We start from the raw sequence: 55,654 nt of genomic DNA, 5'->3' as shown, positions 1-55,654 counted from the left end.
TCGGACTTCAAGGCCAAGGCTGGCCAGGTGCTGGTCGTCCCCGACACCGCCGGCGGGATCGACCGGGTGCTGCTGGGCCTCGGCGCGGCGGGCGACGCCCAGGGCTTCCGGGTGCTGGCGGCGCGGCTGCCGGCCGGCGACTACCGCATCGCCTCGGCCCCAGCCGAGATCGCCCCCGACCAGATCGCGCTGGCCTTCGCGCTCGGGAGCTACCGCTTCGACCGCTACAAGAAGAAGGGCGAGAAGCATCCGCGCCTGGTGGCGGCCGAGGGCGTCGACGTCGGTGAGGTGCGCAGCATCGCCCACGCCTGCGCCCTGGCCCGCGACATGGTCAACACCCCGGCCGGCGACATGGGCCCGCTGCAGATCGAGACCATCGCCCGCGAGATCGCCGAGCAATACGGCGCGGCGATCACCGTCGTCACCGGCGAGGGACTGCTGGAGGCGAACTATCCGGCCGTCCACGCCGTCGGCCGCGCCGCCGTCCCCGAGCGCGCGCCGCGGATGATCGAGATCACCTGGGGTGAGGCCGGCCGTCCGCTGGTCGCGCTGGTCGGCAAGGGCGTGGTGTTCGACACCGGCGGCCTCGACATCAAGCCCTCGGCCGGCATGCGCAACATGAAGAAGGACATGGGCGGCGCCGCCCACGCCCTGGCGCTCGGCCGGATGGTGATGGCCGCCGGCCTGCCGGTGCGGCTGGCGATCCTGCTGCCGGTGGTCGAGAACGCGATCTCGGGCGACGCCATGCGGCCCGGCGACGTGCTGGACAGCCGCAAGGGCCTGACCATCGAGGTCGGCAACACCGACGCCGAGGGCCGGCTGATCCTGGCCGACGCCCTGACCCGCGCCGGCGAACTGGAGCCGGCCCTGACCATCGACCTGGCCACCCTGACCGGCGCCGCGCGCATGGCGCTCGGCCCGCAGCTGCCGCCCTACTACACCGACGACGAGGAGCTGGCGGCTCAGATCGAGTCCGCGGCCGAGGCGGTCGCCGACCCGCTGTGGCGGATGCCCCTCTGGAAGGGCTATGTCGACTCGATCGACTCCGATGTCGCCGACATCAAGAACGACTCCGACGCCTGGGCCCAGGCCGGCTCGATCACGGCGGCGCTGTTCCTGCAGAAGTTCGCGCCGAGCGGCCCGTGGGTGCACCTCGACATCTTCGCGTGGAACCCGCGCGGCCGGCCGGGCTGGCCCTCGGGCGGCGAGGCGCAGTCGATCCGCGCCCTCTACGCGATGCTCGCGGGCCGCTTTTCGTGAGCTTCGATCCGCGCGTGACCCTGGCCCGCGGCGACCTGGCGGCGCGTGAGCTGGAGGCTATCGTCGCCGCCGATCGCTATGCCGATCGGCGCCGATACGTCTGCGGAAAACCTGCCGCAGGGATTTTGCGTGAGCCGCAGGCCGGCGCCGAGCAGGTCGACCAACTCCTTTGCGGAGAAGGGTTTGACGTCCTCGACGAGGCCGGGGGGTACGCGTGGGGCCAGGCCCGCCGCGACGGTTATGTCGGGTTTGTGGAATTATCGGCGCTGAAACCTGCCGATAGGGCGCCGAATATGAAGCTATCGGCGCTGCGCAGCTACGCTTTCGAGGCGCCCAGCATCAAGTCGCGGGCGCTCGGCCCGTACTCGCTCGGCAGCTTGCTGGACATCGAAGACCGCGACGGCCGCTTCGCCCGGGCCGCCGGGATCGGCTGGTTCGTGGAGGATCACCTGGCGGAGGTCGGCGTCTTCGAGACCGATCCGGCCGCCGTGGCGCTGCGCTATCTCGCGGCGCCGTACCTGTGGGGCGGGCGCGAGAGCCTCGGCCTCGACTGCTCGGGCCTTACGCTGCAAGCGCTTGGGGCCTGCGGGATCGCCCTGCCGCGCGACACCGACCAGCAGGCGCAGGCCGGGGCGGCGGTGGCCGAAAGCGAGCTGGCGCGCGGCGATCTGGTGTTCTGGAAGGGCCACGTGGCCATGATGCTGGACGGCGAAAACATCGTGCACGCCAACGCGCACCATATGGCCACAGCAATCGAGCCCTTGTCGGTGACAAGGGCTCGCTACGTCGCGGCGGGGGTGGGCGAACCCACCGCTTTCCGCCGTTATTAGAAAGGCTTAGTGCGCGGCGGCCGGGGCAGCCGGAGCGGCCGGGGCCGCAGCCGCCGGAGCCGCAGCGCCTTCGGCCGGAGCCGCGCCCGCAGCGGCCGGGGCCGCAGCGGCGTCCGCAGCCGGAGCGGCGGCGGCGGCCGGGTTCGGCGCCGGGAACGGCAGGTTCGAGCCCTGGGTGTTCAGGTAGGCCAGCAGGTTGATGCGGTCCTCGGCCTTCTTCAGACCGACGAAAGTCATCTTGGTGCCCGACAGGTGCTTCTGCGGAGCCTTGAGGAATTCCGAAGCTTCTTCGAAGGTCCAGACGCCGTGGGTGCCGTGTTCGATCATGGCCGGCGAGTAGGCGAAGCCGGCGTGCTGGCCCGACTTCTTGCCGAGGATGCCATGAAGATTGGGGCCGGTGCCGTTCGGACCGCCCGCTTCGATGGTGTGGCAGGACTTGCACTTGGCGAAGACCGCTTCGCCGGCCTTGATGTCGGCGGTCGGCAGGACGGTGCCCCAGTCGATCGGCGCTTCGGCGGCGGCGCCGCCGGCGCCCGCTTCCTCAGCGACCTCGATCGCGTAGCCCGGCTTTTCGACCGGATGGGGCGCGAACACGCCCGACGAAATTTCACGCAGGCCGACAATGGCCAAGCCGGTCGCAAGCACGGCGCCCGCGACTTTATTGAACGTCAGGTCGCTCATAGTCTCTAAATCGGCCCTCTCAACGGCCAGCCAAAGCGGGCTGGCGTCAGCACGGGAATCCCCGCCCCTTATTGCGCCCGGCTCTCTTACACGCTACCGCCGCCCGCGCAACCAGCCAGTTGGTCGCTTCCGGGTGTCATGAAACCGATCATCCTTATTCCTGCACGCATGGCGGCCACTCGGCTGCCGGGAAAGCCCCTCGCGGATATCGAGGGTCTGCCAATGATCGTCCGCGTCCTGCGCCAAGCCCAGGCGGCCGGCGTCGGACCCGTGGCCGTCGCGGCCGGCGATCCCGAGATCGTCGAGGCGGTGAAGGCCGCGGGAGGGGAGGCGGTGCTGACCGATCCCGACCTGCCGTCGGGCTCGGACCGCATCCTGGCGGCCTTGAACACGCTGGACCCGGCCGGCGAGCATGACGTGGTGATCAATCTGCAGGGCGACATCCCGTTCGTGGCGCCGGCCGTGGTCGAGGCGGCCGCGCGGCTGCTGGCCGAGCAGCCGAGTTGCGACATCTCCACGGTGATGGTCGCCGAGGACGACGTCGCCGAGCGCAGCAATCCCGACATTCCCAAGGTCGTCGCGGCCATGGCCCCCGACGGGCGCAGCGCTCGGGCGCTCTATTTCACCCGCTCGGTGCTCTATGGCGACGCGCCGGTGTGGCTGCACCACGGGGTCTACGGCTACCGCCGCGAGGCGCTGGCGCGGTTCTGCGCCGCCCCGCCGTCGCCGCTGGAGATCCGCGAGCGCCTGGAGCAGCTGCGCGCCCTGGAGATGGGCATGTCCATCTGGGCCGCGGTGATCGACGAACCTCCGATCTCGGTCGACAACCCGGCCGACCTCGAGAAGGCCCGGGCATTCGCGCGAGCGAATGCTCAATGATTTTCTAGCTAGACCATTTTCTTCGCCGAACCGGCCGCCACTTCGGCGGAAAATGGTCGGAGTACGCAAGGGACCACGCATGACCAAGGGACGCATCGCCTTCCAGGGCGAGCTCGGCGCCAACAGCCACGAGGCCTGCGTCGCGGCGTTTCCAGACATGGAGCCGGTCCCCCACGCCTCGTTCGAGGAGGCGTTCGACGCGGTGAAGCTGGGCGACTGCCAGCTGGGCATGATCCCGGTCGAGAACTCGATCGCCGGCCGCGTCGCCGACGTCCACCACCTGCTGCCGTCCTCGGGCCTGAAAATCATCGGCGAGCGGTTCAAGCCGATCCACTTCCAGCTGATGGTCAACCGCGGCGTGAAGCTGGAGGACGTCAAGACCGTCGCCTCGATGCCGATCGCGCTGGGGCAGTGCCGCAAGTCGCTGCGCCGCATGGGGCTGAAGACCGAGCCGGTGGGCGACACCGCCCTGGCCGCCAAGCTGCTGTCCGAGCATCCCGACCCGACCCGCGGCGCGGTCTCGCCCGCCCTGGCCGCCGAACTCTACGGCCTCGACATCGTCGCCCGCGATATCGAGGACGAGCACAACAACACCACGCGCTTCCTGGTGATGACGGCCGACAAGACCCCGCCGCCGCCGCCGTTCACCACCCCCTGCGTGACCAGCTTCATCTTCCGGGTCCGCAACCTTCCGGCCGCGCTCTACAAGGCGCTCGGCGGCTTTGCGACCAACGGCGTCAACATGACCAAGCTCGAGAGCTACATGGAGAACGGCGCCTTCACCGCGACCTTCTTCTACGCCGAGGTCGACGGCCGGCCCGAGGACCGCGGCCTGGCCCTGGCGTTCGACGAGCTGAAGTTCTTCTCGGAACGCTTCGAGATCCTCGGCGTCTATCCGGCCGACCCCTTCCGTTCGCGAGCCGGCTGATGAACACGATCGAGATCGACGCCAGCCGCTGCTGGAACCGCAAGGAATTCGCCAAGCTGCTGCAGGAGACGATCCAGGCGCTGCCCGGCCACGGCTCCAGCGTCGAGGCCTTCGTGGACTCGATGGTGTTCGGGACCATGAGCGAGCTGTCGCCGCCCTATCGGATCGTGGTGCTCGGTGAGCTGCGCCCCGAGGTCCGCGCCTTCGCCGCCGACCTTTCCAACGCCATCGGCCAGGCGCGCCTGGAGCGCCGCACGCGCCGCGGCGACGACGTCGAGGTCAGCCTGAAGGTCGGCGCCTAGGGCCCTAGTCGGGGCTTTCGGCCCAGGTCTTCAGCAGCTGGTGCGCGATGGCCATCGCGCCCGGCGCAAACGTGCCTTCGACCTTGCCGGCCAGCACGTCGCGGGCCTCGGCCTTGGTGAACCAGCGCACTTCGGAGAGCTCGGTCTGGTCCGGGGTCGCCTCGTCGCTGGCGACCTGGGCGATCAGCCCGATCATCAGCGACGACGGGTAGGGCCAGGGCTGGGTCGAGTGGTACTCGACCGACAGCGTCTTGAGCCCGGCCTCCTCTTCCAGCTCGCGGGCGCAGGCCTCCTCGATGCTCTCACCGGGCTCCAGGAAGCCCGCCAGGGCCGAGAACATCCCCTTCGGCCAGATCTCCTGGCGGCCGAGCATGCAGCGCTCGCCGTGTACGGCCAGCATGATCACCACCGGGTCGGTGCGCGGGAAATGCTCGGCCTTGCAGGACGGGCAGGCGCGCTTCCAGCCGCCGTCGACGACGTCGGTGTGCTCGCCGCAGGACGAGCAGTGACGGTGACGGCGGCGCCATTCGAACATCGACTTCGCCGTCGCCATGATCGCCGCGTCGGTCGCGGGCAGGCGCAGGGCCATGGCCCGCAGGTCCTCGAATCGCCCCATCCCGGCCAGCGGGCCGTCGGCCGGATCGTGGCCGCCTTCCAGGTCGACGGCGAAGACAGCGGTTTCCTGCCAGAGGCCCATGAACAGCAGGCGTTCGGCGCCGCCCGACAAATCCTCGGCCATGCGCGAGGGCAGGTAGGCGATCTGCACCCCGCCGTCCGGCGAGGCCTCGACGAACGGCTGACCGTTCCAGAGCGCGATGGCCAGCGAGTCCTGGGCGAGAAGTTTTTCGGTCAGCCAGGAAACGTCGCCGCGCCTTTCGCTGGCGCGGTTCAACGGGTTGCCGGCGAAGGTGTTTTGATGGGCTGAAAGCGGCATGCGCGGAGTTGTAGCTGCGCTGGCGCTTGCGCGCGAGCGCCAAGGTCGCGATATAGGGGGCGGAGATCGGCGACGGGCGGACGCCTCGCCAACCTGGTCAGGTCCGGAAGGAAGCAGCCACAACGAGTTTCGCTCCGGGTCGTCGTTCGGTCTCCACCCAGCCCCACAAGGCTCAAGCCTCCATTCTCGGGCGCCAATGGCAGAAGACGACGAACCCGAGACGTTAGAGCGCGATCCCAATACGAGCGACATGTTCGGCGCGCCTGCGGCGCCGCCGCCTGCGCCTCCTGCCGAGGAATCGGCCGCCTACACTGTCATTGCGCGCAAGTACCGCCCGCGGACCTTCGCTGACCTCTATGGTCAGGAGGCGATGGTGCGCACGCTGCGCAACGCCTTCGCCAGCGGCCGGATCGCCCACGCCTTCATGCTGACCGGGGTGCGCGGGGTCGGGAAGACCACCACCGCGCGCCTGCTGGCCCGCGCCCTCAACTACGACACCGACACCGTCCACGAGCCGAATCTCGATCTCTCGGAAGAGGGCCGGCACTGCCGCGCGATCATCGAGGGCCGGCACATGGACGTGCTGGAGCTGGACGCCGCCAGCCGCACCGGCGTCAACGACATGCGCGAGCTGCTGGACGGCGTGCGCTACGCCCCCGTCGAGGCCCGCTACAAGGTCTACATCATCGACGAGGTGCACATGCTCTCGACGGGGGCGTTCAACGCGCTCCTGAAGACCCTCGAAGAGCCGCCGCCCCACGCCAAGTTCATCTTCGCGACCACCGAAATCCGCAAGGTGCCGGTGACCATCCTGTCGCGCTGCCAGCGCTTCGACCTGCGCCGCGTCGAGCCGGACGTGATCATCAAGAACCTCGAGATGATCGCCGAGAAGGAAGGCGCGCGCGTCGAGGCCGACGGCATGCTGCTGGTCGCGCGAGCCGCCGAAGGCTCGATGCGCGACGCCCAGTCGATGCTGGATCAGGCCATCGTCCAGGCCGAGGCGGGCCAGACGGTCACCGCCGCCTCGATCCGCGACATGCTGGGCCTGGCTGACCGCGCCCAGACCATCAGCCTGTTCGAGCAGGTCATGCGCGGCCAGGCCGGTCCGGCGGTGGAGACCTTCCGCGGCCTCTACAATTTCGGCGCCGAGCCGGGCCAGATCATGCTGGATCTGATGGACCACACCCATGGCGCCTCGGTCGCCAAGGCGATCGGTCCGCAGGCCCTGACCCTGCCCAAGGAACAGGCCGCGCGACTGGCGGCGGTCGGCGCCTCGGTCTCGGCCGGCAATCTCTCGCGCATCTGGCAGCTGCTGCTGAAGGCCCACGAAGAGGTGCGCCGCGCCCCTGACGCGGCCGCGGCCTGCGACATGGCGCTGATCCGCCTGGCCTACGCCGCCGATCTGCCCGGCCCCGAGGAGGCGCTCAAGCGCCTGGCGGCCGGCGAGCAGCTCCCCAGCGGTTCTGCGCCTGGCGGCGGCGGCGGCGGCGGAGGCGGCGGAGGCGGCAGCGTGGCCGCGATGGGCGGCGGCGGCGTGACCGCCCAGGCCCGGGTGATGGCCGCTCCGCAGGAACAGGCCGACGCTGTCCCGACCCTGAATTCGTTCGCCGACGTGCTGAACCTGATCAAGGTCAAGCGCGACATCGTCCTGCAGCTCGACGTCGAGCGCTTCGTGCGCCCGATCAGCTTCCGCCAGGGGGCGATCGAATACGAACCCGTTCAGGGCGCGCCGAACAACCTGGCCCAGCGCCTGGTGGCGCGGCTCAAGGAATGGACCGGCCAGCCTTGGCTGATCGCCGCGCGCGGCGGCGGCGGAACCGAGAGCGCCTGGGAGCGGCAGAAGCGCGAGGCGCTGGAAGTCCGCGCCGAGATCGAGGCCGATCCCTTCGTGCTGTCGGTCATGGAGGCCTTCCCGGGAACTGAGATCGTCGGCGTGCGTAACCTGCCGCAGCCGGATCTCGCGCCGCCGATCGAGGGCGCTGAAGACGACGAAGACGAAGAGTGAGATTGCGATGAAAGACCTCGGCTCCATCATGAAACAGGCCCAGGCCATGCAGCAGAAGCTGGCCGAAGCCCAGGCGCGCATCGCCGAGATCGTGGTCGAAGGCACCTCGGGCGGCGGCATGGTCAAGGTGACCTTGAAAGGCACGGGCGAGATGGCCGGCGTCGAGCTCGACGAGAGCTTGCTGGCCCCGGGCGAGGGTGAGGTGATCTCCGACCTGATCGTGGCCGCTCACGCCGACGCCAAGCGCAAGCTCGACGCCCAGCAGTCCGAATTGATGCGCGAGGCCGCCGGCCCGCTGGCGGGCATGGGCCTGCCGGGCATGCCGAAGTTCTAGAACCTAGAGCCGCAGTTCCAGGCGGCTGACCTGGTTGGTGCGGTCTTCCAGCTCCTGCACGCTGGTCCCGACCTCGACGAAGCCCTGACGAATCCAGAAGCGGTGGGCCGCCGGGTTCTGTTCCTGGACGATCAGCCGGATCGTCCAGCCGCCCTGAGCGACGATCCAATCCCGAAGCGCCGCCACGATGGCCGCGCCCAGTCCCTGCGACCGGGCCTCGGGCGCGACCAGCAGCAGCCCCAGATACCAGGCGTGCGGATCGGGGAAATCCCGCAGCAGGTCGATCGACGCGGTCAGCCCCTCGTCCGTCCAGAACCCGATCACCAGCTTGTCGCGCAGCGCGTGGTCGGGCGGGACCTCGACCAGCAGGTCGGCGGCCGCGTGCGCATGCGGCGGCGAACCGGTGACCAACACCTCGAAGTCGGCGCAGCGTTCCAGCAGCTCCTGCAACTCGGGAATGGCGCTGCCCGAGATCAGGGCGGCTTGGGCGCTCTCGACCTGCGGAAGATCAGAAATGACCATGGCGAGCGCTCCCCTCGACATCTAGATGGGTAGTCCCGACAATCTGCATGACCGCGCCGCTGTTGAATCGCCGCCAGGGTGGCGCACACCGCACCTCTCGCCTAGCCAGGAGCTGACTTGGCCGCCTCTGCCGGACCTGAAATCGAGCGTCTGATCTCGTTGCTCTCCAAGCTGCCGGGCCTGGGGCCGCGGTCGGCCCGCCGCGCGGCGCTGGCGCTGCTGAAGCGGCGCGACCAGCTGCTGGTGCCGCTGTCCGACGCGCTATCGACGGCCGCCGAAAGGGTGAAGACCTGCAGCGTCTGCGGATCGCTCGACACCCAGGATCCCTGCGCGATCTGCACCGACCCGCAGCGCGACGCGGCGCTGATCTGCGTGGTCGAGGAGGTCGGCGCGCTCTGGGCCATGGAGCGGGCCGCCGCCTTCCGCGGCCGCTACCATGTGCTGGGCGGGCTGCTGTCGGCGCTCGACGGGGTCGGTCCCGAAGCGCTGCGAATCGGCCCGCTGGTCGCCCGCGCGTCAGAGACGGGCGTGCGCGAGGTCATCCTGGCGCTGCCGGCGACGGTCGACGGCCAGACCACCGCCCATTACCTGGCCGAGCGGCTGGAAGGGGCGGGGGTCAGCGTCACCATGCTGGCGCGCGGGGTGCCGGTGGGCGGCGAACTCGACTGGCTCGACGACGGAACCATCAACCAGGCCATGCGCGCGCGCCGGCCGGCCTAGAGGCTATTTCAGGCCCGACCAGTCCATGGCGCCGAGGGCGGCGATGACCTCGTCGAGGTCGGCCTGGAGCCGCTTGAAGCCCTTGGTCGGCTCCAGCGTGCCCTCGTTCAGATAGATTCCGCGGTTGATCTCGATCTGCAGGGCGTGGGTGCGCCGGTTCGGGCGGCCATAGTGCTCGGTGGTGTAGCCGCCGGCATAGGGCGCGTTGCGGGCCACCTTGTAGCCGCGGGCCTCGAGCTCGCGTTCGACCTTCTGGGTCACCAGGCTGGCGCAGGAGGCGCCGAAGCGGTCGCCCAGCACCATGTCGCACGGCCCGTCGCGGGCCCCGGCCCTGGCCGCGGCCGCCGGCATCGAATGCCAGTCGATCAGGATCGCATAGCCGTGGGCGGCGTGCGCTTCGCCCAGCAGGCGCGCCAGCGCCTGGTGGTAGGGCGCGTGCACGCCGTCGATACGGCGGCGGGCCTCGGCGAAGGTCAGCTTGCGGGTGTAGATCTCCTGACCCTCGGAGACCACGCGGGCGATCGCACCGAGTCCGGCGGCGACGCGGGCGGTGCGGGCGCGGGCGAAGTCCGGCAGCTCGTCGGCGAACATCGCCTGGTCGAGTTCGAAGGCTTCACGGTTCACGTCGATATAGGCCCGCGCCAGATTGGCGCAGATCAACGCTGCGCCCTGGCTGGGGCTCGAGCCGATCAAGTCGTCGACGAAGGCGTCTTCCGACCGGCGGATGGCCAGCGCGTCGAGCGCGGCGGCCGCCATCATGTCGTCGGGATAGAACCGGCCAGAGTGGGGCGAGGCGAACACCAGCGGAGTCGGCGCGGGCGCGCCGTCGGGCGCCGCGCGGCGCACCTCGAAGGGCGCGAGCGCCGGCGCGGAACGGTCGGCGGCGAGGGGCTCCCAGGCGTTCATCGCCGCCATATGACGGTGCGTCTTCCCGTGGGTCAAACAGATCGCGCCCCCACGCGTTCAGGGCCGCCGGTTCATCGGCGATTTACGTCTACTCAGCTAAAGTAGGACCTTACGACTACGCACCTGCGAGCTACCCATGCCCCGAATTCTCCTCGCCGAAGACGACGACTCCCTGCGCGGCTTCCTGTCCCGCGCGCTGGAACGGGCGGGCTACGAGGTGACCTCCTGCGCCGACGGCGAGGAAGCCGCCGCCGTGCTCGACCAGGACTGGGACCTGCTGCTGACCGACATCGTCATGCCGGGCATGGACGGGATCGAGGTCGCGCGCCTGGCCGCGTCCCGCCATCCAGGTCTGCGCATCATGTTTATCACCGGTTTCGCCGCCGTCGCTCTGGCCGCGGGCGAGAGCGCGCCTCCGGGCGCAAAGGTGCTGTCGAAGCCGATTCACCTGCGCGAGATCGTCTCCGAGGTCGAGCGGATGATGGCCGCCGCATAAGGCTGTGAAAATGCGGTCGAGGGTGCTTGCGCAAGCCGGTCCTCGCCGCTATACCGCCGCCTCCCGTTCCCGAAAGGGAGCCGACTGGTTCGGACGTGTAGCTCAGCGGGAGAGCACCTCGTTGACATCGAGGGGGTCACAGGTTCAATCCCTGTCACGTCCACCATCCTCCTTACAAGCTGGTTCCACGCCCTCGCAGCCTAGCTGCGCGCGAACGCCTGTTCGCCTTCAGAACCGGTAGGCCGCGCGCAGGCCCAGGCTGTCGGCCCCGTCGTGGGTGTCGCTGCCGAACTGGCCGTTGCTCCAGTGCTGGCCCTCGAACTCGACCGCCCACCGCTCGTTGAGGCGGTAGCCGACCGCGAAGGTGGCGTGGAACACCCAGCGCTTGTCGAACTCGATCAGCTCGTCGCGGGCAGCCTTCCGCCGCAGGTTCTCCTCGTGCGCTACGCCCTCCTGCGGGCGCGGCAGGTAGAGCGAGCCGTCATGCACCGCCACGCCGGCCCCTAGGTCCAGATAGGTCCGTTCCCGCTCGAAACGCCAGATCAGCCCGCCCTGCGCATAGTTGGTGTAGCCATCCAGGCTGATCTGGGTGCTGACGAACGGTCGCGGCGTCCCGATCACCTTCAAGGCATGCGCCGGCGGGAATAGGTACTCGACGATCACCGAGGCGCCTTCCTCGGGGCCGTGCGGCGCGTATCCCGCGCCGACCCGCAGTTCATGGGCCTGCGCCTGGCCGCCCGCCGTCAGCGCTGCGGCCAGGACCGCCGCCGCCTGCAACCATGTGTCTCGAAGGAATGCCGCCCGCTCCATGCCGCCAGTTAAGCGGGGCTGCTCAGCCCCGCCTATGGGGCGAAACCCGGAGGCGTGGGTCAGGCCTTGAGGCGGTCCCATGACGCTGCGTCAGGGGTGCGGTTTTGACCACTCGCGTCAAAAAGCCTTGTCGAACAACGGTGTTGCGATTTGAACGCAGTTCGAATGCATTGTTGCGGTTCTGCAAAATTCACCTAGCGCGGCGGCCTCGAACTCGCATCTCATCCTCAGACCCACGGACGACCATCGCGTCAGATCGAAACCGGCGTCCATCGAGGGGGAGGAAAATGATGTTGAAGAGCAGGTATCTCTGCGGCGGCTCAGTCATGGCCGTTGCTCTGGCCCTCGGCGGCCAGGCCTTTGCCCAACAAGCCAGCACCGTCGAGGAGGTGGTGGTCACCGGGTCCTTCATTCGCGGCACGCCCGAGGACGCGGCTCTGCCCGTGGACGTGATCGGCGCCGACGACCTGGCCAAGCAGGGTTCGCCCACCACGGTCGAGCTTCTGAAGGCCCTGCCGGTCTCCAGCGGGGTGCTGGGCGACACCAACCAGTTCGACCCGCGGGCCCAGGGCTCGGAAGGCTCCGGCTCGGTCAACCTGCGCGGCCTCGGGGCCCAGCGCACCCTGGTGCTGATCAACGGCCACCGCATGGCAGCCAACCCCTTCGGCCAGGCCGGGGCGGGCATCGTCGACACCAACATCATTCCGTCGGCCGCGGTCGGCCGGATCGAGGTGCTGAAAGACGGCGCGGCCGCGACCTACGGGTCGGACGCCATCGCCGGCGTCGTGAACTTCATCACCCGCAAGGACTTCAACGGCCTGGAGCTGAACGGCAGCTACCGCTACGTCGACGGCTCGGACGGCGACTATGACGGCAGCATCGTCTTCGGCCACACCTGGGAGAACGGCAACGTCCTGCTGAGCGCCGGCTACCAGCACCGCTCGGAGCTGCCGACGACCGAACGCGACTGGGCGAGCCAGTCCTACTTCAACAACCCGGAAGGCGGCTGGTCGGCGGGCAACGCCGTCGCCCCGTTCCTGCCGGTGACCAATCTGCCGAGCGGGGCGTTCACGCCGGCCGCGGGCTTCGCCCTGGACAACGGCTGCGCCTCGCTGGGCGGGGTGGTGCAGGGCGGCGCGCTGCCGGCCTGCTTCTTCAACTTCATTCCCTACGACAACCTCGTCGAGAAAGAAGACCGCTTCCAGCTCTACGGGGAGGCCAACGCCGATCTGGGCGACAACGCCCAGCTGCATGTCGAGGTCTTCTATTCCGAGACCGACGTGCCGGAGTGGAAGACCTCGCCGTCGTATCTGGCGCTGCAGACCTCGACGGCCGCCACCAACCCGACCGTCGGCCAGCTGCCGGCCTCGGTGCTGGCGGGCTACTTCGTCCCGGCCAGCAACCCCGGCTTCATCGCCTATCGCAACGCCAACCCGACGCAGATCCCGGCCTTCGCGACCGGCGTCCACATCCCCGGCGTGCGCTACCGGCCGCTGTCGTTCGGCGGCAACCCGGCGTTCGACTACGGGCCTTCGGAAGGCCGTCGCCACTATGACGCCTTCCGCGTCAGCGGCGGCATCAAGGGCCAGTTCAACGACGCCATCGGCTATGACTTCGCCCTGACCTACGGCCAGGAAACCGGTGTGCGGACCGGTTATGACACGGTGGTGTCGCGCTTCCAGCTGGCCCTGCGCGGCTACGGCTCGCTGAACAACGGCACCGCCGGCGGCTGTACGGCGGCGGAGACCGCCAACTTCACCACCAACGCCGGCAACACCGCGCTCGGCTGCTACTATTTCAACCCGTTCTCCAACGCGATCGCCAACAACACGATCACGGGCCAGACCAACCCGAACTTCAACGCCTCGCTCGCCAATAATCCCGAGCTGGTGCGCTGGTTCTTCCAGGAGGTCTCGACCAAGCAGACCTCGAAGCTGTTCGTCGCCGACGCAGTGTTCAACGGCGAGCTGGGCTGGGAGCTGGGCGGCGGCGCGGTCGGGTGGGCGGCTGGGGCGCAGTTCCGCCGCAGCTTCTTCACCTCGTCCTACAACGATCTCAGCAACATCGACGCCAACCCCTGCATCGACACGCCGTTCAACGGCTCGACCGCCTGCTCGGTGCGCAACGGCCCGCTGATGTTCCTGGGCACCGGCGAGGAAGCCGACCTCGAGGGCGACGTCTACGCCCTGTTCGCCGAAATGGCGCTGCCGGTCACCGACGACCTGCAGGTCCAGCTGGCGGCCCGCTACGAGGACTACGGCGGCGATACCGGTTCGACCCTGAACCCAAAGGTCGCGGTCCGCTGGCAGGCCACCGACGCGCTGGCGTTCCGCGCCTCGGCCGGTACGACCTTCCGCGGCCCGCCGCTGACCCAGCTGACCACGTCGAGCGTGACCGCCCTGTCGTTCATCGGCGGCGCCTTCCGCGCTATCGACATCTTCGGCAACCCGGACCTGGAGCCGGAAAAGGCGACCACGTACAGCGTCGGCGCGATCCTCAACGTCGGCAACTTCAAGGGCAGCGTCGACTACTGGAACTTCGACTTCGAGAACCCGATCGTCGCCGAACCCTCGGCCTCGATGGTCAACACGATGTTCCCGAACGGCGCCTCGACCAACTGCGGTCTGCCCGCCTATGCCGACCTCCAGGCGCGCTTCGTGTTCCAGGGCGCCTGCAACATTGCGACGATCTCGCGGGTGCGGACCAACTGGACCAACGGTCCGGGCGTGAAGACCTCGGGCATCGACGTGCTGGCCGACTACGACGCCGGCGACGTCTGGGGCGGCAATCTGCGGATCGGCGGCTCGGTCACCTACACGCTCGAGTACAAGGTCGACGAGTTCAAGATCGGCGACGTGACGGTCGAGAAGGCGTTCGACGCGGCTGGCTACCTGAACTACCAGCTGACCGCGACCTCGCTGCCGCAGCTCAAGGGCTCGGTCTACGCCGAGTACAGCCATGGGCCGCACAACCTGCGCTGGACGGTCAACTACATCGACTCCTACGTCGACCAGCGGGCCTCGATCTTCGCGGCGAACCCCGTCAACGGCGCGATCCAACCCGAAGGGGCCAAGATCGACGAGAGCTGGGTGCACGAGCTCGATTACCGCGTCTTCCTGCCGTGGGACGTGACCGTGAACGTGTCGATCGACAACCTGTTCGACACCGAGCCGTCGTTCGCCCGACTGGATCTGAACTACGACCCGTTCACCGGCAACGCGCTTGGCCGGACCTACAAACTGGCGGTGAAGAAGAAGTTCTAACCTCGCCAACAGGGGCTGCGAGCACGACTCGCGGCCCCTACGATCGTGTCTTGAAGGCGCCGCGGGCTTCCCCTGCGGCGCCTTTTTCTGTGGCCGCGGCGCCGGCGCCACACCTACCGCAGGGTGGAAGACGCGCCCGACTCCACCGCGCAGCGAGTTATTCGAAGCACCGGTTTGATCCGGGCGTCGTTTGGATCGGTTTAAAAGTCCGGAAAATACGTGAAACCAATGACTTAGTAAGTATTATTCTTGGGTGATCAAAATTTACTGATTGCGGTATGCGGTTGACTGTCAAATTTCTCGGTTACGTCAAAAATATGCGCTGAATTGCATCGCGTTTCAAGTTTGTAACGATCGCGACAACGCTCTGGCGTCTTGGCGCATCTGCGTCGATGATCGCCATACTCGGACATAGACAAACGCGGCATTTCAATCGCCGCGCGCGTTCGAGGGGGAAAGGAAACACTTATGTTGAAGAGCAGATATTTCTGCGGCGGGTCGCTATTGGCCGTCGCCCTGGCGTTCGGCGTGTCGGGAACGGCCGCCGCCCAGGACGGCGGTGCTACGGTTGAGGAGGTGATCGTCACCGGCTCATTCATCGCCGGGACGCCCGAAGACGCCGCTCTGCCGGTGGACGTCATCGGCTCGAAGGAAATGGAGGCGCGCGGGTCGCCCACCATGGTCCAGCTGATCAAGACCATCCCCTCCTCCGGGGCGGTGATCGGCGAAAACAACCGTTTCGGCTCGGGTTCGGGCGCGGCGACGGTCAACCTGCGCAACCTGAACTCGCCGAGCACCGGTTCGCGGACCCTGGTTCTGTTCAACGGCCGGCGCGTGCCGGTCTCGCCTCAGAGCCTTAACTCCGTCGACGTGAACCTGCTGCCGACGGCCGCGATCGGCCGGGTGGAAGTGCTGAAGGACGGCGCGGCCGCGACCTACGGCTCTGACGCCATCGGCGGCGTGGTCAACTTCATCACCCGCACGGATCTCGACGGCTTCGAGTTCAGCGGACAATACCAGTTCATAGATGGCTCGGACGGCGACTACGAAGCCAACCTGGCCTGGGGCAAGAAGTGGGACAGCGCCGACGCGCTGATCACGGTCGGCTATCGTCACCGCTCGGTGCTGCCGATCCAGGAACGCGATTGGGCGCTGCGCACCGGCGTCGACGGCTTCCTGCAAAACCCGCTGGGCGGCTGGGCCAGCACCGGCAACCCCGGCCAGTACAATGTGATCTCGTCGATCACGCCGGGTCTCAACGGCGGTTTCGCCACGGCCACGCTCGGCGCCGGCCTGCCGGACATCGGCTGCGCGGCCAACGGCGGCGCGCCCTACAACATCTCGGCCGTGATCGGTCTGCGTCAGCTCAACCCGGACGCCAACTCGTGTCAGTTCCAGTACACGGTGTTCGACAACCTGGTTGAGGAAGAAGAGCACTTCCAGGCCTACGGCAAGTTCAACTTCGACATCACCGACACCCTGTCGGCCAACATCGAAGTGCTCTACGCCATGCACGACACGCCCAACCAAAGCTGGGCTGTCACCGGGCCGAACCAGTTCCCGACGCCGCTGGCGGCCGGCGGCACCTCGCCCATCCCGGCGCTGGCGCCTTCGGACCAGGGCCGCTTCTACATCCCGGCCAGCAACCCGGGCCTCGCGGCGCTGATCAGCCAGGTCAACGGCGCGAACTGCGCCGGTACGGTCCTGCCCTACGGCATCGACGCGGCCAGCTGCCAGACGGCGCTGAACGCGGCGCGTGCGGCGGTGGCGACGGCGGCGACCAACGGCGTCGCGGCCAGCCAGACGTCGTGGCGCCCGATCGGCTTCGGCGGCAACCCGTACACCGAAGACAAGCACGCCCACTATTCCTACAAGGTCGACACCTTCCGGGTGTCGGGCGGCTTCAAGGGCGAACTGCCTTTCGGCATCAACTGGGACGGCGCGCTGACCTATCAGCAGCAAGACTACACCCGCGTGCAGGAAGACATTTCCGTCAACCGCCTGCAGCAGGGCCTGCGCGGCTTCGCCAGCCGGGCTGGCGCGGCCGACCAGTGCACCGCGGCCGAGACCAACAACTGGCAGACCAACGCCGGCAACGCGGCGATGGGCTGCTACTACTTCAACCCGTTCTCGAACGGCTTCGAGCAGAGCCTGTCGGACGTCCCGTCGAACCCCTTCTACATCGGTTCGAGCACCATCCCGGGCTTCAACGAAGCTGTCGCGGCCCGCAACGAGGTCGTCGACTGGATGGACGAGCGTCTGGTCAACAAGATGTCGACCCGCCTGTTCGTCGCCGACATCGTTCTGAACGGCGACCTGCCGTTCGAACTGGGCGGCGGTCAGGTGAAGTGGGCCGCCGGCGCCCAGTACCGCTATGACCAGTATCGTCAAAACCCCGAAGTGCTGCACGACGTCAACGCGACGCCCTGTGTGGACTCGGTTCCGTTCGGCGACGGCCAGCCCTACTGCCTGGTGCCCACCGGTCCGTACCTGTTCAACGCCAACCTGGCTCAGTACGACGTCTCGCGTGAGATCAGCTCGGTCTTCGCCGAGACCCTGCTGCCGATCACCGACGACCTCGAGCTGACCCTGGCCGCCCGCTACGAGTACTATGCGGGCCAAGGCGAGACCTTCAATCCGAAGGCGTCGCTGCGCTGGCAGGCTCTGGACTGGCTCGCCCTGCGCGGTTCGGTCGGCACCACCTACCGCGCTCCGTCGGCGATCATCACGACCACCAACTTCACTCGTGGTCTGACCAACGCCAACGGCACCTGGCGCGCCAACGACCAGTACGGCAACCCCGACCTGGATCCGGAAACCGCCTTCACCTACAGCGTCGGCGCGATGGCCAAGATCGGGGCGTTCCGCGCCACGGTCGACTACTGGAGCTTCGACTTCGAAGACCAGCTGATCCTCGAAAGCGCCACCGACATGCTGGCCGCCGCGTTCCCGTCCACGGGCGCGAACGTCTGCACCAGCACCGATCCGGCATACATCGCCCTGCGCTCGCGCTTCACCTTCACCGACCTGGGCTGCGGCCGCGCCAATGTTCAGTCGTACCGCACCAAGTACATCAACGGCGGCAAGGTGAAGACCTCGGGCGTCGACTTCCAGGCCAGCCTGGACGTGGGCGATCTGTTCGACGGCGCGCTGACCACCGGCTTCGACGGCAGCTACCTGATCCAGTACGACGAAGATCCCTACCTGATCGAAGGCGTTCCGGCTCCGGGCCGCGGCACCCAGGAACGTGCGGGCACCTACCGCGCGTCGATCTTCACCGGCTACAACCAGCTGCGCGCCAACGCGTGGGTGAACTGGACCAGCGGCATTCATAATCTGCGCTGGCAGACCCGCTTCATCAGCTCGGTCAACCAGACGGAATCGAATTCGATCGGCCTGGCGCTCGCGACCAAGACGACGACGAAGATCCCGGAGTATTGGCAGCACGACCTGACCTATCGGGCCGAACTGCCGTGGGACACGACGCTGACCGTCACGGTTCAGAATCTGTTCGACGAGGAGCCGCCGTTCGCGATCGGCACCCAGTACAACTACGACCCCTCCAGCGCGAACCCGCTGGGCCGGGTGTTCGCGGTCTCGGCGAAGAAGCGCTTCTAAGCTTCGCCCTCAGTTCGCTTAAGGCAGACGCCGTCCCCGAAAGGGGGCGGCGTTTTGTCTTGCATGGGGTACGCGTGGCTGTGGGCCCGTTCCCCGCCGCCTAAAGCGGGGCATTCGTGCAACAGTTACGCCTCAACTTGCCGTGACGTCAGCCGCACGGGCGTCGTGCGGCCATGAAGGTCGGCCGCTGCACGACGACCACGTCTCCGCGCCTGAAATGTTGTGAAACCGTTGCAGTTTAAGGGATCGGCGTTCTTCGAGCCTGAAAGTTCGCGGCTTATCAGAGGTTTATGAACGCCGATCACTACCGCGCGCCGTGCGCCGACGGGTTCAAGACAACAGTATGTTGCGAAGCTGAAAAATAGTGGCGCGCCCCGCGGGGCCGTTCGATGATCTTTCTGCTCATGAGTCAAAAGCCTCCGCACCAGACGGAGGCGGCTCTCGAGGGGGAAGGAAACCAATGTTGAAGAGCAGATATTTCTGCGGCGGCTCGCTATTGGCCGTCGTCCTGGCAATTTCAGCCAACAGTTCCGCCTACGCCCAGGCCTCCACCGTCGAGGAGGTGGTGGTCACCGGCTCGTTCATCGCCGGCACGCCCGAAGATGCAGCGCTGCCGGTCGACGTCATCGGCTCCAAGGAGCTTGAGGCCCGTGGTTCGCCGACCATGGTCCAGTTCATCAAGACCATCCCGTCGTCCGGGGCGGTGATCGGCGAAAACAACCGCTTCGGCTCGGGGTCCGGCGCGGCGACGGTCAACCTGCGCAGCCTGAACTCTGCAGTCACCGGCAGCCGCACCCTGGTGCTGTTCAACGGCCGCCGCGTCCCCGTCTCGCCGCAGGGCTTGAACGCGGTGGACATCAACCTGCTGCCCACGGCGGCCATCGGCCGGGTCGAGGTGCTGAAGGACGGCGCAGCCGCGACCTACGGCTCGGACGCTATCGGCGGCGTGGTCAACTTCATCACCCGCACCGATCTGGACGGTTTCGAGTTCAGCGGCCAATACCAGTTCATCGACGGCTCGGACGGCGACTACGAGGCCTCGCTGGCCTGGGGCAAGAAGTGGGACAACGCCGACGCCCTGATCACTCTGGGCTATCGTGCGCGGTCCGAGATGCCGATCTTCGAGCGCGACTGGGCCATTCGCACCGGCGTCGACGGCTTCCTGGAAAACCCGCTGGGCGGCTGGGCCGCGACCGGCAACCCCGGCGGCTACACCTATGCGACCACCACGCCGACCGGTTCGCCCAACACCGGCTTCACCGCGGCGAGCTTCACGGGCGTGCTGCCTGACATCGGCTGCGCGGCCAACGGCGGCGCCCCTTACAGCCTCACCACCCTGATCGGGACCCGCACGGTCGTCCCCAACAGCGGGGTCTGCAACTTCCAGTACACGACCTTCGACAACCTGGTGGAGGACGAGCACCACTACCAGGCCTACGGCAAGTTCAACTTCGACATCACCGATACCCTCAGCGCCAACATCGAGGTGCTGTACGCGATGCACGAGACCCCGCTGCAAAGCTGGGCCGTGACCGGGCCGAACCAGTTCCCGGCGCCGATCCTGGCTTCCGGCGGCTCGGCCGGCGGCGGCGTCTCGCCGATCCCGGCGACCGGCACCGGCGAGCAGTCGAACTTCTACATCCCGAACACCAACCCCGGCCTGCTGGCCCTGGTCTCGCAGATCAACGCGGCCAACTGCACGGGCACGGTGCTCCCCTACGGCGTCGACGCCGCCAGCTGCGCGGCGGGCCTAGCCCTGGCGCGGGCGGGCGTGGCCAGCGCCCTGGCCAACGGCGTGGCGACCAGCCAGAGCGTCTGGCGCCCGATCGGCTTCGGCGGCAACCCGTATACCGACGACCGGCACGCCCACTATTCCTACAAGGTGGATACGGCCCGGGTGGCGGGCGGCTTCAAGGGCAAGATCTTCAACGACATCGGCTTCGACGTCGCCCTGACCTGGCAGAAGCAGGACTACAACTACAACCTTGAAGACCTGTCGGTTAACCGGCTGCAGATGGCCCTGCGCGGCTTCGGCAGCCGCGATGGCAATGCCGACCAGTGTACGGCCGCCGAGACCAACAACTTCACCACCAACGCCGGCAACGCCGCGCTCGGCTGCTTCTTCTTCAACCCGTTCACCAACGCCTTCGACCAGAGCCTGGCGCAGGTCGGAGCCAATCCATTCTACGTGGCCAACAGCACCATTCCCGGCTTCAACGACGCGGCTGCCAACCGCAGCGCCGTTGTGGCGTGGATGGACGAGAAGCAGCGCAACGAGATCTCCTCGGAGTTGTTCGTGGCCGACGTGGTCTTCAACGGTGAACTGCCGTGGGACATCGGCGGCGGCAACATCGCCTGGGCGGCCGGCGCGCAGTACCGTTACGACCGTACGATCCAGGACCCGGACGTCTTCTACGACGCCAACGCCACGCCCTGCGTCGACAGCCCGCCCTACGGCGACGGCTCGCCGTTCTGCCCGACCACGGCGAACGGCCCGTTCCTGTTCAACGCCAACCTGCGTCCCTATGACGTGAACCGGAAGATCAGCTCGGTGTTCGCCGAGACGCTGATCCCGATCACCGACGGCCTCGAGCTGACGTTGGCCGGACGCTACGAGACCTACGAGAGCCAGGGCGACACCTTCAACCCGAAGGCCTCGGTCCGCTGGCAGGCGCTGGATTGGCTGGCCTTCCGTGGCTCGGTGGGCACGACCTACCGCGCGCCGGCGGCGACCCTGACCACCACCAACTTCGCCCGCAACCTGACCAACGCGAACGGCACCTACCGGGCCAACGACCTCTACGGGAACCCGAACCTCGAACCGGAAACCGCCTTCACCTACAACATCGGCGGCGTGGTCGAATTCTCGAACTTCCGCGCGACCATCGACTATTGGGACTTCGACTTCGAGGATCCGCTCACCTCGGAAGCCACCGCCGACCTGCTGAACGTCATGTTCCCGGGCGGCTCAGCGACCGGCAACTGCGGCAACGCGGCCTACGCCGCCGTCCAGGCGCGGTTCACCTTCACCGGTGGAAACTGCGGTCGGGCCAACATCCTCTCGTATCGCACCCAGTACATCAACGGCGGCGGCGTGAAGACGTCGGGCGTGGACTTCCAGGCCAACCTCGACGTCGGGGAGCTGTTCAACGGCGCCCTCAGCGCCGGGTTCGACGGCACTTACCTGCTCAAGTTCGACGAAGAGCCCTACGACATCGAGGGTTTCCCCTCGAATGCGGCGGGCGTCCAGAAGCGGGCCGGCACCTACCGCGCCTCGCTGTTCACCGGCTACAACAGGCTGCGGGCGAACGCCTTCGTGAACTGGTCCAGCGGCATGCATAACCTCCGCTGGCAGATCCGCCACGTGTCCTCGACCACCCAGGTGGAGACCAACTCCATCGCGCTCGCCGCGGCGCTGAAGCAGTCGATCAAGATCGACGAGTACTGGCAGCACGACCTGACCTATCGGGCCGAACTGCCGTGGGACACGACCGCGACGCTGACGGTCCAGAACATCTTCGACGAGGACCCGCCGTTCGCGATCGGCACCCAGTACAACTACGACCCGGGCAGCGGAAACCCGCTGGGCCGCGTCTATGCGGTGGCGCTGAAGAAGCGCTTCTGATGCGAGCCTCCGGCCTGCGCGGCGACGCGTAGGGCCGTACTGCGGGCGTCGCCCCCTCGAAGGCGGCGCCCGCTTTTTCGTTTCAGGGCTTGGATTTGGGCGGCAGCGCCGCGGCCTCTTCCGGGGTCAGCTTGGTGACCGTGCGCACTTCGCAGCGCTGCGGGCCGAAGGGGCCTTTGGTGACGATGCTCGCGTCGAGCCCCGAGCAGATCGAGTTGCCGCCGCGCGAGACCAGCGCGATGGCCTGGTTCCAGTCGATGTCCGGGCAGCGGGCGAACAGGTCCAGCCGATAGACGTCGCGAACCCCCACCCGGACATAGACGGTGGTCTCGTCGACCGCGTTGAATCCGTTGGCGCTGTTGGCCCAGAAGCAGCTGCGGCCCGAGGCGCCGGCCGCTACGGCGGCGTCCGAAACCGGCGGGGTGGTGCAGGCGGCCAGGGCGAACGCCCCCGCCACGCCGAGGAAGGCCCGGATCATGGTCACGCTCCTTTAGCGGTCTCGCTTGCGAGATTACGACCTTTGCGTGCTGCGCGCCTGCGGAATCGGTCGGGCGCGACGAGGTCGGCCAGCGGCGCGGGCAGCGGCGACGGCGCCCCCAGCGCCAGGGCCGCGACGTGCTCGGCCAGCAGCGGCGCCAGGCAGAAGCCGCGCGACCCCAGCCCGCCCAGCACGTAGACGCCCTCCAGGCCCGGCGCAGGGCCGGCCAGCGGCAGGTGGTCGGGCGTGGTGGCGCGGATCGAGGCGCGGCCCTGCACGTCGGCGCCTACGCGGGCGGCGAGGCCGGGCAGGGCGGCGGCCAGGGTGGCGAGGTTGCGGCGGTGATCGTCGTCGCGGATGTCGGTCGTGGTCTCGCCGCGGTCATGGGTGGCGCCGAACAGCAGGCCCGTGCGGGTGGGGACGGCGTAGCCGCCCCAGGCCGCGGCCTGGACGGTGGTCGCGGCGTCGGACCAGCTGGCCTGGCCGCGCACGGGCGCTATCGGCAGGCCGTCCAGCAACGCGCCGATAGCGGGTCCTATCGTCAGGATTACCGCGTCAACTTCCAGAATTCCTCCGTTTGCGGGGTCGTGCAGCGTCCAACCGCCCTGTTCCGGACGGATTTGCGCGACCTGCGCGCGGCGCACGGCGCCGATCCAGGCCGCCAGAACGCTCGCAGGCTCGATGACGAGCGCATCCGTAAGGTCGAGGGCGGCGCCGATAGCCGGCTCGCCCAGGCGGCCCGCGGCGTCGGCCGCGTCGAGCGGGACCAGGGCGCCGGGTTCGAAGATGTCCGAGGCGGCGATCTTGGCGAAGCGGGCGACGTCGCGCTCGTCGCCGGCGATCTGCAGCACGCTGCGGGCGAGCACGGCGCCGGGCAGCGCCTCGTAGAGCCGCCTTGCACGGCTCAGGGCCTGGGCAAAGAGGCGTGCCAGCGGGCCGAGCCCAGCGTCGAGGCGCGGGGTCACCAGGGCGGCGGGGTTGCCCGACGCGCCGGCCCCGGGGGCCTCGGCGTCGAGCACGACCGGATCGCAGCCGAGCGCGCGCAGGGCGCGGGCGGCGCTGGCCCCGGCGATCCCGGCCCCGACGATCGCCACGCGGAGGGGCGGGCGCAGGGCGGGCTCGCCCGGCATCTTCGCCTCCAGCCGTTCGCGCTTGCGGCCGAAGCCGGGGCGCTTGTCGACGGCGAAGCCGGCGGCGGTCAGGCCACGGCGCACGGCGCCGGCGACGGTGAAGGTGGCGGCGCACGCCCCGGGGGCCGAGCGGGCAGCGACCAGGGCGAGGATCTCCTCGCGCCACATGGCCGGGTTCAGGGCGGGCGAAAAGCCGTCGAGGAACCAGGCGTCGGCCTGGCCGGACCATTCTGAGAGCGCGGCTTCGACGTCCATCACCGCCAGGTCGATGGTCGCGCCGACCTCGGGCAGGTCGATTCGATGGAAGCCGCGGGCGCGGCCCGGCCAGCGGGCGACCAGCAGCGCCGCCAGCTCGGCGAGCTCGGGCCAGCGCGACAGGGCGCGGGCGGCCTCGTCGGCGGTGATCGGGTGGGCCTCGACGCTGAAGACGTGGAGATGGCCCCCGGACGGGCCGCTGGTCCGCCAGAGGTCGAGCAGGGCCAGGATGTTGAGGCCGGTGCCGAAGCCCAGCTCGCCGACCGTGAAGCGGGTGCGCCCGGCCCATGCGCCCGGCAGGCCGCAGCCTTGCAGGAACACCGCGCGGGATTCGGCCAGGCCGTCCTCGGCCGAGAAATAGACGTCGCCGTACAGTCGCGATCGCGGCTGACCGTCGTCGGTCCAGGCGAGGGGAGATTCGTCGCTCATCGCGCCGTTATAACGCGCAAAAGAAAAGGGCCGCCCGAGAGGGCGGCCCTTCGCTTAAGAACGCGGATGCGTTCGTAAGACTTACTTCGCGGCCGGAGCGGCAGCGGCGTCGGCAGCCGGAGCAGCCGGAGCAGCAGCGGCGGCAGCGGCGTCGGCCGGAGCAGCGGCGGCAGCGGCGGTCGCGTCGCCAGCGGCCTTCGTGGCGTCGGCAGCGGCGTCAGCGGCGGTGGCGGCGGCGTCGGTCGCGGTGGCGGCGGCGTCGGTCGCGGTTTCGGCGGTGGCTTCGGCGGTGTCAGCGGCCTTTTCAGCCGGCTTGCCGCAAGCGGCGACGGACAGAGCGGCGACGGCGGCGCCGGCGACGAGCAGCTTGCGAAGGATTTCGGTGGTCATGTCCCTGGGTCCCCTGGAAACGGAGGTTAGAAGCGGCTCAACGAGGCGACCCTTACGGGGAACATCGCTGCGCTGCTTCGGAATATGCCCGGCTTGGCGCTCAGGGCAAGGCTTTAATTCACGCCCTCGTGATCACTTTTGCAACCCTTGCCCCCATCCCCCCGAAAACCAAGGGCTTCGAGGGTGTTGTCGAACCGCGCGTCAATGTGGTTTCGAGGGGGTGACCGGCCCAGATCGGCGGTCGGCGGAGGGATTTGCGATGGAATCGGCTTTGGCGGAGGCGCCGCGTGCGCGCCTGATCGACCTGAAGGATCGCGGCGGCGCGATGGCGGCGCTGGACTTCGGCGATCAAGGCCGACCGGTCGACATCGTCTTCGTGCACGCCAATGGCTTCAATGCGCGCACCTATCGCACAATTCTTGCGCCGCTGGCGCAGGACCTGCGGATCCTCGCGGTCGACCAGCGCGGGCACGGCCGTTCGACCCTGCCGGCCGAAACGGTCGGACGGACCTCGTGGAACGGCCTGCGCGACGACCTGCTGGCCCTGCTGACGACCCTCGACCTTCGGGACGTGGTGCTGGCCGGCCACTCGATGGGCGGCACCGCCTGCGTGCTGGCCCAGGCGCTGGCCGCCGACCGCGTGCGCCGCGTCGTGCTGTTCGATCCGGTGGTGATGCCGGCCGCCGGACCGGTCGATCCGAGCCAAGTGAGCAATTCGCCGCTGGTGCAGGGCGCCTTGCGTCGTCGGTCGGTGTTTCCCGACAAGGCGGCCGTGGTCGCCGCCTACACCGGCCGCGGGGCGTTCCGGACCTGGCAGGGCGAGATGCTGGCCGACTATGTCGCCGACGGCTTCCGCGAGCGGGAGGACGGCGAGGTGGAGCTGTCCTGCGCGCCGGAGTGGGAGGCGTCCAACTTCGCGTCTCACGCCCACGACACCTGGGGCGCCTTCGAGCAGGCCCAGGTCCCGATTCGGATCCTGAGGGCCGAGGAGGGGTCGACCTGCCGCGAAGACCCCAAACTGGACGCGCTGGTCGCCGCCGGCCGCATCCAGGTCGAGACCGTACCCGGCACGAGCCACTTCCTGCCGATGGAGCGGCCGGACCTGGTGGCTTCGGCGCTGCGCACCGCCGTCGCCTAGAGCGCGAGCCCGGCCGGCGAGGCGGCGCGGAACGCCGCCTGCGCCGCTTCCGAGATGTCGACGACCTTGCGTCGGTCGAGGTCGAACGAAACCACCACGGCCTCGGCGCTGGCCCAGGGGCGGCCGCTCTGCGGATCGACCATCCAGTGCATGACCCGGCGGGTCCGCGCGTCGCAGCCTGCGAAGCCGGAGCGCAGTTCGACGCCGTCGCCGGCCTGCGGCCAGTCGAGGTGCAGCACGCGATACTCCAGCACCGCCCCGCCGATCCGCGCCTCGGGATCGCCGTCGGCCGGGCCGGGGCGGACGTCGCCGAACAGCCGGCCGACCCCGTCCGAGACGCGGCCGATGAAGATCTCGGGCCGCATGCGGCCGAAGACGTCGCACTCGGCCGGGCCGATGACGCCGAGACCGATCCGCTTCAGGCCCAGTTCGTCGGCGCGCGGCAGCGAGGCGGTGGCGACGACGGGGGAGAGGTCGATGCTGCGCGCGGCGGCGAAGGCCGGGACGTCGACCATCAACTCCACGGCCCGCTCGCGCAGACGCTGGGGCCAGGGGAACGGGCGCAGTTCGCGGGCGGTGGCGTGGTCGACGACCAGTTGGAAGGTCGCCGCCGGCTGGCCGTCGAGGTGGCGGATGACCAGCAGCAGGCGCGCGTCGTTCTCGCCGATCGACACGACGCCGCCGGTCATGTGCAGCGAGGCGCCGGCCTTGGCTTCGCGCAGAAAGCGGATGTGCTGCTCGCGGACGACCAGGGTCGATTCGCCGTCGCGGCCGAAGGCGCGCGGCATGCCCAGCAGCGCGGCGAAACCGGCCAGACCCTCCTGGGCCTTGGCGACCCAGAAGCGGACGTTCAGGTGACCCATCTCGTCGCATTCCCAGGTGTTGACGCCGCCGCTCCAAACCTCGACGCCTTGCTCGGACACTTGCACGCTCCCCCGACACTCGAAAACGGCGCGAACCTTAGGGGGAGAGACCGGCCCGCGCCAGGAGGCTGGCCCTGGCCGCCCCGAGGCTCTAAGCCAGCGCCGACCAGTATTTGCGAGGCGGCATGAGCGAGAGCGGCGACGAGTTCGTCTATGACGAGACCACCGGCGAGTGGGTGAGCGCCGCCGAGGCCGCGGCGAACAAGGCGGCGTCCCAGCAGGTCGAGGTGCGCGACGCGGTCGGCAATCTGCTGGCCGATGGCGACAGCGTGACCCTGGTCAAGGACCTGAAGGTCAAGGGCGCGGGCCAGACCCTGAAGCGCGGCACGGTGATCAAGTCGATCCGCCTGACCGGCGACGAGCAGGAGATCGACTGCCGGCACGAGGCCATCAAGGGCCTGGTGCTGCGCGCCGAGTTCGTCCGCAAGCTCTAGTCGCGCTTGCCCTCGGCGGGATCGCCGGCCGAGCCCATGTGACCGCCCGGCGGCATGTCGGTGTCGAAGCTGCGGGGCTCGTCGAGGTGGCGGGAGGCGGCCTGCGCCTCGTCGGGGCGCGGACGGCGCTCGGGCGGGGATTGTTCGGGGCGTGGTTCGCGGGGGGCAGGCATCGGCGTTCTCCAGGATCCGATGCAGAAATCATCTGGGCGGGCGGCGTGTTCCGGGCATCCGCGGCGCGGTGGCCGTCGTAACCGCTGCATGGCACAGTCGAACGATCCCGGAGGATGCCGAATGCCGCCGCCCGTCCGCACGTCTGTCCGCCGCCACGGGCTGACGACCCGGCTGACCCACTGGATCAATGCGGCGGCCCTGCTGGTGCTGCTGCTTAGCGGACTGCAGATCTTCAACGCCCATCCAGCCCTCTATTGGGGCGACGTCTCGACCTTCGCCCGGCCTTGGGCAGCGATGTTCGCCGCCGAGCGCGGCGGCGAGGCGGTCGGGATCACCAAGATCGGATCGGCCTATGTCGAGACCACCGGCGTGCTCGGCTTTTCCGGGAACGAAGTGCGCGGGTTTCCGTCCTGGGCGACCTTGCCCAGCTATCGCAGCCTGGCCGACGGGCGGCGCTGGCACTTCGCCTTCGCCTGGCTCTTCGCGCTGAACGGGCTGGTCTATCTGGGCGCGGGCCTGATCGGCGGGCATTTCCGCAGGGACCTGCTGCCGAACCGGGACCAACTGGCCCCGCGTCACCTGCTGCGCGAGATCGCCGACCACGCGCGCCTGCGGTTCGCCAGGGGCGAGGCGGCGCGGCGCTACAACGCCCTGCAGAAGCTGACCTATCTGGCGGTCATCTTCGTGCTGCTGCCGATGATGGTGCTGACCGGCCTCTCGATGTCGCCCGGCATGAACGCCGGCTTCCCGTGGCTGCCCGAGCTGTTCGGCGGGCGGCAGTCGGCGCGAACGATCCACTTCATCAGCGCTAGCCTGATCGTGCTGTTCGTGCTGGTGCACCTGGCCATGGTGCTGGCGTCCGGACCGCTGAACGGGCTGCGTTCGATGATCACCGGCCGGTTCACCATCGGGGAGGACGCGCGATGATCGACCGCCGCCGCTGGCTGTCGGGTCTGGCCGTCGCCGCCATGGGGGCGGTGCTGGGCGCCTGTGACAAGCTCACCATGAACGCTGGGGTGCAGCGCGGGCTGGCGCGGGCCGAGGGCCTGACCCGGCGCGCCCAGCGGCTGGTCGTCGACCGCAAGGCGCTGGCCCCGGAGTTCAGCCCCGCCGAGATTTCGCCGGACTTCCGCGCCAACGGCTCCACCGCCCCGGGCGACCTCGAGTATCGGGCGCTGGTCGAGGCGGGCTTCGCCGACTGGCGGCTGGTGATCGACGGTCTGGTCGAGCGGCCGCTGTCGCTGAGCCTGGCCGAGCTGCGGGCGCAGCCGGCCCGCACCCAGATCACCCGCCACGACTGCGTCGAGGGTTGGTCGGCGATCGGCCAATGGAGCGGCGCGCGGCTGGGACCGCTGCTGGACCAGGCCGGGCTGAAGGACAGCGCGCGCTACATCGTCTTTCACTGCGCCGACACCCTGGACCCGAACGCGCCGGCGGCCCAGGGCCGCTACTACGAGAGCATCGACCTGATCGACGCCTATCACCCGCAGAGCATCCTGGCCTACGACATGAACGGCGCGCCGCTGGCGGTGAAGCACGGGGCGCCGGTGCGGCTGCGGGTCGAGCGCCAGCTTGGCTACAAGCACGCCAAGTACGTCATGCGCATCGAGGCGGTGGCCGACCTGGCCGGGATCGGCGGCGGCAAGGGCGGGTTCTGGGAAGACCGCGGCTATGAGTGGTACGCCGGGATCTGAGCCGCGGAATTGACATCCGCGCCCAAATTTAACGAACTGAGCGCGCGGGGGCGGGCCCTGCCAGCAGGACGAAGAGCATGAACGCCGTCATCGCTGCAGGCGCCGGCTTTCTCGCCGCGGTGCTGTGGATCGACCTGACCTTCGACGTGCAGGTCCAGCGCCGGGGCCCCGACCGCGCCCCCAGCGAGGTGCTGGCCTCGATCGCCCCCTATTACCGTCGGGTGACGACCGGGGCCTGGCCGATGAACTGGCTGACGCCGTCGGTGCTGGCCCTGACCCTGGCGGGCATCCTGATCCAGGCGATCGAGCGGGTGCAGCCGATCTGGGTCAGCGTCGCCTCGCTGGCCCTGGCGGCGGTCTCCATCGGGCTGGGGCTGTGGCGCACCTGGCGCAACGCCGTGCGGCTGGGCCAGGCGGTGGACACGCCGGAGGTCCAGACCAAGCTGGCGGTGAACGTCTATCGCGACCACCTGATCAGCCTGGCGGCAATGCTCGCGCTGGTCGGACTGCAGGTCGCGACCAGCTTTCCGTTCTAGACGCTAATTGTAGGGCGACTTGCCGATCAGTTCGGCCTCGGCCGCGCAGGCCGCGCCGTCGGGGACCGTGGCCGACTTGCGCAGGGCGGCCAGCTCCTTGCGGGCGGCGTCCATGTCGGCGCGGAAGGCGGCCGAGCCGTGCAGGCCGGCGACGACGATCGAGCCGTTGGTGCGGCCGGCCTCGACCGCGCTCATGTTGTGCACGCCGCAGATCAGCCGGCTCTCGCCGAACGAGCGGGCGCGGGCCAGGATCTCGGTCGACCGCTCGGGGACAAGCTCGGCCAGGATCAGGCCGACGGTCCAGCCCCAGGTGGTGTGGCCGGAGGGATAGTCGGGGCTCTTGGCTAGGCCCTCGGTCTTGGCCACGCAGATGTCGCCCTCGTCGATCAGGTAGGGGCGCTGGCGCTTGTAGATGTCTTTCGGATGATTGACCGCGCGGCGCACGTCGTAGCGGGCGGTCATCAGGATCTTGGTCAGCTTGGGCGCGGTCTGCGGAGTCAGCTCCATGCCGATGGCGCAGCTCATGTCCTTGACGATGGCGGCCTCGTCCGCGTCGGCGGTGGCCAGCGACCAGCGGGGGCTGTCCTTCAGCGAGCGGGTGGCGAGGAAGGCCGAGCGGTCGGCCTGGTAGCGGATCGTGCCCGGCGTCGGGGCGGGGGGAAGGATCTTGTAGCTGTCGGGGGCGGCCTCGCCGAGATAGCCGCTGGGCTTGGCCTGCTGCTGCTGGGCGAGCGCGGTTCCGCCGACGGCGAGCGCGGCTGCGGCGGCGAGACTGATGACGATGCGGTTCATGACGACCCTCCCAAACTGGCGGCCGATCATGCGGAGCCGCGGGCGCGGTTCAAGCGGTAGATTTGCCGCTAAGGTGATGCGGACAAGTCCGCAGCCCTGGAGACCGCCATGCACCGCGCCATCGCACCTGGAAACGTCGCCGTCGTCACCGGCGCGGCCAACGGCATCGGCGCGGCCGCGGCCCGGCGGCTGGCGGGCGAGGGGATGCGTCTCTGCCTGGTCGACGCCGACGGGGCGCGGCTGGCGGCCGTGCAGGCCGAACTGGGCGAGGCGGCGATCGCGGTGACGCTGGACGTCTCCGACGCCGCCGCGGTCGAGGCCCTGGCCCGCGATGTCGCCGAGCGGCTGGGGCCGGTCTCGGTGCTCATGAACAACGCCGGGGTCGGGGGCGGCGGCGACGCACTCTCCAATCCCGCCGGCTGGCAGCGGGTGCTGGGGGTGAACCTGATGGGGGTGCTGCACGGGGTGCAGGCCTTCGCGCCGACGATGGCGGCCAGCGGCGCGCCGGGGCTGGTGATCAACACCGGCTCCAAGCAGGGCGTGACCATGCCGCCGGGCGACACCGCCTACAACGTCTCCAAGGCCGGGGTGAAGGCGCTGACCGAGGGGCTGGCCCACACCCTGCGCAACACGCCGGGCTGCCAGGTCAGCGCCCACCTGCTGGTGCCGGGCTTCACCTATACCGGCATGATCGCCAGCCGGATCCCCGAGCGCCCGCCCGGGGCCTGGACCTCCGAGCAGGTGGTCGAGCGGATGCTGGAGGGCGTCGCGCGCGGCGAGTTCTATCTGTGGTGCGAGGACAACGAGACGCCGCGGGCGGTCGACGAGAAGCGGGTGCTGTGGACCGCCGGCGACATCGTCGAGAACCGGCCGGCGCTGTCGCGCTGGCATCCCGACTGGAAAGACCGCTTCGACCGCTTCATGGCCGGCGAATAGGGCCCAAAGAAAAACGGCGCTCCCGAGGGAGCGCCGTTTTGTAGTCTTAGGCCTTCTTTTCGAAGAGCTTGTTCCAGCGCGGCTTGGTGCGGGTCTTCCACGACCCGCGGTGCCAAGCGTCCGAGGCGATCAGCGGCACCACGGTGGTGGCTTCGGCGAACACCATCTGTTCCCAGGTCACGTCGACCTTGCCCCAGGAGCAGGCTTCCTTGAGCGTCGAGGACGAGCAGGCGCCGTCGCGCACGTCGGCCACGGTGATCTGCACCGCGTACTTATGCATCGCCGCTTCGTGGCCGAGGATCTCGGCGCAGACTACGGTGTCCTGGGCGAAGTTCTTCGGCACGCCGCCGCCGACCATGAACAGGCCGGTGGTGCCGGCCGCCAGCTTGATGTCGGTCAGCTCGCGGAAGTCGGCGACCGCGTCGATGGTCAGGTAGGGCTTGCCCTCCTTCATGCGCTCGACCTGGTGCTTGACCAGACCGAAGCCTGCCGAGCTGTCGACGAAGGCCGGGCAGAAGATCGGCACGCCTTCGCGGTAGGCGGTCTCGATCAGCGAGTCCGGCTTCTTGGCGTTGCCCGCGGCCAGCCACTTGCCCATCTCCCAGATGAACTCGCGCGACGAATAGGGGCGCGGCTCCAGCAGGTTGCAGATCTCGTAGATCGTGCCGTCGCAGTTCTGGAGTTCTTCTTCGTCGATGTAGGTGTCGTAGATGCGGTCGATGTAGAGGTCGCGCAGGTCGCGATCGTCGACGTCCGACTGGGCTTGGTAGTGCTTGAAGCCGAGGGCTTCGAAGAAGTCCATGTCGACGATCGAGGCGCCGGTCGCGACGATCGTGTCGATCATCCCGTACTTCACCATGTCGCGGTAGATGTGCATGCAGCCGCCGGCGCTGGTCGAGCCCGCGAGGGTCAGCCAGGTCGAGCATTCCTTGTCTTCCAGCGACATCGACCAGATGTCGGCGGCGCGCGCGGTGTCGCGGCTGGTGAAGCTCATCTTGCGCATGGCGTCGACGATCGGGCGGGCGTCGTACTGGTCGATCGCCACGTGCTCGACGGTGTTGGCCAGCAGTTCGGCCTTGCGGTTCGACTTCTGAACGTCAGCGTTCATTCTCTGAGACCTCTAGAGTTTGAGCGCCCGTCCAAATGGAAGAGGCGCGACCGGGACGGAGCGACCGGCCGCGCCCCGAGCGTTCCCGATTGGGAAACGCTCGAAACGCAAATTCTGACCATTTCCTTCGCCGAACCGGTAGCCACTTCGGCGGGAAATGGTCGGAACTACGGAGCAGCCGGCTTATTTCCGCCGACGCTTCTTCCCGCGCGCACGCGACAGCTTCACGACGTTCTGGTTCTCCTGGCGGGGAACCGGAATGGACCGGCGGGCCAGGCCGTACATCGAGGCCATGGGCGCGTCGGAGGCCTCGACGGTTTCGGCGTCGCCGTAGCCGTTGAAGCGGGTGTTCATCGCCACGCCGTAGGCGCCGAGCATGCCGATCTCGACATAGTCGCCCTCGCGCACATCCTCGGGCAGCCAGAACGGGCCGGGCATGTGGTCGAGCGAGTCGCAGGTCGGACCCCAGAAGCGGTAGGGCTTCAGTGGACCGCCGACTTCCTTGGCCTCGCCGTTCTCGCTGCGGAGCAGCTTTACCGGAAAGGGCCATTTGGTGTGCGCGGCGTCGAACAGCGAGCCGTACGACCCGTCGTTCAGATAGAGCGCGTCGCCCTTCTTGAGTTCGACCTTGGTGAGGATCGACGAGCCTTCGGCGACCAGCGCCCGGCCGGGTTCGCACCACAGCTCGGTCGTCTCGTGCACCATCATCTCGGCGAAGCCGCGGTCGATGGAGTCCATGTAGTCGGCGAGGTCCGGGGGAACCATGCCGGGATATACCGACGGGAAGCCGCCGCCCACGTCCACCACGTCGGCGAACACGCCGGCGCGAACCAGGGCGCGCGAGGCCTGGGTCATCGCCGCCTGGTAGGCGGTCGGACGCATGCACTGGCTGCCGACGTGGAACGAGACGCCCATCAGGTCCTGGGTCGCGCGGCGGGCGGCCAGCAGCAGGCCGGGGGCCTGGTGTTGGTCGACGCCGAACTTGCCGGCCAGCGAATAGGCGGCGCCCTCGGCGGCGACGCCGAGACGGACGATGAGGTTGAGGTCCTTGGCGCCCTGGGTCGCGGCGAGGATCTTCTCGAGCTCCTCGTGCGTGTCGAGGGAGAAGGTCTTCACGCCGTGATCGAAGTAGGCGGCGGCGATCGCCGCGCGGCTCTTGACCGGGTGCATGAAGGCCATGCGGGACCCGGGCGCGTGCTGCGCGACAAGCTCGATCTCGGGGACCGAAGCCACATCGAAGGACGTTACGCCGTTTTCAACGAGGGCCTTGATGACCCACGGAGAAGGATTGGCCTTCACCGCGTAGAAGACGTCGCCTTTGAAATTTTCCTGGAACCAGCGCGCCGCTACCGCCACCGCGTCCGGTCGCGCAATGGCGACAGGGCGTTCCGGTGGCCGCTCACGGACCAGGTCCAGGGGCGTATGGTACGTGCGCAATTCACGTAGCCCCCATTGGCAGTTGAACCCAGACCGGCGTTAGCAGCGCTTTTTCAGGACATCGGGTCCGCCGGAGCCGTGCGAAATAGGGGCGATGACCCCTGATGTAAAGGGGTTTGTTTCTTTGCCCAAAAATTGTCATCAAACCCAAGCCGGGCCAGGACTTGCGAGGGGGGCGGCGCGATATGGTTTCGAGGGATTTTACGGAGGCCGCGATCGCTTTGCGTACAGCGGTTTTCGCCGATGCGGGTCACATCGCCAGGCTGCACGACGAGGTCTGGCGCGCGACCTACCGCGATCTTGCGACCCAGGCGGCCTGGGACGGGCTGACCGAGGCCGTCCGCCTGGCCCGTTGGGAACAGGTGCTCGGCGAGGAGCGCCCGCAGCACACGACCCTGGTCGCCGAACGTGGCGGACGCATCGTCGGGTTCGGCTCGGCCTGCGCGCCGACCGAAGAGGCGTTCGGCGGCCGCGGCGAGGTCCGCTGGCTGCATGTCGATCCGGCGGCCCAGGGCGGCGGGATCGGGCGGCGGCTGATGAGCGCGCTGACTCAGCAGCTCGCCGACTGGGACTATGACGGCTGCGCGCTGGCGGTGGTGGTCGGGAACGAGCCCGCGATGCGGTTCTACGAGCGGCTGGGCGGGCGGCGGGCCGGCGGGTTCACCGATCCGGGCCCGCTCTGGCGCTCCGACAACATCGTCTTCATCTGGGATGAGCTGTCGCCGCTGATCGGGGACAGGCAGTACTGACGCGCAACCAGCAGTCCAAGGCATGTGACAGCCCATGATACTATCGCGTGCTGGACCGAAAGCGGGGCCTCGTGTCATGAAGCCGTCGCAGGGGTCGGCGATCACAGCGAGTCCGTACCTATGCGCGCGCTGATCCGGGGAAGCCTCGCCATCTATGTCTGAAGCCGCCGTACTGTCCGTGCGGAACGCCTCCAAGAGCTTCGGCTCGCGGCGCGCCCTCGATTCCGTGTCACTCAATGTCAGCAAGGGCGAGATGATCGCCCTGATCGGGCCGTCGGGCTCGGGCAAGTCGACGCTGCTGCGTTCGATCAGCGGCCTGCAGACCATCGACAGCGGCGCCGGCCGCATCGAGGCGTTCGGCGGCGTCGTGCAGTCGGACGGCAAGATCAGCGGCAAGGTGCGCGAGGCGCGCATCCGCATCGGCTTCATCTTCCAGCAGTTCAATCTGGTCGGTCGCCTGACCCTGTTCTCGAACGTGGCGCTGGGCTCGCTTGGCCGCATCCCGTTCGTGCGCGGCGTGTTCGGCTTCTGGCCGGACGAGACCAAGAAGGCGGTCATGGCCGCCTTGGCCCGCGTCGGCGTCGCCGAGTACGCCGGCCAGCGCGCCAACACCCTGTCCGGCGGCCAGCAGCAGCGCGGCGCGATCGCGCGCGCGCTGGTCCAGAAGGCCAAGATCATCCTGGCCGACGAACCCGTCGCCTCGCTCGACCCGGTGTCGGCCCGGCGGGTCATGGAAATCCTGCGCGACCTGAACCAGCAGGACGGTCTGACGGTCGTCGTCACCCTGCATCAGGTCGACTACGCTCTGCGCTACTGCGACCGCGTGGTCGCCCTGAAGGCCGGCAAGGTCGTCTATGACGGCCCGGCCGCCCAACTGGAACGCAAACAGCTCATCGACATCTACGGCCCGGAATTCGAAGACGTCTTCTGGGAAGGAGCCCCGCAATGATCGACCGTCGCCTGCTCATCGGCAGCAGCCTGGCCGCCCTCAGTGTTGCGGCCTGCGGCAAGTCCGAGACCACGACCCCGCCCGGCGGCCCGCCGAAGGTGATCAACTTCTCGATCCTGGCGACCGAGAACTCCACCAGCATGGAGACCTTCTGGAAGCCGATCCTGGCTGACATGGAGAAGTCGATCGGCATCCCGGTGAAGCCGTTCTTCGCCTCGAACTATACCGCCCTGATCGAGGCGCTGCGCTTCAAGCAAACCGACGCCGGCTGGTTCTCCAACCAGTCGGGGCTGGAAGCCGTGCGCCGCTCGAACGGCGAGGTGTTCGCGCGCACCTTCGATCCCAGCGGCTCGGACGGCTACAAGTCGCTGCTGATCGTGCCGGCCAGCTCGAAGACGACGCTGGAAGACGTGCTCAAGTGCGACAAGACCCTGACCTTCGGGATCGGCGACGCCAAGTCGACCTCGGGCACGCTCGCGCCGATGACCTATCTGTTCGCGCCGAAGGGCATCCGCCCCGAAGCCTGCTTCAAGCAGGTGCGCGCCGCCAACCACCAGGCCAACCTGTTCTCAGTGGCCAAGGGCGTGCTGGACGTGGCCACCAACAACTCCACCGCCCTGCGCCTGCAGCGCGAGCGCGGCTCGCCGGTCGCCGACCAGGTGCGGGTGATCTGGGAAAGCCCCAAGCTGCCGGAAGACCCGATCATCTGGCGCAGCGACCTCGACCCCGCGGTGAAGGAAAAGCTGCGTCAGTTCTTCCTGACCTATGCCCAGGGCGAAGGCCCGGAGGCCGAGCGTCAGCGCAAGCTGCTGGCGGCGCTGTCGATCGGCGGCTTCCGCCCCGCCGATAACTCGCACCTGCTGCCGGTGCGCGAGATGGAAGCGACCGAGCAACTGCTGTCGGCCCGCAACGCCGGCGACAAGGTCAAGGAAGCCCAGGCCCAGAAGTCGCTCGACACCATCGCGGCCGAGCGCGCCGCGCTGGAGGCCAAGACCGGCCAGCCCGTCGCGGCCCAGTAGGACATTTCCGTGACCGCCAGCGTGACCAACACCGATCTCCTGAAGCCGCCGTCGCGGCCTCTGGGCCAGCAGCTGTTCGACCTCGGCCTGTGGGGCGGGATCATCGTGCTGCTGGTGATCAGCTTCGGCCCGGCCGAGATGAGCAAGCTGCCGAAGTTGTTCGAGAACTCGGACAACATGCGCCAGTTCGGCCGCGAGTTCCTGCATCCGGACTTCAGCGACTGGACGTTCCTGGTCAGCCAGATGTGGCTGACGGTTCAGATCGCGCTGTGGGGCACGGCCATCGCCGTGCTGATCGCGGTGCCGCTCGGCCTGCTGGGCGCGCGCAACGTGACGCCGTCTTACGTTCAGCTGCCGATCCGTCGGCTGATGGACGTGCTGCGCTCGGTGCCCGACCTTGTCATCGGCACCATCTTCGTCGTCGCCGTCGGCCTGGGGCCGTTCGCCGGCGTCATGGCCCTGGCCCTGAACACCGGCGGGGTGCTGGGCAAGCTGTTCTCCGAGGCGGTCGAGTCGATCGACAAGGGCCCGGTCGAGGGCGTGCGCGCCACCGGCGCGGCGCCGCTTCAGGAGGTGGTCTGGGGGGTGATCCCGCAGGTCGCGCCGCTGTGGACCTCGTACGCGCTCTACCGCTTCGAATCGAACAGCCGGGCGGCCACGGTGCTCGGCCTGATCGGCGCCGGCGGCATCGGCCAGATCCTGTTCGACAGCCTCAACTCGTTCTCGTATTCGCGGGTCGCGGCGATCGCGATCGTCATCGTGGCGGCTGTCACATTGATCGACCTGCTGTCACAAACCATCCGTGCACGCCTGCTCTAGAGCGTGACCAGAATGTCGCAGGCGGGGCCGATCGTGCGCCCCGCCGCGACGCCGCCGCCCTCGACGGCCCAATTCTCTCTAATCCTTGATCTGCAAGGTGTTGAGCGCCTTCTGGAGGCGTCGTTTCACCCGCCCGACGCGGGCGTCGCAAATCCGTCTTCAAACTGACGATCCGCTGTCGCTGAAGCTTGGCGGAAGCGTCACGGGACCTCGTTAAGCCGCCTCCCAAGCTCTGAAAGGGCTCACGGGGATAGCTCTACAAGGATCCTGAGAATGAAGATCAACACCTCGCTTTGCGCCGGGGCGGCGCTCGGCGTGATCGCGCTCGCCGTCGCCGGCGGCGCCCAGGCGCAAGACACCACCACCGCCTGGAAGGGCGCGCCGCAATGGACCAACGACGACGTCCAGTTCAAGGTCCGCGGCCGGGTGCTGCTGGACTACACCTATCAGGACGTCGACCGCGCCGGCGCGCTGGCCGACTACAAGACCAGCAACACTCGCGGCCGCCAGGTGTTCCTGGGCGTCGAAGGCAAGCTGAACAACTACTTCGCCTACAAGGTCGAGGGCGGTTCGTGGAACGGCGCTGCCTGGGCCTGGGATGACGTCGTCATCGAGTTCAAGCCGACCGACATGACCTCGCTGATGGTCGGCAATATCAAGGCCGCCGGCCTCGAGAACATGACCTCGACCCGCTTCATCAGCTTCATGGACCGCGGTCCGTACGGCGACATCGCAACCGACTCGTACCTGATGTCGGTGGTCGCCAAGGCCAACGGCCTGAACTGGACCGTGACCGGCCAGCTGGCGGGCGACAGCCTGAACAGCGCCGACGTCGACAACACGGCCACCGCCAATCCGGGCAGCAAGGAACGCGTCGGCGTGACCGGCCGCGTCACCTTCGCGCCGCTCAACAACGATATCGACAAGGCGCACCTGGGCCTGTGGGCGCGGACCCGCAACCACGGCGACGAAGCGGCCTTCAACTACCGCGGCCGGACCAACACCAACTACGGCAACACCCGCTACTACTCGACCGGCGCCATCGGCGACACCGACCAGACCATCGCCTTCGAAGGCGCCTATCAGCATGGTCCGTTCTCGGTGCAGGGCGAGTACGCCAGCATCAAGATCGACCGCCTGAAAACCATCCAGCCGGGCGGCGATCCGACCATCAAGACGGGCTACGCCTTCGTCAGCTTCTGGCCGACCGGCGAGCAGCGCGCCTACGACGCGGCCAAGGGTGAATTCGGTCGTCCGAAGATCCTCAACCCGATCACCGCCGGCGGCTGGGGCGGGGTCGAACTGCTGGCCCGCTACGACTACGCCGACCTGACCGACGCCTACGACACCGCGACCACCGCAGCCGGCCGGACGCTGTCGCAGGACGCCGGCAAGTACAAGGGCGTCACCCTTGGCGCCAACTACTACCCGACCTCGTACGTGCGTCTGCAGGCCAACTACACCAACGCCGACATCGACAATCCCGGCCCCGGCCGCGACGTCGAAGTCCAGCAATTCCAGGTCCGCGCGCAGCTCGACTTCTAGTCGCCGCGCCCGAAGGAGACTGAACCCATGAAGAAGCTTCTGCTCGTCGCCGCCGCCGCGGCGACCACCCTGGGCGCCGCGGCTCCGGCCTATGCCGCCCGCGACTACGTCTGGGCCGCTGGCTCGTCGACGGTGTTCCCGTTCGCGACCCGCGTGGCCGAGAACTACGCCAAGAAGACCGGCAAGAAGGCGCCCAAGGTCGAGAGCCTGGGCACCGGCGGCGGCATCAAGCTGTTCTGCGGCGGCGTCGGCGACGCCTTCCCGGACATCGCCAACGCCTCGCGTCCGATGAAGAAGTCGGAGTTTGACGCCTGCGCCGCCAAGGGCGTGAAGGACATCGTTCAGATCAAGATCGGCTTCGACGGCATCGTCGTGGCCACCGACAAGGACGGCGCCGACTACAGCTTCAAGACCGAGCACCTGTACCTGGGCCTGGCGGCCAACGTGCTGCGCCAGGGCAAATTCGTGAAGAACCCCTATGCGACCTGGGACGAGATCGGCACCGGCCTGCCGGGCAACCGCATCAACGTCTACGGCCCGCCGCCGACCTCGGGCACCCGCGACGCCTTCGTCGAGCTGGCCATCGAGGCCGGCGCCCGCAAGTTCCCGACCGCCGAGGAACTGCGCTCGAACAACGAGAAGAAGTTCAAGGAAGTGGTCGACCCGCTCCGCAAGGACGGCTGGGTCGACGCCGGCGAGAACGACAACGCCATCGTCGGCACCCTGACCAAGACCCCCGGCTCGCTGGGCGTCTTCGGCTGGTCCTACCTCGAAGAGAACATGGACAAGATCAAGGGCGCCTCGGTCAACGGCGTGAAGCCGTCGGCCCAGACGATCGCGGACGGTTCGTATCCGCTGGCCCGCTCGCTCTACATCTATGTGAAGAAGGCCAACATCGGGGTGACCCAGGGCCTGCAGGAGTACCTGAACGAGTTCGTCTCCGACGCGGCGACGGGCAAGGGCGGGTACCTGGCGAGCCGCGGCCTGATCTCGCTGCCGGCCGGCCAGCACGACGGCCAGAAGACGGTCGCCCAGAAGCTGACCCCGATGGCGCGTCCCGCCAGCTAACGGTTAGTCCCAGGAGAGACGTCGAGCGCCGCGGATCGCAAGGTCCGCGGCGTTCTTCGTTTCAGGCGCCGGCGCGGCGCACTTCGGTGCGGACGGCCGAGCTGTTCTCCAGCGTGCGGTGGACCGGGCACTTGTCGGCGATCTCGACGATCTTGGCGGCGAGGTCGTCGTCGAGCGCGCCTTCGATCGAGATCACCCGCGTGAAGCAGTCGATCTTCGGGCGGACCGGCGAATCGCCGCCGCCGACTCCGTCGCGGGCGTGGATCTTCTCGTGGCTGACATCGACCTCGATGCGGCCGAGCTCCAGGCCCTTGCGATCGGCGTAGAGCCGCAGGGTCATCGAGGTGCAGGCGCCCAGCGCCGCCGAGATGAGATCGTAGGGCGAGGGGCCGGTATCGCCGCCGCCGACGCTCTGCGGCTCGTCGGCGAACAGCCGGTGGCGGCCGGCCTGGACCGTGTTCTGGAACTTGCTGTCGCCGGTCTCCATGACCCGGACGTGCTCGATGGCCTCCTCGCCCTGCGGCTGATCGGCGGGCAGGTAGCGCGGCAGCCAGCCGCCGATCACCTGGGCCGCGAAGGCCGCGTCGTCGGGATCGGTGAGCAGGTGGTCGGCCTTGTCGAGCGAGACGAAGCTCTTCGGATGCTTGGCGGCCAGGAAGATGCGGGTGGCGTTGTCGATGCCGACGGTCTGGTCGATCGGCGAATGCAGGATCAGCAGCGGCTTCTTCATCGCCGCGATCGCCGCGCGGAGGTTGCTGCGGCGCACGTCCTCGACGAACTGCCGCTTGATGGTGAAGCGGCGTCCGCCGAGCTCGACGTCGGCTTGGCCCTCGGCCTCGATCTGCGCGAGGCTGGAGCCGAGGTTCTTCAGCGCGTGGGCGGGATCGGCCGGCGCGGCGATGGTCACGACGGCGCACACTTCCGGGATGTCCTTGGCGACGGCGAGCGCCGCCGCCCCGCCCAGCGAGTGGCCGATCAGCACCGAGGGTGCGCCGTGATGCTGGCGCAGGTAGTCGGCCGCGGCCCGCAGGTCCTCGATGTTGGAGGAGAAGTTCGTCGAGGCGAACTCGCCCTGGCTGGAGCCGAGGCCGGTGAAGTCGAAGCGCAGCACCGCCACGCCGATTCGCGTCAGGTCGGTGGCGATGCGGCGCGCGCCGAGCAGGTCCTTGGAACAGGTGAAGCAGTGCGCGAACAGGGCGTAGGCGCGAATTGGTCCGTTCGGACGGTCCAGGCGGGCGGCGAGCGTCGCCCCCGAGTGGCCGGGGAATTCGACGCGTTCGACGCTGACGGACATTGGACGGTTCCCTATGCGGCCTCCGGCCGGCGCCGGCGCACGCGGGCCAGGCGGCGCAGCTTGCGCCAGAAGCGGGTCTTCTCCGGCTCAGGATAGGGCTGGAGGTTCTTCACGAAATCCTCGGCGCAGGCCTTCCACGAGAAGCCTTCGGCGAAGGCGCGCACCGTCTTGCGGTCGAGCTTCAGGGCTTCCAGACAGGCCTCGCGCAAACCTTCGGTGGCGCTGTGGGCCAGCACGCCGGCGCCGGAACCGGGAATGATGTCGATCGGGCCGGGGGCCGGATAGGCGGCGACCGGCACGCCGGCGGCCATGGCCTCGAGGATCACCAGGCCGAAGGTGTCGGTCAGCGAGGGGAAGACGAAGACGTCGGCGCAGGAGAAGTGCGCGGCCAGCTCGTCGCCGAACTTGGCGCCGGTGAACACCGCGTTCGGATAGCGCTCCATCAGCTCGTCACGCTGCGGGCCGTCGCCGACCACCACCTTCGTGCCGGGCAGATCGAGTCCGAGGAAGGCCTCGATGTTCTTCTCCACCGCCACGCGGCCGACGGAGAGGAAGATCGGCCGGGCGAGGCCGGCGAAGATATCGGGCTCGTCCTCGCGCTTGGGGTGGAACATCACCGTGTCGACGCCGCGCGACCAGACCGAGATGTTGCCGAAGCCGTGGCGCTCCAGCTCGTCCTTCATGGTCGGGGTGGTGACCATCATGCGGCCGGACGGCTTGTGGAACCACTTCATGTAGGCGTAGCCGGCGGCCAGCGGCAAAGGCAGCCGGGCCGAGACGTATTCCGGGAAGCGGGTGTGGTAGCTGGTCGTGAACGGCAGCTTCCATTCCACGCAGATGCGGCGCGCGGCCAGGCCCAGCGGGCCCTCGGTGGCGATGTGGATGGCCTCCGGCTCGAAGGCCTTGAAGCGCTCCTGCACCGGTTCGTGCGCGGCCAGGGCGACCTTGATCTCGGGATAGGTCGGCAGCGGGAAGGTCTTGAACTGGTCGGGGCTGATCACTTCGACCGAATGGCCGAGCTCCTTGAGCTCGCCGACCACGCGGCTGAGGGTGCGGACCACGCCGTTGACCTGCGGCTCCCAGGCGTCGGTCACCAGCAGGATGCGCATCGGCTTGTGACCGTTCTCGCGCGGGGCGGTGATGGCGTCGCGGATCCGGGTCGCCGGCCGCGTGGGCGTCAGCGCCTGGGCTTGCAGCCAGGCCCAGAACGCGCCGAGCAGCGCTTCCTTGGTCGGGAAGTGGCGGTAGACGGTGCGCTCGCCGACCTCGGCCTCGGCCGCGATTTCGGCGAAGCTCAGGTCCTCGAGCGGACCGGATTCCAGCTTGCGCGCCACGGCGTGCATGATCTGGTCGCGGGTCGCCTGTTTCTGGCGGTCGCGCAGGCTCGAAGCGTAGCGGGTCGGCGGCAACATGACAGCGGGACTGTCACCAAATCAGCAGGACTGTCAATCAGGGGTGATCCGCGGCTCAGGCCGCCGCCGGGGTGGGCAGCGGCTCGACCGGCTCGACCAGGCGGATGGTCCGGTCGATGGCCGACCACGAGCGAAGCTTGGCCCAGTGGAGGATCTCGAGCGTTCCGTCATGGTGCTCGACCAGGGCCGAGCAGCTCTCCACCCAGTCGCCGTCGTTGATATAGGCGATCCCGTCGATGTCGCGCATCTCGGCTTTGTGAATGTGTCCACAGATGACTCCATCGACGCCGCGGCGGCGGGCCTCGTCGGCGACCGCCGCTTCGAAGTTCTCGACGAACTGCAGGGCGTTCTTGACCCGGGTCTTCAGGAACGCCGAGAGGCTCCAGTAGCCGAAGCCCAGACGACGGCGGACGCGGTTGAACAGGGTGTTGGCGGCGATCAGCGCGCGGTAGGCGTAGTCGCCGACGAAGGCCAGCCAGCGGGCGTGCTGGACCACGCCGTCGAACTCGTCGCCATGCAGCACCAGGAAACGCTTGCCGTCGGCGGTCTCGTGGATGGCGTCGCGCACCACGACCACGCCGCCGAAGTGGACCCCGACGAATTCGCGCACGCGGTCGTCGTGGTTGCCCGGGACATAGATGACGTTCACGCCCTTGCGGGCCATGCGCAGGATCTTTTGCACCACGTCGTTGTGGGACTGCGGCCAGTGCCAGCCCGAGCGCAGCTTCCACCCGTCGACGATGTCGCCGACCAGGTAGAGGCTCTCGCACTCGATGTGGCGTATGAAGTCGAGCAACAACTCGGCCTGACAGCCCTTGGTGCCCAGATGAACGTCGGAGATGAATACCGCGCGGTAGTTGCGGATCGCCAGATCTGCCATTCCGTGCCCCCTTGGCCGGCCAGAACTGCTCATCGGTTAGGCTGCTTGCATGTCATTCTCATGAAAGCGGTCGCGCCCCTTTTGTCGCGGCGCCTTTTGAATTAAGGGTTTGGTTGAGGCCGACCCTCCCCCGGTCTTCCGAAATAAGGTCCGATGGACGCCCGAACCTATCCTGCGAAGGAGACGCCGAAGTCTCGGCGCACCCGCGCGCGTATTCTCGACGCGGCCATGAGGCTGTTTGCTGAAACCGGCTATCACGCGGCGACCAACGCCATGATCGCCGACGCGGCGAACCTGACCCGTGGCGCGATGCTCTATCATTTCGCCAGCCGTGAAGAGCTGGTCGAGGCGGCCATCGCCTACATCGAGGTCGAGCGGGCGCGGCTATTTGAACAGGCGGCATCCGGCCCGATGGCGCCGGGCGTGGACGCCGCCGAGCACGCGATCGACGCCTATTGGGCGCTGCTGCACGAAATTCCGTTCATCGCCTTCGCCGAACTCGAGGCCGCTGCGCGCACCGATGCGATGCTGCGCGTGCGGCTGGCCGACGCGCAGAGCGCCTTCGACCGCAACCAGGTCGGCGACCGCTTCCTGGCCCTGGCCCAGGCCGGCGTCGATCCGCGTTTCCAGACCAGCCGCGACCTCGGGCGGTTCCTGCTGGAAGGCATGGCGCGCGGCGCGATGACCTATGACGAGCCGGCCCGCAAGGAGCGGCTGCTGATGGTGGTCAAGCGCGCCGTGCGGGTGCTGAACCGCAAGGGCGACGTTCAGGAGCTTTGGCCGGACTAGGAGCCGGCCCGCGCCGTCTCGGCGGCGATCCAGCCGTCCATCCGCCGCTCCAGCATGTCGAGCGGCATCGGGCCGTCCAGCAGCATGGCGTCGTGAAAGCGGCGAATGTCGAAGCGCTCGCCCAACTGCGCCTTGGCCTTCTCGCGGATGGCCACGATCCGCATCTCGCCGGTCTTGTAGGCCAGCGCCTGGCCCGGCCAGGAGACATAGCGCGCCAGTTCGACCTCGATGTTCAGGGGCGAGAGGGCCGAGTTCTTCGCGAAGCACTCGCGGGCCTGATCCAGGCTCCAGCCCTTCCAGTGCAGGCCGGTGTCGGCCACCAGCCTGCAGGCGCGCCACATCTCGTAGGACAGCCGGCCGAAGCGCTCATAGGGGTCCCGATAGATGCCCATCTCGCCGCCCAGCTTCTCGGCGTAGAGGCCCCAGCCCTCGGTGAAGGCGGTGACGTTCGCCTCGCGGCGGAAGTAGGGGACGCCCTCGGCTTCCTGGCCGAGCGCGATCTGCAGGTGATGGCCGGGGACGGCCTCGTGCAGGGTCAGGGCCGGCAGTTCGTAGAGCGGCCGTTGGGGCAGGTCGTAGGTGTTGACCATGTAGCCGCCGGCGATCCCCAGCTTGGGATTGCCCGAGAAGTAGCGGCCGGTGGTGTAGGTCTTCTCGATGTCGGCCGGCACCGGCCGCACGCCATAGGTCAGGCGCGGCAGGGTCGCGAACCAGGCCGGCAGCTGATCGTCGATCCGCTTGGCGATTTCGGAGGCCTTCTCCAGCAGCGCCTGGCGGCTGGCGACATAGAACTGCGGGTCGCTGCGCAGGTGCGCCTGGAACGCGGCGAAGTCGCCCTTGAACCCGGTCTCGGCGATGACCGCGTCCATCTCGCGGCGGATGCGGGCGACTTCGGCCAGGCCGTTCTGGTGGATCTGGTCCGGCGTCAGCGCGGTCGTCGTGTGGTCGGCGACCAGCCAGGCGTAGTAGCGCTCGCCGTTCGGCAGGCTGCGGGCGGCCAGGTTCCGGCGGGCCTTGGGTAGATACTCGGTCTCCAGGAAGGTCACGAACTGCGCCTGGGCGGGGCGCAGCCCGTCGCGAATGGCGGCGAGGGCCTGCGCGCGCAGCGCCGCCCGCTCGGCGGCGGGGATCTCGGCCGGCAGCCGATCGAGCGGCGCCAGCAGCGGATCGCTCTCCGCCGGGACGGCGGCCTGTTCGCGGGCGCGGGCCAGCACCTGTTCGGCGGTGGCGCGCGGCTGGGTGAAGCCGGACTTCGCCCCGCGCCGGGCGTTGGCGATCTCGGTGGCGTAGTAGGCCGGCGCGGCGTTCAGGCGGTCGATCCAGGCGCGGGCGTCGGCGAGGCTGCGCATCGGCGTCGAGGAGGCGAGATAGCCGAGCGTCCAGTGAAAGCCGCCGTCCGAGGAGAACGGCATCCGCGCTTCGTCGAAGGCCAGGCTCTGGCGCTGGCGATCGACCGTCCAGCCGAGAAACTCGCGGTTGATGCGGCCCTCGTCCGATAGGTCGCCGGCGACGATGGCCTCGGCGCGGGCGGCGAAGTTCTTCAGGGCGGCGGCGCGGGCCGCATCCGCGGCAGGCGAATTGTCGGGCAGGCGCGAAAGCGCGGCGCGGTCGCCCTGCTGCCCCGCCTCGATCGGGTTCTGCGACAGGCTGTAGAGCTCGTAGTCGGCGATCAGCCGGTCGAGCGCCGCGTCGTCCGCGAATGCGGGCGTGGCGCCCAGGGCGAGAACGAGGGCCAGCGGCGCGAGACGCATAATCAGTCCACCTTCACAATGAGTTCAGGAAAGCTGGCGCCTGCGCTGTCCCTCGCCAAGGTATTTTCGGCTAACAACGCTCGCCGGACGGCGAAGAATCATCCCACTTCAAGTGTCGTGCGCGGCGCCTCATGTTCGCGCGACAAGAAAAAGAGCTCTCGGGGGAAGTCCATGAGTTTCGTGACGCGTCGCAAGTCTCTGGAGCCGCCGCCGGCCCACGACGGGCATAGCCTGATCCCGACGCTCGGCTGGCCGCATCTGGTGGCGCTCGGCGTCGGCGCGATCATCGGCACCGGCATCTATACCCTGACCGGCGTCGCCGCCGGGCTGGCCGGGCCGGCGGTGATCCTGTCCTTCGCGCTGGCCGGGGCGGTCTGCGCCTTCGCCGCGCTCTGCTACGCCGAGATGTCGACGATGATGCCCCAGGCGGGCAGCGCCTACACCTATTCCTATGTCGGGATGGGCGAGCTGGCGGCGTGGATCGTCGGCTGGAGCCTGATCCTCGAATACACCGTCGTCTGCTCGACCGTGGCCGTGGGCTGGTCGGGCTATGCCGGCGGCCTGATGCACCAAGCCGGCTGGGCCGTGCCGCAGGCGCTGCTGGCCGGGCCGCACGCGGGCGGGATCATCAACGTCCCGGCCATCTTCATCACCCTGGTGGTCAGCGCGCTGCTGCTGGTCGGCACGCGCGAGAGCGCCACGGTCAATTTCATCCTGGTGATCGTGAAGATCATCGCCCTGGCCGCCTTCGTCGCCCTGACGCTCCCGGCGTTCGACGCCGCGCACTTCGAACCCTTCGCACCGTTCGGTTACGGCGCGACCATGGACGCCGACGGCGTCAAGCGCGGGGTGGCCGCGGCGGCCGGCATCATCTTCTTCGCCTTCTACGGCTTCGATGCGATCTCGACGGCGGCCGAGGAGACCAAGAACCCGGGGCGCGACCTGACCATCGGCATCATCGGCTCGATGTTCGCCTGCACCGCCATCTACATGATCGTCGCGGCCGCGGCGCTGGGCGCCTCGCCGTTCGACGTGTTCTCCAAGAGCCCCGAACCTCTCGCCTACATCCTGCGCAGCCTTGACCATCCGCAAGTGGCGGCCGTGGTCGCCGGGGCCGCGGTGGTCGCCCTGCCGACCGTGATCATGGTGTTCATGTTCGGCCAGAGCCGGATCTTCTTCGCCATGGCGCGCGACGGCCTGCTGCCGCGTCGACTGTCCAGGGTTGGCGCGCGCGGCGTGCCGGCGCCGGTGATCATCCTGACCGGCGTCGTCGCAGCGACCATCGCCGGTTTCCTGCCGCTCGACGAGATCGCCGCCCTGGCCAACGCCGGCACCCTGCTGGCCTTCATCGCCACCGCCATCGCCATGATGCTGATGCGCCGCCGCGCGCCCGAGCTGCCGCGACCGTTCCGCACGCCGCTCTGGTGGATCGTCGGCCCGGCGGCGGTGATCGGGTGCCTCTATCTGTTCACCACCCTGCCGGTATCGACCCTGATCAACTTCCTGATCTGGAACGCGATCGGCGTCGTCGCCTATCTGGCCTACGGCCGGGTGAAGAGCCGGTTGGCGACGGCGTAGTCGGTCTCGCGACCCGGGCGCGCCGAGCCGCCCGGGTCGATTTCTCCACCTTCGTTCCAGCCCTGCTTGAGGCGACGCAGACGCGCGCCTACAGTCGCTTCGCCTGCCGCCCGGGGCGTAAGCAAATCAGCGTCCTCATTTTCAAGGGCGAGGTCGGGCGGCCGGAAGGCGCATATTCTTCAGCGCCCTGGGGAGCGAAGTGGATTCAGCGGTAAAGAAGGGCGCGTCAGCGCCTGCCGGTCGTCCCGGCGGCATGCAGGACCTGACCACCGGTCCGATCGGCAAGACCCTGATCGTGTTCGCCCTGCCGGTGCTGGGCTCCAACATCCTGCAATCGCTGAACGGATCGGCCAACGCCATCTGGGTCAGCCACGTGCTGGGCGAGGCGGCGCTGACCGCCACCGTCAACGCCAACAACATCTTCTTCCTGATGCTGGGCGCGGTGTTCGGCATGACCATGGCCGCGAACCTGCTGATCTCGCAGTCCGTCGGCGCCAAGGACGTGGCGACGGTCAAGCGGGTGGTCGGATCGGCCTCGACCTTCTTCCTGGTGCTGTCGCTGTCGGTCGGGGTGGCCGGTTATCTGCTGACGCCCACGATCCTGAGGCTCATGCAGACGCCGCCGGACGCGACGCGCGACGCGGTCACCTATCTGCGGGTGATCTTCGCGGCGATGCCGTTCATGTACTTCTTCTCGTTCGTGATGATGGCCCAGCGCGGGGCGGGGGACTCCAAGACCCCGTTCTGGTTCTCGGTCGCCGCGGTCGGGTTGGACGTGATCCTGAATCCGATGCTGATCACGGGCTTTGGCCCGTTCCCGCGGATGGGCATCGCCGGATCGGCGACCGCGACCCTGGTCAGCCAGACGCTGACCCTGGCGGCGATGATCGTCTATCTCTACCGCACGGACAGCGTGCTGATCCTCAAGCGCGGCGACTGGAAGCTGTTCCGCCCCGAGCTGGCGATCATCAAGACGCTGGTGGTCAAGGGCTTCCCGATGGCGCTGCAGATGCTGGTCATCTCCGGCGCGGCGGTGCTGATGATCCGCTTCGTCAACGCCTACGGCTCGGCCACGGCGGCCGGTTACGGGGCGGCGATCCAGCTCTGGACCTATATTCAGATGCCGGCCATGGCGCTGGGCGCGGCGGTGTCGTCGATGGCGGCCCAGAACGTCGGCGCGGGCAAGATGGACCGGGTCAACCAGGTCGCCCGCAAGGGCGTGATCATCGCCGCCTTCATGACCGGGATCCCGGTGGCGCTGATCTATCTGGTCGAGCCCTATGTGCTGATGGCCTTCCTGCCCAGCGACAGCCCGTCGCTGGCGATCGCCATGCACATCAACGCTTTTGCGCTGTGGGGCTTCATCCCCTTCGGCATGGCCTTCGTACTGAACGGCATCATCCGCGCCACCGGCGCGGTCTGGCCGCCGCTGCTCGGGCTGCTGATCTCGATGTGGTTTGTGCGCATCCCGTTCGCACACTTTCTCGAGCCGGTCCTGGGACAGGACGCCGTGTGGTGGAGTTTCCCGCTCGGCTCGATCATGTCGCTGGTGCTGGCGGCCGGCTATTATCGCTGGGGCGGCTGGCGGAAGGCCAAGCTCATGGAGGGCATCCCCGTGGGATCGGCGCCCGACACCGGCATGAGCCCGCCGGTCGTCGCCGAGGAGACCGAGGCGCTCGACGCCGCGCGTCACGCTGCCGATGCGTCGAAGATCCCCGCCAAGGCCCCGGCCGAGTAGGGCCGAGTCTAGAAAACGCACCTAAGCCGCATCGGCGACGTTGCGTCACGCAAACAAGCGTTTGATAATGTCAGCAAGCGTCGGCGGCTAAGCGGCTGTCTGCGCGAAACAATTCTGAGCGGCTGCGCGATCGGCCATACCGTTTTTTTGAAAAATCGCAAATTGTAAGCAGAGATGGGAGACGCCAGATGGCGTGGGATTTCGAAACCGACCCCGAATTCCAGAAGAAGCTGGACTGGATCGAGGACTTCATGCGCGAGGAGGTCGAGCCGCTCTCGCAGCTGGGCCTGGCCGTGCGCGGCACGCTCGGCCGCGAGAAGTTCATCAAGCCGCTGCAGCAGAAGGTGAAGGACCAGGGCCTCTGGGCCTGCCACCTCGGTCCGGAACTGGGCGGCCAGGGCTATGGCCAGCTCAAGCTCGGCCTGATGAACGAGAAGCTGGGCCGCAACAGCCTGGCGCCGACCATCTTCGGCTGCCAGGCGCCCGACACCGGCAACGCCGAGATCATCGCCCACTACGGCACCGACAAGCAAAAGGAGCAGTACCTCTGGCCGCTGCTCAACGGCGACATCCGTTCGGCCTTCTCGATGAGCGAGCCGACCGGCGGTTCCGACCCGCTGACCTTCAAGACCCGCGCCGTGCTCGACGGCGACGAGTGGGTGATCAACGGCGAGAAGTGGTTCTCGACCAACGCCCGCTATTCGAAGGTGCTGGTGCTCTATGCGGTGACCGATCCGGACGCCAAGGACCCCTATCGCCGGACCTCGATCTTCCTGGTGCCCACCGACACCCCCGGCGTCGAGATCATCCGCAATGTCGGCGTCGGCAGCGGCGAGATCGGCAACGGCAGCGAGGGATACGTCCGCTACAATAACGTCCGCGTGCCGTACGACGCGCTGCTGGGCGAGCGGGGCGCGGCCTTCGTGATCGCCCAGGTCCGCCTGGGCGGCGGCCGGGTCCACCACGCCATGCGCACCGTCGGGGCCTGCAAGCACGCGCTGGACCTGATGTGCCGCCGGGCGGTCTCGCGGACCACCCGCGACGGCAAGCTCGCCGACCTGCAGATGGTCCAGGAGCAGATCGCCGACAGCTGGATCGCGGTCGAGCAGTTCCGCCTGCTGGTGCTGCGCACCGCCTGGCTGATCGACAAGCACAAGGACTACAACATGGTCCGCAAGGACATCGCCGCCATCAAGGTCGCGATGCCCAAGGTCTATAACGACGTGGCCACCAAGGCCGCCCACCTGCACGGCGCGCTCGGCGTCTCCAACGAGATGCCGTTCATGCACATGGTCACCTCATCGCTGGTCATGGGCATCGCCGACGGCCCGACCGAGGTCCACAAGGTGACCCTGGCCAAGCAGGTGCTGAAGGACTACCGGCCCGACAACGACCTGTTCCCGAACTACCACATCCCGCGCCTCAAGGAGGCGGCCGAGGAGAAGTACGCCAAGGAACTGGGCGAGCTGAAGGAAGCCTATCGCGCCCAGCGCGCACAGGAAGCCTAGCTGTGACAAGAGAGGCGACCGGCAGGTCGCCTCTCATCGCATCATGCAGGTACCGGTACCGGGCGAGCGCGTCGGATGGCGGAGCCGAGCCCGAAGAAGCCGATCAGCATCAGCGCCCAGACGCCCGGTTCGGGGACCGCAGTGACGTCTTTGAACGAGACCGAGCCGGTGTAGGTGTTCCCGTACGGGCCGGCCACCGTGCTGTAGGAGAGCCAGGCCAGGATCGGCTGGTCGCCGGCCGGGTTCTTGATGTGCACGAAGAAGTCGTCGGTTCCCATGTAGAGCCCTCCGGCGCCGCCGCTGCTTCCACCGAAGTGAAGCGTGTCCAGCCAGTCCCAGTACGCATAGGAAAACGGCGAGTCGGTCGATGCGCTCGCATAGTGCAACGTCGCTCCGGTCGTGGTCGTCATGGTCGCAACGGTCGGGTCGAATGTGATGGTCGCCGAGCCTACGAACGTATCGATCGGCCCCCAATCCATCGGCGCTGAAAAGGTGAAGGTCCGCGTGACGGTCGCGGCGGAAGCTCCGCCTGCGGCGGCTACGGCGAGCGCGGCCAATAGGCCGGTGATCAGTGTCCTCAAGTGTCCCCCCAATTGGATTTGAGCGCGAAGCCGTCGGCTCCGGAAGCCGAGGCTGTCGCTAAGCTCGGCGGAGCCTCAAGAAAAATCAACCATAAGGGGAAGCGCGATCGATCATTCAATCAGATGTTGGATTGGTTGGGCTCCAGGCGCGTGGAAGGCAGGCCTTTGAATCGCTTTGCCTCCCGTAGCGGATGGCGATTATCTGAGGACTTTCGCGATCCGATTTCGACGCCGCCGTACAATTTGGAATTTCCATGTCAGACGTCCTCAATTCCTCCATTCACGCTGCGGCGCCCGCCTGGCCGGTGATGAGCCTGGCTGAGGCCCACGCGCAGTTGACCGCCCCGGGCCAGCGCTTCGAGATCGAGGAAAAGCCGATCCGCGGGATCGTGACCCGCACCTGGAAGAATGCGCCGCCGACCCTGCGCGACATCTTCCTCAACGGCCGCACCTTCAAGGACCGCGAGTTCCTGGTCTACGAGAACGACCGCGCCACCTTCGAGAGCTTCGCACGGGCGACCATCGCGCTGGCCCACCAGCTGCAGGCCGACGGCGTGAAGAAGGGCGACCGCGTCGCGGTTATCATGCGCAACATCCCCGAATGGCCGGTGGCGTTCTGGGCCGGAATCCTGGTCGGGGCGATCGTCACGCCGCTGAACGCCTGGTGGACGGGGCCCGAGCTCGAATACGGACTGGCCGACTCCGGGACCAAGGTCGCCATCGTCGACGACGAGCGGCTGGAGCGCATCACCGCGTCGTTCCCGAACCTGCCGGATCTGCAGAAGGTGTATGTCCCGAGGCTCGCGAACGCCCCGAGCGACGACAAGGTGCGCCGTCTGGAAGACGTCATCGGCCAGGTCAACGACTGGGGCCGGCTGCCCGACCAGCCGCTGCCGGACGTCGCGCTCGAGCCGGAGGACGACGCCACCATTCTCTATACGTCGGGAACGACCGGCAAGCCGAAGGGCGCGCTCGGCACCCACCGCAACATGACCGCGAACATCATGGCCAGCGGCATCTCGGCGACGCGCAACTTCCTGCGCGCGGGCCAGCCGCTGCCGGAGAGCGATCCGCACAAGCTGCCGCAGCGGGTCAATCTGCTGGTCGTGCCGATGTTCCACGCCACCGGCCTGTCGGCGAACCTGTCGCCGGCGATGAACTCCGGCGGCAAGATCGTGCTGATGCGCCGCTGGGACACCGAGCCGGCGATGGCGCTGATCGAGCGCGAGAAGGTCAACTCGACCGGCGGGGTGCCGACCATCGCCTGGCAGCTGATCGAGCATCCGGCCCGCGGTAAGTACGACCTGTCCTCGCTGCAGTCGGTGGCCTACGGCGGCGCGCCGTCCGCGCCCGAGCTGGTGCGCAAGATCGTCGAGGTGTTCCCGGCCTCGCAGCCCGGCAACGGCTGGGGCATGACCGAGACCACGGCGACCTTCACCTCTCACCTGGGCAAGGACTACGAGAATCGCCCGGCCAGCGCCGGCCCCGCCGCGCCGGTCGGCGAGATGCAGATCCGCGATCCGGCCGATGGCAAGACGGTGCTGGCCCCCGACGCAGTCGGCGAGCTGTGGGTCAAGGGCCCGCAGGTCGTGAAGGGCTACTGGAACAAGCCGGAGGCCACCGCCGAGACCTTCGTCGACGGCTGGCTGCGCACCGGCGACCTGGCGCGGATCGACGAGGAAGGCTTCCTCTTCATCATCGACCGGGCCAAGGACATGCTGATCCGCGGCGGCGAAAACATCTACTGCGTGGAGGTGGAGAACGTGCTCTACGACCACCCCGACGTCATGGACGCCGCGCTGGTCGGCCGGCCGCACAAGACCCTCGGCGAGGAGCCGGTGGCGGTGGTGCACCTCAAGCCCGGCGGGACCGCCGGCGAGGACGAGCTGCGCGCCTTCGTCCGCGAGCGTCTGGCGGCCTTCAAGGTCCCCGTGGAGGTGCGGTTCTGGCCCGAGACGCTGCCGCGCAACGCCAACGGCAAGATCGTGAAGACCGAACTGAAGAAGCTGTTCGAGGGGACCTCATGAGTTCGCGCAAGCCGCTGATCGTCGGCATCGGCGGCACCACCCGGATCGGTTCGAGCACCGAGCGGGCGTTGAGCGTCGCCTTGCGGGCGGTCGAGGCCGGGGGCGGGGAGACCCGCTTGCTGGGCGGCGAGTTCCTCGCCCGCCTGCCGATCTACAATCCGGCGAGCGCCGAGGCGACGCCCGAACAGCTTGAGCTGGCGCAGGCCGTGCGCGAGGCCGACGGGGTGATCGTCGCCTCGCCGGGCTATCACGGCTCGATCTCGGGGGTGATCAAGAACGCGCTCGACACCCTTGAGATGCTGCGCGGCGATGATCGGCCCTATCTGACCGACCGGGCGGTGGGCTGCGTCATCACCGCCGATGGCTGGCAGGCGGCCGGAACCACCTTGACCACCCTGCGCTCGATCGTACATGCGCTGCGGGGCTGGCCGACACCGTTCGGCGCGGCCCTGAACGCGACGACGGGTCTGTTCGACGCCGAGGGCGGCTGTATCGAGGCGAAGGACGCCTGGCAGCTGGCCACGGTCGGCGAGCAGGTCCTGGACTTCGCCAAGATGAAAGCCCGACTATGACCACCGCCCACCCAGACGATGCGCCTCACGAGTCGGCGATCTCCCCCATCGAGGACATCATCGAGGACGCCCGCAACGGGCGGCCCTACATCCTGGTCGACGCCGAGGACCGCGAGAACGAGGGCGACGTCATCATCCCGGCGCAGTTCGCCACGCCGGACCAGATCAACTTCATGGCCAAGCACGCGCGCGGCCTGATCTGCCTGTCGATCAGCGCCGAGCGGGCGCGGGCGCTGCGGCTGCCGCCGATGGCGATCGACAACCAGTCGGGCCACGGCACCGCCTTCACCGTCTCGATCGAGGCGCGCGAGGGGGTGACGACGGGGATCTCGGCCCATGACCGCGCCCACACCATCGCCGTGGCGGTGGATCCGACCAAGGTGGCGGACGACATCGTCTCGCCTGGACACGTGTTCCCGCTGGTCGCCAAGGACGGCGGCGTGCTGGTCCGCGCCGGCCACACCGAGGCGGCGGTCGACATCAGCCGCATGGCCGGCCTTAACCCGGCCGGGGTGATCTGCGAGATCATGAAGGACGACGGGTCGATGGCGCGCCTGCCCGACCTGATCTCCTTCGCTCAGCTGCATGGCCTGAAGATCGGCACCATCGCCGACCTGATCGCCTATCGCCGGCGGACCGAGCGCCAGGTGGAGCGGGTGCTGGAGACGCCGTTCGACAGCGCATTTGGCGGCCGCTTCCGGATGGTCATCTACCGGAACATTCTCGACAAGACCGAGCACGTGGTCCTGACCAAGGGCAAGATCGACGCCGACAAGCCGACCCTGGTGCGCATGCACCGCGTCGACCTGGCCGCGGACATGCTCGGCCACAACGAATCGCGCCGCGACTACGTCCCGCGCGCCTTGCAGGCGATCGCCGACTATGACGGCGCAGGGGTGGCGGTGTTCATCCGCGATTCGAACCCGGCCTGGCTGTCGGAGCGCTATGGCGCAGAGCCGGGCGCCGATCTCGGCGCCAACGTGCTGCGCGACTACGGCGTCGGCGCGCAGATTCTGCTGGATCTCGGCGTTCGCGACATGGAGCTGCTGTCCAACTCGGCCACCGTGCTGCCGGGTTCGGGGGGCTATGGCCTGCGGATCGTCGGGCGCCGGCCGCTGGCCTAGCCGCGCCAAGGCAAGCGCAGCCGTCATCTGCGGTCAATCTTGCCGCAGGTTGTGAAAAGCGCTTGCCATGTGAACGGCTCGTGACTAAGTTCCGCTCCTTCGATCGATCGCCGCGGCGCTCTGGGGAATACCTACCGGATCCCCCGCGGTGATTTTTGCGCTGAATTTCGGGCTTCCGAAGCTTCCGCGAAAAAGACTGAAAAGTCCGGTTGACGAGGACGGGGCGGCCCTCTAGATAGCCGCCTCCCTGGACGGGGACGCCGCCGGGACGAACTTCGGAAGAC

49 protein-coding genes, 1 tRNA gene, 1 other RNA gene and 1 pseudogene (1 of these 52 cut by a window edge) are annotated in these 55,654 nt (G+C 68.3%); 33 read left to right on the top strand and 19 right to left on the bottom strand.

Going from position 1 to position 55,654, the window contains the following annotated elements; genetic code table 11:
- Together AC1Q87_RS20385 and AC1Q87_RS20380 are read left to right on the top strand one after the other, a co-directional pair.
- Positions 1 to 1,260, top strand: the 3' portion of a protein-coding gene (locus AC1Q87_RS20385) for a leucyl aminopeptidase family protein (protein WP_492610663.1). It extends 123 nt beyond the left edge of the window; the window shows 1,260 of its 1,383 coding nt (coding positions 124-1,383); its start codon lies off the left edge, out of view; its stop codon occupies positions 1,258 to 1,260.
- On the top strand, positions 1,257 to 2,090 hold the full coding sequence (locus tag AC1Q87_RS20380) for a C40 family peptidase (RefSeq protein ID WP_492610662.1): 834 nt from the start codon (positions 1,257 to 1,259) through the stop codon (positions 2,088 to 2,090). Before AC1Q87_RS20385 ends, AC1Q87_RS20380 begins: the two co-directional genes overlap by 4 nt.
- A 6-nt stretch (positions 2,091 to 2,096) precedes the next feature.
- Here AC1Q87_RS20380 and AC1Q87_RS20375 read toward each other — a convergent pair whose 3' ends face one another.
- On the bottom strand, positions 2,097 to 2,771 hold the full coding sequence (locus AC1Q87_RS20375) for a c-type cytochrome (RefSeq protein WP_492610661.1): 675 nt from the start codon (positions 2,769 to 2,771) through the stop codon (positions 2,097 to 2,099).
- 138 nt (positions 2,772 to 2,909) lie between these two features.
- Between AC1Q87_RS20375 and AC1Q87_RS20370 the strand changes: the two genes are divergently transcribed.
- The 3 genes from AC1Q87_RS20370 (at position 2,910) to AC1Q87_RS20360 (ending at position 4,880) form a co-directional block, all read left to right on the top strand.
- On the top strand, positions 2,910 to 3,650 hold the full coding sequence (locus tag AC1Q87_RS20370) for a 3-deoxy-manno-octulosonate cytidylyltransferase (protein WP_492610660.1): 741 nt from the start codon (positions 2,910 to 2,912) through the stop codon (positions 3,648 to 3,650).
- A gap of 79 nt (positions 3,651 to 3,729) precedes the next feature.
- Positions 3,730 to 4,578 (top strand): prephenate dehydratase, encoded by an 849-nt coding sequence (locus tag AC1Q87_RS20365; protein WP_183776437.1) that lies wholly within the window; start codon positions 3,730 to 3,732, stop codon positions 4,576 to 4,578.
- Positions 4,578 to 4,880, top strand: a complete 303-nt coding sequence (locus tag AC1Q87_RS20360; protein ID WP_492610659.1) for a hypothetical protein — start codon at positions 4,578 to 4,580, stop codon at positions 4,878 to 4,880. Before AC1Q87_RS20365 ends, AC1Q87_RS20360 begins: the two co-directional genes overlap by 1 nt.
- A 4-nt stretch (positions 4,881 to 4,884) precedes the next feature.
- Here AC1Q87_RS20360 and nudC read toward each other — a convergent pair whose 3' ends face one another.
- On the bottom strand, positions 4,885 to 5,814 hold the full coding sequence (nudC, locus tag AC1Q87_RS20355) for an NAD(+) diphosphatase (RefSeq protein WP_492610658.1): 930 nt from the start codon (positions 5,812 to 5,814) through the stop codon (positions 4,885 to 4,887).
- Positions 5,815 to 5,874: 60 nt separating this feature from the next.
- On the opposite strand from nudC, the gene ffs reads away from it, so the two are divergent.
- The 3 genes from ffs (at position 5,875) to AC1Q87_RS20340 (ending at position 8,153) form a co-directional block, all read left to right on the top strand.
- Positions 5,875 to 5,973: signal recognition particle sRNA small type (gene ffs / locus AC1Q87_RS20350), an RNA gene on the top strand.
- Between the two features lie 37 nt (positions 5,974 to 6,010).
- Positions 6,011 to 7,819, top strand: a complete 1,809-nt coding sequence (locus AC1Q87_RS20345) for a DNA polymerase III subunit gamma/tau (protein WP_492610657.1) — start codon at positions 6,011 to 6,013, stop codon at positions 7,817 to 7,819.
- 7 nt (positions 7,820 to 7,826) lie between these two features.
- A complete protein-coding gene (locus tag AC1Q87_RS20340) occupies positions 7,827 to 8,153 on the top strand; it encodes a YbaB/EbfC family nucleoid-associated protein (protein ID WP_492610656.1) in 327 nt (108 codons plus the stop codon).
- 3 nt (positions 8,154 to 8,156) lie between these two features.
- On the opposite strand, the gene AC1Q87_RS20335 is transcribed toward AC1Q87_RS20340, so the two are convergent.
- Complete coding sequence (locus AC1Q87_RS20335) at positions 8,157 to 8,675, bottom strand: GNAT family N-acetyltransferase (RefSeq protein ID WP_492610655.1); 519 nt, start codon at positions 8,673 to 8,675, stop codon at positions 8,157 to 8,159.
- A gap of 117 nt (positions 8,676 to 8,792) precedes the next feature.
- On the opposite strand from AC1Q87_RS20335, the gene recR reads away from it, so the two are divergent.
- Positions 8,793 to 9,395, top strand: a complete 603-nt coding sequence (recR, locus tag AC1Q87_RS20330) for a recombination mediator RecR (RefSeq protein ID WP_492610654.1) — start codon at positions 8,793 to 8,795, stop codon at positions 9,393 to 9,395.
- Between the two features lie 3 nt (positions 9,396 to 9,398).
- Here recR and AC1Q87_RS20325 read toward each other — a convergent pair whose 3' ends face one another.
- Positions 9,399 to 10,301 carry an N-formylglutamate amidohydrolase gene (locus AC1Q87_RS20325; RefSeq protein ID WP_492610653.1) on the bottom strand — a complete coding sequence of 301 codons (903 nt, stop codon included), beginning with the start codon at positions 10,299 to 10,301 and terminating at the stop codon, positions 9,399 to 9,401.
- Positions 10,302 to 10,437: 136 nt separating this feature from the next.
- Here AC1Q87_RS20325 and cpdR point away from each other — a divergent pair, with 136 nt between their 5' ends.
- A complete protein-coding gene (cpdR, locus tag AC1Q87_RS20320; protein ID WP_492610652.1) occupies positions 10,438 to 10,797 on the top strand; it encodes a cell cycle two-component system response regulator CpdR in 360 nt (119 codons plus the stop codon).
- Positions 10,798 to 10,888: 91 nt separating this feature from the next.
- Positions 10,889 to 10,963 (top strand) — tRNA-Val (locus AC1Q87_RS20315).
- 62 nt (positions 10,964 to 11,025) lie between these two features.
- On the opposite strand, the gene AC1Q87_RS20310 is transcribed toward AC1Q87_RS20315, so the two are convergent.
- A complete protein-coding gene (locus AC1Q87_RS20310) occupies positions 11,026 to 11,574 on the bottom strand; it encodes an acyloxyacyl hydrolase (RefSeq protein WP_492610651.1) in 549 nt (182 codons plus the stop codon).
- 323 nt (positions 11,575 to 11,897) lie between these two features.
- On the opposite strand from AC1Q87_RS20310, the gene AC1Q87_RS20305 reads away from it, so the two are divergent.
- From AC1Q87_RS20305 to AC1Q87_RS20295, 3 genes are all read left to right on the top strand, one after another.
- A complete protein-coding gene (locus AC1Q87_RS20305) occupies positions 11,898 to 14,870 on the top strand; it encodes a TonB-dependent receptor domain-containing protein (RefSeq protein ID WP_492610650.1) in 2,973 nt (990 codons plus the stop codon).
- Positions 14,871 to 15,338: 468 nt separating this feature from the next.
- A complete protein-coding gene (locus tag AC1Q87_RS20300) occupies positions 15,339 to 18,488 on the top strand; it encodes a TonB-dependent receptor domain-containing protein (protein ID WP_492610649.1) in 3,150 nt (1,049 codons plus the stop codon).
- Between the two features lie 460 nt (positions 18,489 to 18,948).
- Positions 18,949 to 22,113: a TonB-dependent receptor domain-containing protein gene (locus AC1Q87_RS20295; RefSeq protein WP_492610648.1), complete on the top strand. Its 3,165-nt coding sequence runs from the start codon at positions 18,949 to 18,951 to the stop codon at positions 22,111 to 22,113.
- Between the two features lie 82 nt (positions 22,114 to 22,195).
- Here the strand turns inward: AC1Q87_RS20295 and AC1Q87_RS20290 are convergent, their stop codons facing one another.
- The 3 genes from AC1Q87_RS20290 to AC1Q87_RS20280 all read right to left on the bottom strand — a co-directional run bounded on the left by AC1Q87_RS20290 (position 22,196) and on the right by AC1Q87_RS20280 (position 24,795).
- Positions 22,196 to 22,591 carry a DUF6491 family protein gene (locus AC1Q87_RS20290; RefSeq protein ID WP_492610647.1) on the bottom strand — a complete coding sequence of 132 codons (396 nt, stop codon included), beginning with the start codon at positions 22,589 to 22,591 and terminating at the stop codon, positions 22,196 to 22,198.
- Positions 22,592 to 22,593: 2 nt separating this feature from the next.
- Positions 22,594 to 24,405, bottom strand: a complete 1,812-nt coding sequence (gene mnmC1, locus AC1Q87_RS20285) for an FAD-dependent 5-carboxymethylaminomethyl-2-thiouridine(34) oxidoreductase MnmC1 (RefSeq protein ID WP_492610646.1) — start codon at positions 24,403 to 24,405, stop codon at positions 22,594 to 22,596.
- 81 nt (positions 24,406 to 24,486) lie between these two features.
- Positions 24,487 to 24,795 (bottom strand): hypothetical protein, encoded by a 309-nt coding sequence (locus tag AC1Q87_RS20280; RefSeq protein WP_183776471.1) that lies wholly within the window; start codon positions 24,793 to 24,795, stop codon positions 24,487 to 24,489.
- A gap of 259 nt (positions 24,796 to 25,054) precedes the next feature.
- Here AC1Q87_RS20280 and AC1Q87_RS20275 point away from each other — a divergent pair, with 259 nt between their 5' ends.
- Positions 25,055 to 25,933 carry an alpha/beta fold hydrolase gene (locus AC1Q87_RS20275; protein ID WP_492610645.1) on the top strand — a complete coding sequence of 293 codons (879 nt, stop codon included), beginning with the start codon at positions 25,055 to 25,057 and terminating at the stop codon, positions 25,931 to 25,933.
- On the opposite strand, the gene AC1Q87_RS20270 is transcribed toward AC1Q87_RS20275, so the two are convergent.
- On the bottom strand, positions 25,930 to 26,856 hold the full coding sequence (locus tag AC1Q87_RS20270; RefSeq protein ID WP_492610644.1) for a thioesterase family protein: 927 nt from the start codon (positions 26,854 to 26,856) through the stop codon (positions 25,930 to 25,932). The genes AC1Q87_RS20275 and AC1Q87_RS20270 overlap by 4 nt on opposite strands.
- A 227-nt stretch (positions 26,857 to 27,083) precedes the next feature.
- Between AC1Q87_RS20270 and AC1Q87_RS20265 the strand changes: the two genes are divergently transcribed.
- A complete protein-coding gene (locus tag AC1Q87_RS20265) occupies positions 27,084 to 27,290 on the top strand; it encodes an alkylphosphonate utilization protein (protein ID WP_436063535.1) in 207 nt (68 codons plus the stop codon).
- Here AC1Q87_RS20265 and AC1Q87_RS20260 read toward each other — a convergent pair.
- On the bottom strand, positions 27,287 to 27,463 hold the full coding sequence (locus tag AC1Q87_RS20260) for a hypothetical protein (RefSeq protein WP_492610643.1): 177 nt from the start codon (positions 27,461 to 27,463) through the stop codon (positions 27,287 to 27,289). The two genes, AC1Q87_RS20265 and AC1Q87_RS20260, sit on opposite strands and share 4 nt — an antisense overlap.
- A 121-nt stretch (positions 27,464 to 27,584) precedes the next feature.
- On the opposite strand from AC1Q87_RS20260, the gene AC1Q87_RS20255 reads away from it, so the two are divergent.
- From AC1Q87_RS20255 to AC1Q87_RS20245, 3 genes are all read left to right on the top strand, one after another.
- Positions 27,585 to 28,391: a cytochrome b/b6 domain-containing protein gene (locus AC1Q87_RS20255; protein WP_492610642.1), complete on the top strand. Its 807-nt coding sequence runs from the start codon at positions 27,585 to 27,587 to the stop codon at positions 28,389 to 28,391.
- Positions 28,388 to 29,158 (top strand): molybdopterin-dependent oxidoreductase, encoded by a 771-nt coding sequence (locus tag AC1Q87_RS20250; RefSeq protein WP_492610641.1) that lies wholly within the window; start codon positions 28,388 to 28,390, stop codon positions 29,156 to 29,158. Before AC1Q87_RS20255 ends, AC1Q87_RS20250 begins: the two co-directional genes overlap by 4 nt.
- 77 nt (positions 29,159 to 29,235) lie before the next feature.
- Positions 29,236 to 29,694: a hypothetical protein gene (locus AC1Q87_RS20245; RefSeq protein WP_492610640.1), complete on the top strand. Its 459-nt coding sequence runs from the start codon at positions 29,236 to 29,238 to the stop codon at positions 29,692 to 29,694.
- 3 nt (positions 29,695 to 29,697) lie between these two features.
- Here the strand turns inward: AC1Q87_RS20245 and AC1Q87_RS20240 are convergent, their stop codons facing one another.
- Entirely contained in the window at positions 29,698 to 30,486 is a 789-nt protein-coding gene (locus tag AC1Q87_RS20240; protein ID WP_492610639.1) for an acid phosphatase, read from the bottom strand.
- Positions 30,487 to 30,594: 108 nt separating this feature from the next.
- On the opposite strand from AC1Q87_RS20240, the gene AC1Q87_RS20235 reads away from it, so the two are divergent.
- Positions 30,595 to 31,422: an SDR family NAD(P)-dependent oxidoreductase gene (locus tag AC1Q87_RS20235; RefSeq protein WP_492610638.1), complete on the top strand. Its 828-nt coding sequence runs from the start codon at positions 30,595 to 30,597 to the stop codon at positions 31,420 to 31,422.
- Between the two features lie 46 nt (positions 31,423 to 31,468).
- Here AC1Q87_RS20235 and AC1Q87_RS20230 read toward each other — a convergent pair whose 3' ends face one another.
- The gene (locus AC1Q87_RS20230; protein WP_293406132.1) at positions 31,469 to 32,530 is read right to left on the bottom strand and encodes a 1,9-bis(guanidino)-5-aza-nonane synthase; all 1,062 of its coding nucleotides are present in this window, start codon (positions 32,528 to 32,530) and stop codon (positions 31,469 to 31,471) included.
- Between the two features lie 183 nt (positions 32,531 to 32,713).
- Positions 32,714 to 33,967 (bottom strand): type III PLP-dependent enzyme, encoded by a 1,254-nt coding sequence (locus tag AC1Q87_RS20225; RefSeq protein ID WP_492610637.1) that lies wholly within the window; start codon positions 33,965 to 33,967, stop codon positions 32,714 to 32,716.
- 221 nt (positions 33,968 to 34,188) lie between these two features.
- Between AC1Q87_RS20225 and AC1Q87_RS20220 the strand changes: the two genes are divergently transcribed.
- From AC1Q87_RS20220 to AC1Q87_RS20195, 6 genes are all read left to right on the top strand, one after another.
- Complete coding sequence (locus tag AC1Q87_RS20220) at positions 34,189 to 34,716, top strand: GNAT family N-acetyltransferase (protein ID WP_492610636.1); 528 nt, start codon at positions 34,189 to 34,191, stop codon at positions 34,714 to 34,716.
- Between the two features lie 154 nt (positions 34,717 to 34,870).
- Entirely contained in the window at positions 34,871 to 35,665 is a 795-nt protein-coding gene (phnC, locus tag AC1Q87_RS20215) for a phosphonate ABC transporter ATP-binding protein (RefSeq protein ID WP_492610635.1), read from the top strand.
- Positions 35,662 to 36,684, top strand: a complete 1,023-nt coding sequence (gene phnD / locus AC1Q87_RS20210; RefSeq protein ID WP_492610634.1) for a phosphate/phosphite/phosphonate ABC transporter substrate-binding protein — start codon at positions 35,662 to 35,664, stop codon at positions 36,682 to 36,684. The genes phnC and phnD overlap by 4 nt, the downstream gene beginning before the upstream one ends.
- A gap of 9 nt (positions 36,685 to 36,693) precedes the next feature.
- Positions 36,694 to 37,503, top strand: coding sequence for a phosphonate ABC transporter, permease protein PhnE (gene phnE / locus AC1Q87_RS20205; protein ID WP_492610633.1), 810 nt, complete (start codon positions 36,694 to 36,696; stop codon positions 37,501 to 37,503).
- A gap of 273 nt (positions 37,504 to 37,776) precedes the next feature.
- Entirely contained in the window at positions 37,777 to 39,048 is a 1,272-nt protein-coding gene (locus AC1Q87_RS20200) for an OprO/OprP family phosphate-selective porin (RefSeq protein WP_492610632.1), read from the top strand.
- A gap of 27 nt (positions 39,049 to 39,075) precedes the next feature.
- Complete coding sequence (locus AC1Q87_RS20195; RefSeq protein ID WP_492610631.1) at positions 39,076 to 40,116, top strand: substrate-binding domain-containing protein; 1,041 nt, start codon at positions 39,076 to 39,078, stop codon at positions 40,114 to 40,116.
- A 61-nt stretch (positions 40,117 to 40,177) separates the two neighbouring features.
- Here AC1Q87_RS20195 and AC1Q87_RS20190 read toward each other — a convergent pair whose 3' ends face one another.
- The 4 genes and pseudogenes from AC1Q87_RS20190 to AC1Q87_RS20175 form a co-directional block, all read right to left on the bottom strand.
- Positions 40,178 to 41,410 carry a bifunctional alpha/beta hydrolase/OsmC family protein gene (locus tag AC1Q87_RS20190; RefSeq protein ID WP_492610630.1) on the bottom strand — a complete coding sequence of 411 codons (1,233 nt, stop codon included), beginning with the start codon at positions 41,408 to 41,410 and terminating at the stop codon, positions 40,178 to 40,180.
- Positions 41,411 to 41,421: 11 nt separating this feature from the next.
- Positions 41,422 to 42,519, bottom strand: coding sequence for a glycosyltransferase family 4 protein (locus AC1Q87_RS20185; protein ID WP_492610784.1), 1,098 nt, complete (start codon positions 42,517 to 42,519; stop codon positions 41,422 to 41,424).
- A 111-nt stretch (positions 42,520 to 42,630) separates the two neighbouring features.
- Positions 42,631 to 42,753 (bottom strand): annotated as a pseudogene (locus AC1Q87_RS20180) (TetR family transcriptional regulator); the annotation flags it as partial.
- Positions 42,754 to 42,877: 124 nt separating this feature from the next.
- Positions 42,878 to 43,702 carry a UDP-2,3-diacylglucosamine diphosphatase gene (locus tag AC1Q87_RS20175; protein WP_492610629.1) on the bottom strand — a complete coding sequence of 275 codons (825 nt, stop codon included), beginning with the start codon at positions 43,700 to 43,702 and terminating at the stop codon, positions 42,878 to 42,880.
- 153 nt (positions 43,703 to 43,855) lie between these two features.
- Between AC1Q87_RS20175 and AC1Q87_RS20170 the strand changes: the two genes are divergently transcribed.
- The gene (locus tag AC1Q87_RS20170) at positions 43,856 to 44,491 is read left to right on the top strand and encodes a TetR/AcrR family transcriptional regulator (protein WP_281372746.1); all 636 of its coding nucleotides are present in this window, start codon (positions 43,856 to 43,858) and stop codon (positions 44,489 to 44,491) included.
- On the opposite strand, the gene AC1Q87_RS20165 is transcribed toward AC1Q87_RS20170, so the two are convergent.
- Positions 44,488 to 46,242 carry a DUF885 domain-containing protein gene (locus AC1Q87_RS20165; protein ID WP_492610628.1) on the bottom strand — a complete coding sequence of 585 codons (1,755 nt, stop codon included), beginning with the start codon at positions 46,240 to 46,242 and terminating at the stop codon, positions 44,488 to 44,490. The genes AC1Q87_RS20170 and AC1Q87_RS20165 overlap by 4 nt on opposite strands.
- Positions 46,243 to 46,413: 171 nt before the next feature.
- On the opposite strand from AC1Q87_RS20165, the gene AC1Q87_RS20160 reads away from it, so the two are divergent.
- The 3 genes from AC1Q87_RS20160 (at position 46,414) to AC1Q87_RS20150 (ending at position 51,066) form a co-directional block, all read left to right on the top strand.
- Positions 46,414 to 47,820 carry an amino acid permease gene (locus AC1Q87_RS20160; protein WP_492610627.1) on the top strand — a complete coding sequence of 469 codons (1,407 nt, stop codon included), beginning with the start codon at positions 46,414 to 46,416 and terminating at the stop codon, positions 47,818 to 47,820.
- Between the two features lie 199 nt (positions 47,821 to 48,019).
- Complete coding sequence (locus AC1Q87_RS20155) at positions 48,020 to 49,558, top strand: MATE family efflux transporter (RefSeq protein ID WP_492610626.1); 1,539 nt, start codon at positions 48,020 to 48,022, stop codon at positions 49,556 to 49,558.
- Between the two features lie 188 nt (positions 49,559 to 49,746).
- Complete coding sequence (locus AC1Q87_RS20150; protein ID WP_492610625.1) at positions 49,747 to 51,066, top strand: acyl-CoA dehydrogenase family protein; 1,320 nt, start codon at positions 49,747 to 49,749, stop codon at positions 51,064 to 51,066.
- A 41-nt stretch (positions 51,067 to 51,107) separates the two neighbouring features.
- On the opposite strand, the gene AC1Q87_RS20145 is transcribed toward AC1Q87_RS20150, so the two are convergent.
- A complete protein-coding gene (locus AC1Q87_RS20145) occupies positions 51,108 to 51,647 on the bottom strand; it encodes a PEP-CTERM sorting domain-containing protein (protein WP_492610624.1) in 540 nt (179 codons plus the stop codon).
- Between the two features lie 254 nt (positions 51,648 to 51,901).
- On the opposite strand from AC1Q87_RS20145, the gene AC1Q87_RS20140 reads away from it, so the two are divergent.
- Genes AC1Q87_RS20140 through ribB form a run of 3 tightly spaced genes read left to right on the top strand, consistent with a single transcriptional unit; the run spans position 51,902 to position 55,370 of the window.
- Positions 51,902 to 53,674, top strand: coding sequence for a class I adenylate-forming enzyme family protein (locus AC1Q87_RS20140; protein WP_492610623.1), 1,773 nt, complete (start codon positions 51,902 to 51,904; stop codon positions 53,672 to 53,674).
- On the top strand, positions 53,671 to 54,246 hold the full coding sequence (locus AC1Q87_RS20135) for an NADPH-dependent FMN reductase (RefSeq protein ID WP_492610622.1): 576 nt from the start codon (positions 53,671 to 53,673) through the stop codon (positions 54,244 to 54,246). Before AC1Q87_RS20140 ends, AC1Q87_RS20135 begins: the two co-directional genes overlap by 4 nt.
- Positions 54,243 to 55,370 (top strand): 3,4-dihydroxy-2-butanone-4-phosphate synthase, encoded by a 1,128-nt coding sequence (ribB, locus tag AC1Q87_RS20130; protein WP_492610621.1) that lies wholly within the window; start codon positions 54,243 to 54,245, stop codon positions 55,368 to 55,370. Before AC1Q87_RS20135 ends, ribB begins: the two co-directional genes overlap by 4 nt.
- Positions 55,371 to 55,654: the final 284 nt, after the last annotated feature.

This window comes from Phenylobacterium sp. GW823-FHT02A09 (assembly GCF_058797775.1).
This window is presented reverse-complemented; position numbering and strand designations above follow the sequence as displayed.

Excerpts from the sequence above, each read along its gene's own strand:
- AC1Q87_RS20365 (WP_183776437.1), top strand. The coding sequence starts at position 3,730 with ATGACCAAGGGACGCATCGCCTTCCAGGGCGAGCTCGGCGCCAACAGC.
- cpdR (WP_492610652.1), top strand. The coding sequence starts at position 10,438 with ATGCCCCGAATTCTCCTCGCCGAAGACGACGACTCCCTGCGCGGCTTC.
- AC1Q87_RS20150 (WP_492610625.1), top strand. The coding sequence starts at position 49,747 with ATGGCGTGGGATTTCGAAACCGACCCCGAATTCCAGAAGAAGCTGGAC.
- AC1Q87_RS20255 (WP_492610642.1), top strand. The coding sequence starts at position 27,585 with ATGCCGCCGCCCGTCCGCACGTCTGTCCGCCGCCACGGGCTGACGACC.
- AC1Q87_RS20345 (WP_492610657.1), top strand. The coding sequence starts at position 6,011 with ATGGCAGAAGACGACGAACCCGAGACGTTAGAGCGCGATCCCAATACG.
- AC1Q87_RS20140 (WP_492610623.1), top strand. The coding sequence starts at position 51,902 with ATGTCAGACGTCCTCAATTCCTCCATTCACGCTGCGGCGCCCGCCTGG.
- phnD (WP_492610634.1), top strand. The coding sequence starts at position 35,662 with ATGATCGACCGTCGCCTGCTCATCGGCAGCAGCCTGGCCGCCCTCAGT.
- AC1Q87_RS20165 (WP_492610628.1), bottom strand. The coding sequence starts at position 46,242 with ATGCGTCTCGCGCCGCTGGCCCTCGTTCTCGCCCTGGGCGCCACGCCC.
- AC1Q87_RS20305 (WP_492610650.1), top strand. The coding sequence starts at position 11,898 with ATGTTGAAGAGCAGGTATCTCTGCGGCGGCTCAGTCATGGCCGTTGCT.
- mnmC1 (WP_492610646.1), bottom strand. The coding sequence starts at position 24,405 with ATGAGCGACGAATCTCCCCTCGCCTGGACCGACGACGGTCAGCCGCGA.
- AC1Q87_RS20195 (WP_492610631.1), top strand. The coding sequence starts at position 39,076 with ATGAAGAAGCTTCTGCTCGTCGCCGCCGCCGCGGCGACCACCCTGGGC.
- AC1Q87_RS20240 (WP_492610639.1), bottom strand. The coding sequence starts at position 30,486 with ATGAACCGCATCGTCATCAGTCTCGCCGCCGCAGCCGCGCTCGCCGTC.
- AC1Q87_RS20185 (WP_492610784.1), bottom strand. The coding sequence starts at position 42,519 with ATGCGCATCCTGCTGGTGACCGACGCCTGGGAGCCGCAGGTCAACGGC.
- AC1Q87_RS20280 (WP_183776471.1), bottom strand. The coding sequence starts at position 24,795 with ATGACCACCGAAATCCTTCGCAAGCTGCTCGTCGCCGGCGCCGCCGTC.
- AC1Q87_RS20375 (WP_492610661.1), bottom strand. The coding sequence starts at position 2,771 with ATGAGCGACCTGACGTTCAATAAAGTCGCGGGCGCCGTGCTTGCGACC.
- AC1Q87_RS20175 (WP_492610629.1), bottom strand. The coding sequence starts at position 43,702 with ATGGCAGATCTGGCGATCCGCAACTACCGCGCGGTATTCATCTCCGAC.
- phnC (WP_492610635.1), top strand. The coding sequence starts at position 34,871 with ATGTCTGAAGCCGCCGTACTGTCCGTGCGGAACGCCTCCAAGAGCTTC.
- AC1Q87_RS20160 (WP_492610627.1), top strand. The coding sequence starts at position 46,414 with ATGAGTTTCGTGACGCGTCGCAAGTCTCTGGAGCCGCCGCCGGCCCAC.
- AC1Q87_RS20245 (WP_492610640.1), top strand. The coding sequence starts at position 29,236 with ATGAACGCCGTCATCGCTGCAGGCGCCGGCTTTCTCGCCGCGGTGCTG.
- AC1Q87_RS20325 (WP_492610653.1), bottom strand. The coding sequence starts at position 10,301 with ATGAACGCCTGGGAGCCCCTCGCCGCCGACCGTTCCGCGCCGGCGCTC.
- AC1Q87_RS20235 (WP_492610638.1), top strand. The coding sequence starts at position 30,595 with ATGCACCGCGCCATCGCACCTGGAAACGTCGCCGTCGTCACCGGCGCG.
- AC1Q87_RS20370 (WP_492610660.1), top strand. The coding sequence starts at position 2,910 with ATGAAACCGATCATCCTTATTCCTGCACGCATGGCGGCCACTCGGCTG.
- nudC (WP_492610658.1), bottom strand. The coding sequence starts at position 5,814 with ATGCCGCTTTCAGCCCATCAAAACACCTTCGCCGGCAACCCGTTGAAC.
- AC1Q87_RS20190 (WP_492610630.1), bottom strand. The coding sequence starts at position 41,410 with ATGTCCGTCAGCGTCGAACGCGTCGAATTCCCCGGCCACTCGGGGGCG.
- AC1Q87_RS20250 (WP_492610641.1), top strand. The coding sequence starts at position 28,388 with ATGATCGACCGCCGCCGCTGGCTGTCGGGTCTGGCCGTCGCCGCCATG.
- AC1Q87_RS20295 (WP_492610648.1), top strand. The coding sequence starts at position 18,949 with ATGTTGAAGAGCAGATATTTCTGCGGCGGCTCGCTATTGGCCGTCGTC.
- AC1Q87_RS20290 (WP_492610647.1), bottom strand. The coding sequence starts at position 22,591 with ATGATCCGGGCCTTCCTCGGCGTGGCGGGGGCGTTCGCCCTGGCCGCC.
- ribB (WP_492610621.1), top strand. The coding sequence starts at position 54,243 with ATGACCACCGCCCACCCAGACGATGCGCCTCACGAGTCGGCGATCTCC.
- AC1Q87_RS20260 (WP_492610643.1), bottom strand. The coding sequence starts at position 27,463 with ATGCCTGCCCCCCGCGAACCACGCCCCGAACAATCCCCGCCCGAGCGC.
- AC1Q87_RS20335 (WP_492610655.1), bottom strand. The coding sequence starts at position 8,675 with ATGGTCATTTCTGATCTTCCGCAGGTCGAGAGCGCCCAAGCCGCCCTG.
- AC1Q87_RS20340 (WP_492610656.1), top strand. The coding sequence starts at position 7,827 with ATGAAAGACCTCGGCTCCATCATGAAACAGGCCCAGGCCATGCAGCAG.
- AC1Q87_RS20170 (WP_281372746.1), top strand. The coding sequence starts at position 43,856 with ATGGACGCCCGAACCTATCCTGCGAAGGAGACGCCGAAGTCTCGGCGC.
- AC1Q87_RS20275 (WP_492610645.1), top strand. The coding sequence starts at position 25,055 with ATGGAATCGGCTTTGGCGGAGGCGCCGCGTGCGCGCCTGATCGACCTG.
- AC1Q87_RS20300 (WP_492610649.1), top strand. The coding sequence starts at position 15,339 with ATGTTGAAGAGCAGATATTTCTGCGGCGGGTCGCTATTGGCCGTCGCC.
- AC1Q87_RS20135 (WP_492610622.1), top strand. The coding sequence starts at position 53,671 with ATGAGTTCGCGCAAGCCGCTGATCGTCGGCATCGGCGGCACCACCCGG.
- AC1Q87_RS20230 (WP_293406132.1), bottom strand. The coding sequence starts at position 32,530 with ATGAACGCTGACGTTCAGAAGTCGAACCGCAAGGCCGAACTGCTGGCC.
- AC1Q87_RS20200 (WP_492610632.1), top strand. The coding sequence starts at position 37,777 with ATGAAGATCAACACCTCGCTTTGCGCCGGGGCGGCGCTCGGCGTGATC.
- AC1Q87_RS20360 (WP_492610659.1), top strand. The coding sequence starts at position 4,578 with ATGAACACGATCGAGATCGACGCCAGCCGCTGCTGGAACCGCAAGGAA.